Annotated in this window: 45 protein-coding genes and 1 other RNA gene; 15 read left to right on the top strand and 31 right to left on the bottom strand. The window is 66.6% G+C overall.

Going from position 1 to position 52,039, the window contains the following annotated elements; translation table 11 throughout:
* A partial coding sequence (locus tag ACFPPB_RS18110) for a transposase (RefSeq protein WP_377329679.1) occupies positions 1-141 on the top strand: 141 nt, incomplete at its 5' end.
* 107 nt (positions 142-248) lie between these two features.
* On the opposite strand, the gene ssb is transcribed toward ACFPPB_RS18110, so the two are convergent.
* The 9 genes from ssb to ACFPPB_RS18065 form a co-directional block, all read right to left on the bottom strand.
* Complete coding sequence (gene ssb / locus ACFPPB_RS18105; RefSeq protein WP_377329675.1) at positions 249-767, bottom strand: single-stranded DNA-binding protein; 519 nt, start codon at positions 765-767, stop codon at positions 249-251.
* A 206-nt stretch (positions 768-973) separates the two neighbouring features.
* A complete protein-coding gene (locus ACFPPB_RS18100; RefSeq protein WP_377329673.1) occupies positions 974-1,666 on the bottom strand; it encodes a response regulator in 693 nt (230 codons plus the stop codon).
* Positions 1,667-1,679: 13 nt separating this feature from the next.
* Positions 1,680-4,346: an ATP-binding protein gene (locus ACFPPB_RS18095; RefSeq protein ID WP_377329671.1), complete on the bottom strand. Its 2,667-nt coding sequence runs from the start codon at positions 4,344-4,346 to the stop codon at positions 1,680-1,682.
* Between the two features lie 30 nt (positions 4,347-4,376).
* Entirely contained in the window at positions 4,377-4,970 is a 594-nt protein-coding gene (kdpC, locus tag ACFPPB_RS18090; protein ID WP_377329669.1) for a potassium-transporting ATPase subunit KdpC, read from the bottom strand.
* A 13-nt stretch (positions 4,971-4,983) separates the two neighbouring features.
* Positions 4,984-5,796, bottom strand: coding sequence for a TorF family putative porin (locus ACFPPB_RS18085; protein WP_377329667.1), 813 nt, complete (start codon positions 5,794-5,796; stop codon positions 4,984-4,986).
* A gap of 38 nt (positions 5,797-5,834) precedes the next feature.
* Positions 5,835-7,919, bottom strand: coding sequence for a potassium-transporting ATPase subunit KdpB (kdpB, locus tag ACFPPB_RS18080; RefSeq protein ID WP_377329665.1), 2,085 nt, complete (start codon positions 7,917-7,919; stop codon positions 5,835-5,837).
* Positions 7,920-7,922: 3 nt separating this feature from the next.
* Entirely contained in the window at positions 7,923-9,743 is a 1,821-nt protein-coding gene (kdpA, locus tag ACFPPB_RS18075) for a potassium-transporting ATPase subunit KdpA (protein WP_377329663.1), read from the bottom strand.
* Entirely contained in the window at positions 9,740-9,832 is a 93-nt protein-coding gene (kdpF, locus tag ACFPPB_RS18070) for a K(+)-transporting ATPase subunit F (RefSeq protein ID WP_377329661.1), read from the bottom strand. The genes kdpA and kdpF overlap by 4 nt, the downstream gene beginning before the upstream one ends.
* Before the next feature lie 265 nt (positions 9,833-10,097).
* A complete protein-coding gene (locus ACFPPB_RS18065; RefSeq protein WP_377329659.1) occupies positions 10,098-11,081 on the bottom strand; it encodes a DedA family protein/thiosulfate sulfurtransferase GlpE in 984 nt (327 codons plus the stop codon).
* 170 nt (positions 11,082-11,251) lie between these two features.
* Between ACFPPB_RS18065 and ACFPPB_RS18060 the strand changes: the two genes are divergently transcribed.
* Complete coding sequence (locus ACFPPB_RS18060; RefSeq protein WP_377329657.1) at positions 11,252-12,253, top strand: polyprenyl synthetase family protein; 1,002 nt, start codon at positions 11,252-11,254, stop codon at positions 12,251-12,253.
* 166 nt (positions 12,254-12,419) lie between these two features.
* Positions 12,420-12,770 carry a cupin domain-containing protein gene (locus tag ACFPPB_RS18055; protein ID WP_377329655.1) on the top strand — a complete coding sequence of 117 codons (351 nt, stop codon included), beginning with the start codon at positions 12,420-12,422 and terminating at the stop codon, positions 12,768-12,770.
* A gap of 114 nt (positions 12,771-12,884) precedes the next feature.
* On the opposite strand, the gene ACFPPB_RS18050 is transcribed toward ACFPPB_RS18055, so the two are convergent.
* Genes ACFPPB_RS18050 through ubiH form a run of 3 tightly spaced genes read right to left on the bottom strand, consistent with a single transcriptional unit; the run spans position 12,885 to position 16,273 of the window.
* Positions 12,885-13,679, bottom strand: coding sequence for a dienelactone hydrolase family protein (locus ACFPPB_RS18050; RefSeq protein ID WP_377329653.1), 795 nt, complete (start codon positions 13,677-13,679; stop codon positions 12,885-12,887).
* Between the two features lie 57 nt (positions 13,680-13,736).
* The gene (locus tag ACFPPB_RS18045) at positions 13,737-15,047 is read right to left on the bottom strand and encodes a UbiH/UbiF/VisC/COQ6 family ubiquinone biosynthesis hydroxylase (RefSeq protein ID WP_377329651.1); all 1,311 of its coding nucleotides are present in this window, start codon (positions 15,045-15,047) and stop codon (positions 13,737-13,739) included.
* Positions 15,044-16,273 (bottom strand): 2-octaprenyl-6-methoxyphenyl hydroxylase, encoded by a 1,230-nt coding sequence (ubiH, locus tag ACFPPB_RS18040; RefSeq protein WP_377329649.1) that lies wholly within the window; start codon positions 16,271-16,273, stop codon positions 15,044-15,046. The genes ACFPPB_RS18045 and ubiH overlap by 4 nt, the downstream gene beginning before the upstream one ends.
* Positions 16,274-16,361: 88 nt before the next feature.
* Between ubiH and ACFPPB_RS18035 the strand changes: the two genes are divergently transcribed.
* From ACFPPB_RS18035 to ACFPPB_RS17995, 9 genes are all read left to right on the top strand, one after another.
* Positions 16,362-16,973, top strand: a complete 612-nt coding sequence (locus ACFPPB_RS18035; RefSeq protein ID WP_377329647.1) for a hypothetical protein — start codon at positions 16,362-16,364, stop codon at positions 16,971-16,973.
* 19 nt (positions 16,974-16,992) lie between these two features.
* Entirely contained in the window at positions 16,993-17,565 is a 573-nt protein-coding gene (locus ACFPPB_RS18030; RefSeq protein ID WP_377329646.1) for a cob(I)yrinic acid a,c-diamide adenosyltransferase, read from the top strand.
* An 8-nt stretch (positions 17,566-17,573) separates the two neighbouring features.
* On the top strand, positions 17,574-18,497 hold the full coding sequence (locus ACFPPB_RS18025; RefSeq protein WP_377329644.1) for a histone deacetylase family protein: 924 nt from the start codon (positions 17,574-17,576) through the stop codon (positions 18,495-18,497).
* 254 nt (positions 18,498-18,751) lie between these two features.
* The gene (locus ACFPPB_RS18020) at positions 18,752-21,130 is read left to right on the top strand and encodes an LPS-assembly protein LptD (protein WP_377329643.1); all 2,379 of its coding nucleotides are present in this window, start codon (positions 18,752-18,754) and stop codon (positions 21,128-21,130) included.
* A gap of 34 nt (positions 21,131-21,164) precedes the next feature.
* Positions 21,165-22,508, top strand: coding sequence for a peptidylprolyl isomerase (locus ACFPPB_RS18015; RefSeq protein ID WP_377329641.1), 1,344 nt, complete (start codon positions 21,165-21,167; stop codon positions 22,506-22,508).
* 14 nt (positions 22,509-22,522) lie between these two features.
* Positions 22,523-23,569 (top strand): 4-hydroxythreonine-4-phosphate dehydrogenase PdxA, encoded by a 1,047-nt coding sequence (gene pdxA / locus ACFPPB_RS18010; RefSeq protein WP_377329639.1) that lies wholly within the window; start codon positions 22,523-22,525, stop codon positions 23,567-23,569.
* Positions 23,566-24,354, top strand: a complete 789-nt coding sequence (rsmA, locus tag ACFPPB_RS18005) for a 16S rRNA (adenine(1518)-N(6)/adenine(1519)-N(6))-dimethyltransferase RsmA (protein ID WP_377329637.1) — start codon at positions 23,566-23,568, stop codon at positions 24,352-24,354. The genes pdxA and rsmA overlap by 4 nt, the downstream gene beginning before the upstream one ends.
* 67 nt (positions 24,355-24,421) lie before the next feature.
* On the top strand, positions 24,422-24,805 hold the full coding sequence (apaG, locus tag ACFPPB_RS18000) for a Co2+/Mg2+ efflux protein ApaG (protein ID WP_377329635.1): 384 nt from the start codon (positions 24,422-24,424) through the stop codon (positions 24,803-24,805).
* Positions 24,806-24,820: 15 nt separating this feature from the next.
* Positions 24,821-25,672 carry a symmetrical bis(5'-nucleosyl)-tetraphosphatase gene (locus ACFPPB_RS17995; protein ID WP_377329634.1) on the top strand — a complete coding sequence of 284 codons (852 nt, stop codon included), beginning with the start codon at positions 24,821-24,823 and terminating at the stop codon, positions 25,670-25,672.
* Positions 25,673-25,766: 94 nt separating this feature from the next.
* Here ACFPPB_RS17995 and secA read toward each other — a convergent pair whose 3' ends face one another.
* Together secA and ACFPPB_RS17985 are read right to left on the bottom strand one after the other, a co-directional pair.
* Positions 25,767-28,502 (bottom strand): preprotein translocase subunit SecA, encoded by a 2,736-nt coding sequence (secA, locus tag ACFPPB_RS17990; RefSeq protein WP_377329632.1) that lies wholly within the window; start codon positions 28,500-28,502, stop codon positions 25,767-25,769.
* 249 nt (positions 28,503-28,751) lie between these two features.
* Positions 28,752-29,681, bottom strand: a complete 930-nt coding sequence (locus ACFPPB_RS17985) for a M23 family metallopeptidase (RefSeq protein ID WP_377329630.1) — start codon at positions 29,679-29,681, stop codon at positions 28,752-28,754.
* 26 nt (positions 29,682-29,707) lie between these two features.
* Here ACFPPB_RS17985 and ACFPPB_RS17980 point away from each other — a divergent pair, with 26 nt between their 5' ends.
* Positions 29,708-30,190 (top strand): DciA family protein, encoded by a 483-nt coding sequence (locus tag ACFPPB_RS17980; protein WP_377329629.1) that lies wholly within the window; start codon positions 29,708-29,710, stop codon positions 30,188-30,190.
* Positions 30,191-30,416: 226 nt separating this feature from the next.
* On the opposite strand, the gene lpxC is transcribed toward ACFPPB_RS17980, so the two are convergent.
* The 17 genes from lpxC to rsmI form a co-directional block, all read right to left on the bottom strand.
* Positions 30,417-31,331, bottom strand: a complete 915-nt coding sequence (gene lpxC, locus ACFPPB_RS17975; protein ID WP_377329627.1) for a UDP-3-O-acyl-N-acetylglucosamine deacetylase — start codon at positions 31,329-31,331, stop codon at positions 30,417-30,419.
* 489 nt (positions 31,332-31,820) lie between these two features.
* Positions 31,821-33,011, bottom strand: coding sequence for a cell division protein FtsZ (ftsZ, locus tag ACFPPB_RS17970; RefSeq protein ID WP_377329625.1), 1,191 nt, complete (start codon positions 33,009-33,011; stop codon positions 31,821-31,823).
* A gap of 130 nt (positions 33,012-33,141) precedes the next feature.
* Complete coding sequence (ftsA, locus tag ACFPPB_RS17965) at positions 33,142-34,374, bottom strand: cell division protein FtsA (RefSeq protein WP_377329623.1); 1,233 nt, start codon at positions 34,372-34,374, stop codon at positions 33,142-33,144.
* Positions 34,375-34,402: 28 nt separating this feature from the next.
* On the bottom strand, positions 34,403-35,137 hold the full coding sequence (locus ACFPPB_RS17960; RefSeq protein ID WP_377329621.1) for a cell division protein FtsQ/DivIB: 735 nt from the start codon (positions 35,135-35,137) through the stop codon (positions 34,403-34,405).
* The gene (locus ACFPPB_RS17955) at positions 35,134-36,174 is read right to left on the bottom strand and encodes a D-alanine--D-alanine ligase (protein ID WP_377329619.1); all 1,041 of its coding nucleotides are present in this window, start codon (positions 36,172-36,174) and stop codon (positions 35,134-35,136) included. The genes ACFPPB_RS17960 and ACFPPB_RS17955 overlap by 4 nt, the downstream gene beginning before the upstream one ends.
* Before the next feature lie 2 nt (positions 36,175-36,176).
* The gene (murC, locus tag ACFPPB_RS17950) at positions 36,177-37,616 is read right to left on the bottom strand and encodes a UDP-N-acetylmuramate--L-alanine ligase (RefSeq protein ID WP_377329617.1); all 1,440 of its coding nucleotides are present in this window, start codon (positions 37,614-37,616) and stop codon (positions 36,177-36,179) included.
* Complete coding sequence (gene murG / locus ACFPPB_RS17945; protein WP_377329615.1) at positions 37,613-38,785, bottom strand: undecaprenyldiphospho-muramoylpentapeptide beta-N-acetylglucosaminyltransferase; 1,173 nt, start codon at positions 38,783-38,785, stop codon at positions 37,613-37,615. Before murG ends, murC begins: the two co-directional genes overlap by 4 nt.
* Complete coding sequence (gene ftsW / locus ACFPPB_RS17940; protein ID WP_377329613.1) at positions 38,782-40,017, bottom strand: putative lipid II flippase FtsW; 1,236 nt, start codon at positions 40,015-40,017, stop codon at positions 38,782-38,784. The genes murG and ftsW overlap by 4 nt, the downstream gene beginning before the upstream one ends.
* A 262-nt stretch (positions 40,018-40,279) precedes the next feature.
* Entirely contained in the window at positions 40,280-41,380 is a 1,101-nt protein-coding gene (gene mraY / locus ACFPPB_RS17935) for a phospho-N-acetylmuramoyl-pentapeptide-transferase (protein ID WP_377329611.1), read from the bottom strand.
* Positions 41,370-42,743, bottom strand: a complete 1,374-nt coding sequence (locus ACFPPB_RS17930; protein ID WP_377329609.1) for a UDP-N-acetylmuramoyl-tripeptide--D-alanyl-D-alanine ligase — start codon at positions 42,741-42,743, stop codon at positions 41,370-41,372. The genes mraY and ACFPPB_RS17930 overlap by 11 nt, the downstream gene beginning before the upstream one ends.
* Positions 42,740-44,248, bottom strand: a complete 1,509-nt coding sequence (locus ACFPPB_RS17925; RefSeq protein ID WP_377329607.1) for a UDP-N-acetylmuramoyl-L-alanyl-D-glutamate--2,6-diaminopimelate ligase — start codon at positions 44,246-44,248, stop codon at positions 42,740-42,742. Before ACFPPB_RS17925 ends, ACFPPB_RS17930 begins: the two co-directional genes overlap by 4 nt.
* Positions 44,245-46,062, bottom strand: a complete 1,818-nt coding sequence (locus ACFPPB_RS17920) for a peptidoglycan D,D-transpeptidase FtsI family protein (protein ID WP_377329606.1) — start codon at positions 46,060-46,062, stop codon at positions 44,245-44,247. The genes ACFPPB_RS17925 and ACFPPB_RS17920 overlap by 4 nt, the downstream gene beginning before the upstream one ends.
* Positions 46,062-46,322: a cell division protein FtsL gene (gene ftsL, locus ACFPPB_RS17915; RefSeq protein WP_377329677.1), complete on the bottom strand. Its 261-nt coding sequence runs from the start codon at positions 46,320-46,322 to the stop codon at positions 46,062-46,064. Before ftsL ends, ACFPPB_RS17920 begins: the two co-directional genes overlap by 1 nt.
* A gap of 5 nt (positions 46,323-46,327) precedes the next feature.
* Entirely contained in the window at positions 46,328-47,269 is a 942-nt protein-coding gene (gene rsmH, locus ACFPPB_RS17910) for a 16S rRNA (cytosine(1402)-N(4))-methyltransferase RsmH (RefSeq protein ID WP_377329604.1), read from the bottom strand.
* A gap of 42 nt (positions 47,270-47,311) precedes the next feature.
* On the bottom strand, positions 47,312-47,758 hold the full coding sequence (gene mraZ, locus ACFPPB_RS17905) for a division/cell wall cluster transcriptional repressor MraZ (RefSeq protein ID WP_377329602.1): 447 nt from the start codon (positions 47,756-47,758) through the stop codon (positions 47,312-47,314).
* Between the two features lie 323 nt (positions 47,759-48,081).
* An RNA gene (rnpB, locus tag ACFPPB_RS17900) (RNase P RNA component class A) lies at positions 48,082-48,448 on the bottom strand.
* A gap of 85 nt (positions 48,449-48,533) precedes the next feature.
* Positions 48,534-49,361 carry a 16S rRNA (cytidine(1402)-2'-O)-methyltransferase gene (gene rsmI, locus ACFPPB_RS17895; protein WP_377329600.1) on the bottom strand — a complete coding sequence of 276 codons (828 nt, stop codon included), beginning with the start codon at positions 49,359-49,361 and terminating at the stop codon, positions 48,534-48,536.
* Between the two features lie 81 nt (positions 49,362-49,442).
* Between rsmI and ACFPPB_RS17890 the strand changes: the two genes are divergently transcribed.
* The gene (locus tag ACFPPB_RS17890; protein ID WP_377329598.1) at positions 49,443-51,395 is read left to right on the top strand and encodes a penicillin-binding protein activator; all 1,953 of its coding nucleotides are present in this window, start codon (positions 49,443-49,445) and stop codon (positions 51,393-51,395) included.
* Positions 51,395-51,751, top strand: a complete 357-nt coding sequence (locus ACFPPB_RS17885; RefSeq protein WP_377329596.1) for a YraN family protein — start codon at positions 51,395-51,397, stop codon at positions 51,749-51,751. The genes ACFPPB_RS17890 and ACFPPB_RS17885 overlap by 1 nt, the downstream gene beginning before the upstream one ends.
* Positions 51,752-52,039 lie beyond the last annotated feature (288 nt).

Genomic DNA, 52,039 nt, shown 5'->3' with positions numbered 1-52,039 from the left:
CTTCCCGAGAACAAAGTCTCGCTCGGCTTCGTCGAAGGACTCAACAACAAAATCCGAGTCATCCAACGTCGCGCCTACGGACTGCGCGATGAGGAGTACCTGCGACTGAAAGTGCTCACCTGCATGCTGCCGGAGCTGTGAAATCGCGCGAATCTACCCACACGACTTCACGAAGACCCAAAAAAAGAAAGCCCCGTCGAAACGGGGCTTTCTCTGCATTTTTCTCAACACTCTGAAACAAGTGTTCGCTAGAACGGAATCTCATCGTCAGCAAAACCGCTGTCGGCCGGTGCCGGCGACGGCCGTGACGAGCCGCCACGGTCGTCGCTTCCGCGCGAGGGGTTGCCGTAGTTGCTACCACCAGCGCCCTGGCGCTGGCCACCGGCGCTGCTCTGCGGGCGCTCGCGCTGACCACCTCCACCACCGCCTTCATTGCCGCCGAGCATCTGCATCTCGCTGGCGATGATGTCGGTCGAATATTTCTCGACGCCGCTCTTGTCGGTGTACTTGTCGGTGCGCAGCGAGCCTTCGATGTAGACCTGCCGGCCCTTCTTCAGGTATTCGCCGGCGATCTCGGCCAGCCGGCCGAACATCTTGACGCGGTGCCACTCGGTGCGCTCCTGCTTCTCGCCGCTCTGCTTGTCGGTCCAGCTTTCCGACGTGGCGATGCTCAGCGAAGCGATCGCGGTGCCGCTGGTGGTGTAACGCACCTCGGGGTCGTTGCCGAGGTTGCCGACCAGAATCACTTTGTTGATGCCGCGTGCCATGGGATGTCCTCTGTTGAGCCGGCCGTACGTAAGGAGTGGTTACGGCCGGAGTGGTGAATCTGGCTGACTATCATAACCTCGCCGGCCGTCAAATCCACCTGCGCAAACCCCGTCCCGGCGTGGGCCGACTCCGACGCGGACCGTCTGCGCCGGAAGGCCGGCGCTGCAGGGGTTCCCGGCTGCCGTCAGCGGCAGCCGGGGCCGCTTCAGGCGACGATGAAGCGGTGGCCGACCCCCGGCTCGGTCTTCAGCCAGCGCGGGTTGGCCGGGTCATCGCCCAGTTTCTGGCGCAGCTTGCCGATCACGATGCGCAGATACTGGCTGTCGCCGGTATGGGTCGGCCCCCACACCTCGCGCAGCAATTGCTGCTGGGTGACCACGCGGCCGGCGTGGCGCAGCAGCATCGCCAGCACCGCGAATTCCTTGCGCGTCAGCGCCAGCGGCGCGCCGTCCAGGCTCACCTCGCGGCGAGCCAGGTCGATGCTGAGCCGGCCATCGTCGTAGCGCGGCGGCGCCTCCGGTTCGCCCGGCCGGTTGCGCAGCAGCGCGCGCAGCCGCGCCATCAGCTCCTGGATGCCGAATGGTTTGGTCATGTAGTCGTTGGCGCCGCGATCGAGCGCCCGCACCTTTTCGCTTTCGGCATCGCGCACCGACAGCATCAGCACCGGCAGCTGGCTCCACTGGCGCAGCTCGGCCAGCACCGCGTGGCCTTCCATGTCGGGCAGGCCGATATCGAGGACGATCAGATCCGGCGTACGCGTCGCCGCCAGCGCCAGACCCTCGACGGCCGTCGCCGCCAGCAGTACCTCGTAGCCCTCGGCGCGCAAGCCGATGTCGAGGAAGCGGCGGATCTGCGCCTCGTCGTCGATCACCAGGATGCGCGCAGCGGCTGAAGTCATAGGGGGTCGGGCATCACTGTTCGACATCGGGCGGCGGCGGCAACGGCAGGCTGATGCGGATGGTGGTGCCGATGCCGTCGCCGGGCAAGGCCTCCACGCTGCCGCCGTGTGCACCTATCATGCCGCGGCAGATCGCCAGCCCCAGCCCGGTGCTCTGCGATGCGCGATCGCCGCGCGACACCGAGTAGAACATGTCGAAGATACGCGCCCGCTCTTCCTCCGGAATGCCGGGGCCGCGGTCTCTCACGTCGATCAGCAGGCGCTCGCCGCTGCTGTGCACGGTAACCCGCACCGCTTCGTCCGGGGGAGAGAAGCGCGCGGCGTTCTCCAGGATATTGAACAGCGCCTGCTCGATCAGCGCGGGATGCACGTAGAGCAGCACGGTATCCGGCGGCGTCATCGTCTCCACGCGCAGCTCCGGGAACAGCTTGCGCAGGCGCGTCACCGCCGCGGCGACGATCTCGGCGCTGTCGGTCCAGTCGCGGTTGAGTTTCAGCGTGCCATGGCCGAGCCGGGTCATGTCGAGCAGGTTCTGGATGTAGCGATCCAGCCGCTGGCCCTCGCCGAGAATGGCCTGCAGCAGATCGTGACGTTCCTGCGGCGGCAGTTTCTCTTCGTAGCTGATCAGAGTGCCGGCGGCGCCGATCATCGAGGCCAGCGGCGAGCGCAGGTCGTGCGACACCGACGACAGCAGCGCGTTGCGCAGGCGTTCGGTCTCGCCCTGCACTCGCGCCCCTTCGAGCTCGTCGGAAAGTCGTGCGCGTTCCAGCGCCTGGCCGATGTCCTGCGTCATCGCCAGCGCGAGGCTGCGCCGATCGGCATCGGGTTCGCTCATCGCCGGATCGAAACGCAATGCCACGGCGCCCAGCGGGCGGCCTTCGCTGCCAAGCGGCAGCACCCAGTACGGCGCCGCATTCAAGGTGTCGGTGAAACGGCCGGCCTGCTCGCCGTGCCGGTCGCTCCAGTCCGCCGCAGCCAGATCCTGGGTCGACAGCACACGTTCCGGCGGCGCGCTGGCCACCACCCGCAGTACCTGCGCCGCGTCGCGGGCGAGGATGGCCGCCTCGCAGCGCAGCGTCTGCGCCAATGCCTTGCTGCCTGCATCGCGGATGCCATTGGCGTCAGTGCTGGCAGTCAGCTGCTGGCCCAGCGTCAGCAGTGCACGCGCCTGCACGTGCGCGCCACGCAATGATTCCACCTGGCTGGCCAGCCGCGTGGCCAGACGGCTGCAGATCAGTGCAGCCAGGAGGAACAGTGTCACCGTCAGCACGTCGTCTGGGCTGCTGATCTCCAGCGTGTAACGCGGCGGCGCAAAGAAAAAATTGTCGCCGAGAAAGCACAGCGCGGCCGTATAGACGGCCACGGCCATTCGCGTGCGCACCGCCACCACCAGCACCGCAGTGAGGAAGATCAACGACAGGTTCGCCACCGACAGATAGCGGTCGGCGATGAATGCCAGACCGAACGCGATCAAGGTAGCCACCGTGGCGTAGATGTATTCGCCGCGCGAACCTCGCGTGGACGACAGGCGCACTCGCCGGCGCGCCTTCGCGCGCTCGCTCGGCGTGGCGATGATGGTCAGCTCCATGTGCGCGCCGCGGCGCAGCAGCAACTGGGTCAGCGAGCGGCCCAGCATGCGCGCCACCACCCGTTCGCGGGTACGGCCGATGATGATCTGGCCAACGCCTTCGCGGTCCGCGTGCGCCAGCAGTTCGTCGGCGATCGCATGGCCGCGCAGGATGATCGCCTCGCCGCCGAGCCGGCGTGTCAGCCGCATCGCCGCATCCAGCCGCTCGCGCCGGACGGGATCCAGCCTGGCGCCGGTATCGACGAAAGCGACGCTCCACGGTGCGCCGCGCCGTTCGGCGATGCGCCGTGCCACGCGAACCAGGTAGTCGCTCTGCGCGTGGCCGTCGATCGCCGCCAGCACACGACGGCGCACCGGCATCGCGCCGCCACGCGCCAGCATGTGTTCGCGCAGATCGCTGTCGACGTGGCCGGCGATGGTCTCCAGCGCCAGCTCGCGCAGCGCGGCCAGGTTGGTGGGCGAGAAGAACGCGTTCAATGCCGCCGCCGCGGTCTCCGGCACGTAGACCTTGCCCTCCTTCAGCCGGCCTATCAGCTCGCGCGGCGGAAGATCGACCAGCATGATGTCGCGCGCGCGGTCGAGAAACGCATCCGGCACCGTCTCGCGCACGGTGATCCCGGTGATCCGGCGCACCTGGTCGTTGAGGCTTTCCAGATGCTGCACGTTGAGCGCGGTGTACACCTCGATGCCGGCATCGAGCAGCTCGGCGATGTCCTGCCAGCGCCGCTCATGGCGACCGCCCGGCAGATTGCGGTGCGCCAGTTCGTCGACCAGCAGCACGGCCGGCTTGCGCGCGAGCGCGGCATCGAGGTCGAATTCGGCGAAGTCGCGGTCGTGGTAACGCACTTGGCGGCGCGGCAACATTTCCATGCCATCCAGCAAGGCTGCGGTTTCGGCGCGACCGTGCGTCTCGGCCAGGCCGACCACCACGTCCACGCCTTGCCGTTTCAGCTCGCGTGCGGCGGACAGCATCGCGTAGGTCTTGCCGACACCGGGGGCGGCGCCGAGAAAGATCTTCAGCCGGCGGGTACGCTCACCCTGCCCGGTGCTCAACAAGGCATCGGCACGCGCTTCGCGGGAGGGTTCGGTCATGTGCTGGCAGGTCCGTTGAATGGCACTACGTTAGCGCGATCGGCTGCCGTGCGTCGGCGGCGCATCCAGCGCAAGGTTGAGTCGCAGCACGTTGACGCGGGGCTCTCCCAGTATGCCGAGCTGGCGTCCGCTGGTGTATTCGTTCACCAGTGCCTGCACCTGCGCGCTGCTCAGTCCGCGCGCCCTGGCCACGCGCTGCAGCTGGTACTGCGCCGCTGCCTGGCTGACCTCCGGGTCGAGTCCGCTGCCCGAGGCGGTGACCAGGTCCACCGGCACCGGCGCGGTGTTGCCCGGATCCACGGCACGCAGTGCGGCGATGCGCTGCTTCGCCGCATCGGCCAGGACCGAATGGGTCGGACCTTGGTTGGACCCGGATGATGCGGTGGCGTTGTAAGGGTTCGGCGTGGTGGCCGACGGCCGGCCCCAGAAATACTTCGGGTCGGTGAACGCCTGGCCGATGAGCGCCGAGCCTATCGGCTTGCCGTCCCTTTCGATCAGGCTGCCGTTGGCCTGGTGGGGGAACACCAGCTGGGACAGTCCGGTGGCGGCCAGCGGGTACAGCACGCCGGTGATCACGGTCAGCACCAGCAGCAGCATGAAGGATTGGCGCAACAGTTTGAACATGGGATTGCTCCGGTCAGAACGTGCCTTGCAGCATCACGAAACCGCGGGTGCCACCGACATTGCGGGTGTCGCCGGCGTTGAGGAAGCTGGACGTACGGCGGTAGAAGTCCGCGTTGGTGGCCTGGGTGACGCCGCCGCTCAGCGACCAGTGGCCATTCCACTGGTACTTCAAGGTAGCGCCGAAGTCGCTGTAGCTCGGGTTGCGCGCACCGTCGGCCAGCGGCGCCGCCGACGTGGTGGTGTAATGCGTGTGGCCCGCATGCAGGGCCAGGCTCCACGCAGCGTTCAACGGAATCGCGGCATCCAGCTGCAGGTAGTCCGTACCCTTCGAATCGCCGGTATAGCCCTGCTCGGTGTCGACGCCGAAGTAGTCGGTGAGTGCGCGGTTGTATTTCAGCGTGAACTGCTTCCAGGTCAGCGCGGCATTCATCTCCAGCGTATTCAGCGAGCGCGCGGCCAGACGGGCCCGATCCAGATTGGCGCCCGGATACACATAGCCGTAGAGACCCGCGCGCCACGACCAGCTGCTGTCGATGGACCGGCCGTAGCTCGCATACAGATCCAGCTCCATCGCGCCGCCGGGATAGCTGCGCTCACTGATGCTGGAACCCCAGAAGCCGGCCGCGAAGCCGTTCGGGTCGCTGTAGTCGGCGCCGCCTTGGATCGCCGGCCGGCCCCAGGTCTGGGTGAGGCCGCGGAACATGTAGTCGCTGGTCACCGCGACGTTGCCGGTGACCGGACTGGCCGGCGCACTGTCGGCCCGTGCCGCCGTGATGCCGGCGAGGGAGAAAAGCGCTGCCGCGGCAGCGAGGAAACGCAACTTCATCGTGAAAACTCCGGTATCGAACCCGTGACGGCGGACGTTCAGGCCAGGTGGAACACCACCAGCAGCAAGTCGATCAGCTTGATGCCGAGGAATGGCACCAGCACGCCGCCGAGCCCGTACACCAGCAGGTTGCGGCGTAGCAGCGCGCCGGCGCCGAGCGCGCGGTACTTCACGCCCTTCAGCGCCAGCGGGATCAGGAAAATGATGATCAGCGCGTTGAAGATCACCGCCGACAGGATCGCGCTCTGCGGTGTCGCCAGATGCATCACGTTGAGCGCGTTCAACGCCGGATAGGTGGTGGCGAACGCAGCCGGGATGATCGCGAAATACTTGGCGATGTCGTTCGCGATCGAGAACGTGGTCAGCGAGCCCCGGGTGATCAGCATCTGCTTGCCGATTTCCACCACCTCGATCAGCTTGGTCGGGTTGGAATCGAGGTCGACCATGTTGCCGGCTTCTTTCGCCGCCTGCGTGCCGGTGTTCATCGCCACCGCCACGTCGGCCTGTGCCAGCGCCGGTGCGTCGTTGGTGCCGTCGCCGCACATCGCCACCAGCCGGTTCTCCGACTGGATGTCGCGGATCAGCTTGAGCTTGGCTTCCGGCGTGGCTTCGGCCAGGAAATCATCGACGCCGGCCTCGGCCGCGATCGCTGCGGCGGTGAGCGGATTGTCGCCGGTGATCATGATGGTCTTGATGCCCATCTTGCGCATCTCGGCGAAACGCTCCTTGATGCCGCTCTTGACGATGTCCTTCAGCTCGATCACGCCCAGCGCGCGGTCGCCTTCGGTGACGATCAGCGGGGTGGCGCCGCGGCGCGCGACTTCCTCGGCGATGTTCCTCACCAGCGGCGGCAGCTGGCTGCCCTGCGCTTCCAGATATTTCTCCACCGCATCGAGTGCGCCCTTGCGGATGTGTCGGTCACCTGCATCGACACCACTCATCCGCGTCTGCGCGGTGAACGGCACGAAGTGCGCCGCGCTCGCCGGCACCGTCTCGCGCAGGCCAAAACGCTCGCCGGCCAACATGACGATGCTGCGCCCTTCGGGCGTCTCATCGGCCAGCGAGGCCAGTTGCGCCGCCTCGGCCAGCGTGCTTTCGGCGATGCCGGGCGCCGCGTGAAACGCCACCGCCTGGCGGTTGCCCAGGGTGATCGTGCCGGTCTTGTCCAGCAGCAGCACGTCGACGTCGCCGGCAGCCTCCACCGCACGGCCGGAAGTGGCGATCACGTTGGCACGGATCATCCGGTCCATGCCGGCGATGCCGATCGCCGACAACAGCGCGCCGATCGTGGTGGGGATCAGGCACACCAGCAGCGCGATCAGCACGGTGAGCGTGATCGGGTTGCCGGCGCCGGTCGCCTGCACGCTGTAGATCGAATACGGCAACAAGGTCGCGCAGGCCAGCAGGAAGATCAGGGTGAACTTGGCCAGCAGGATGGTCAGCGCGATCTCGTTCGGCGTCTTGCGGCGCTTGGAACCTTCCACCATCGCGATCATGCGGTCGAGAAAGCTCTCGCCCGGATTGCTGGTGATGCGCACCACCAGCCAGTCGGACAGCAGCTGGGTGCCCCCGGTGACCGCGCTGCGATCGCCGCCGGACTCGCGGATCACCGGCGCGGACTCGCCAGTGATCGCGCTCTCGTTGACGCTGGCCGCGCCCACCACCACTTCGCCGTCGCCGGGGATCTGTTCGCCGGCCTCGACCAGCACATGGTGACCGGTGCGCAGATCGCTGGACGGCACGAAGGTGATCGCAGCATCGCGCTCGGGACTGGCCAGCTTCTTGGCTACCACATCCTTGCGCGAGCTGCGCAGCGCATCGGCCTGCGCCTTGCCGCGACCCTCGGCCAGCGCCTCGGCGAAGTTGGCGAACAGCAAGGTGAACCACAGCCACAGGCTGACCCAGAAGATGAAGCCGGTCGGCGCCTCGCCGTGACCGGCGAGTGCCTGCGCCCACAGCGCCGTGGTGAGCACGCTGCAGACGAACACCACGAACATCACCGGATTGCGGAATTGCATCCGCGGGGAAAGCTTGCGGAACGAATCGGCGACGGCCTCGAGCACCAGCTCGCGGTGGAAACTCCTGCTGGAATCGGCGCTCGCCGCTTGAGTATGCGAAGTCATGGATCAGTGTCCCGGCGAAATCGAATGAACCGACATGAGTTGCTCGGCGATCGGCCCCAGCGCCAGCGCGGGCAGAAAGGTCAGCGCGCCCACCACGATCACCACGCAGGCCAGCAGCGTGACGAACAACGGCGTGTGCGTAGGCAGCGTGCCGGCGGACTCCGGCACATGGCGCTTGGCGGCCAGCGCGCCGGCCATGGCCAACATCGCCACAATCAGCGGGAAGCGCGCCAGGAACATGCAGATGCCCAGCAGCACGTTCCAGAACGGCGTGTTGGCGGACAGTCCGGCGAACGCGCTGCCGTTGTTGTTGGAAGCCGAGCTGACCGCGTACAGGATCTCGCTGAAGCCGTGCGCACCGGGGTTGGCGATGCCGGCAACCCCCGCCGGCGTCATCACCGCAATAGCCGTACCGACCACTACCAGCGCGCACGGCAGCAGCACCGCGAGGCTGGCCATCTTCATTTCATAGGCTTCGATCTTCTTGCCCAGGTATTCGGGCGTCCGGCCCACCATCAGGCCGGCGATGAACACCGCCACCACGGCGAAGGCGAGCATGCCGTACAGGCCCGAGCCGACGCCGCCGAAGATCACCTCGCCGAGCTGGATCAGCCACATCGGAATCATCCCGCCGATCGGGGTGAACGAGTCGTGCATCGCATTCACCGAGCCGTTCGAAGCGGCGGTGGTGGCGGTCGCCCACAACGTGGAGTTGACGATGCCGAAGCGGGTCTCCTTGCCTTCCATGTTGCCGCCGGCCTGCAGCACCGAGGCGTGCTGGTCGACACCGAGATGGGCAAGCAGCGGATTGCCGGCCTGCTCGGCCGCCGTGCACGCCAACAACAGCGGGATGAAGATCACCAGCATCACCGCCAGCAGCGACCAGCCTTGGCGGCGGTCGCCGACCATCTGGCCGAAGGTGTAACAAAGCCCGGCGGGAATCAGCAGGATCGCCAGCAGCTCGAGAAAATTGCTCAGCGGCGTGGGGTTCTCGAAGGGGTGCGCCGAGTTCACGTTGAAGAAGCCGCCACCGTTAGTGCCCAGCTGCTTGATCGCGATCTGCGAGGCCGCCGGCCCCATCGGCAAGGTCTGTGTGCCGACCTGCACCGGTTTCATCAACGCGTTGCCGGCGGCATCCTTTTGCTGGTTGCCCGCCGCGTCCAGTACCGGCTCGCTGACCGTGGTGGTCTGCACCACCGGCACTGTGAGGTACGGCTTGAAGTTCTGCACCACGCCTTGCGACACCAGCAGCAGCGTCAGCAACAGCGACAGCGGCAGCAGCAGATAAAGCGTGCTGCGCGTGAGGTCGACCCAGAAGTTGCCCAGCCCCTTGGCGCTGCGGCGGCTGAAGCCGCGAATCACCGCTATCAGCACCGCGATGCCGGTGGCCGCGGAAACGAAGTTCTGGACCGCCAGACCCAGCATCTGGGTCAGGTAGCTCATCGTCGATTCGCCGCCGTAGCCTTGCCAGTTGGTATTGGTGGCGAAGCTGATCGCCGTGTTCATCGACGAGTCCGCCGACACCGCGCCGAAGTGCTGCGGATTCAGCGGCAGCCACGGCTGCAGGCGCTGCAATGCGTATACCACCAGCACGCCGAGGACATTGAACAGCAGCACGGCCAGCGCGTAACGCTTCCAGCCCATGTCCTCGTCGGCGCGAATGCCGCAGACGCGATAGATGAAGCGCTCGCCGCCGGCGCCGATGCGGGTGACGCGGTTGGGCGTGTCGGAGAACACCGCGGCGATGTAGCCGCCCAGCGGCTTCACCAGCAACAGCAGCACGGCCAGGTAGAACCCCATCTGGAGATAGTCGTTGGCGGTCATTCGAACCACTCCGGCTTGAGCAAGGCCACGCACAGATAGCCGGCCAGCGCCAGCGCGATCAGCGCGGCGAACACGTAAAGGACATTCATGGGCAGAAACTCATGCAGGCATGGCGGGAAGGAAAAGGCGCGCGGCAATCACGCGCGCGGACCCAGCCGATCGCAGATCAGCGCAAAGCCCAGCGTGGCCGCGCACAGCACCAGCAGGAACAGCAGATAGACGAAATCCATCGACGTCGACTCCGGGAGAGAACGACGCGCACTGTAGGAAGTGCCGCATAAGAACGGGGTAGCGAATCGGCCGCGGCGCGTATAGAACGCGTAAAGGTTTTCGGACGCCGGGTCAGCCCGCGGATCAGGCGGTCATGTGCAGCCCGTCGTCACCGTCCGCCGCGGATTCCGACGGCAGCCGTTCGATCGCATAGCCGGCCGAATCCCACGCATCGAGCCCGCCCTGCAGCGGGCGCACGCGCTGGTAGCCGATCGCCATCAGCAGCTGCGCGGCCTTCGCCGCGGAGACCTCGTTCGGGCAGCTGCAGTAGATCACCAGTTCGCGATCCGGCGGGATGCCGACCAAGACCTGGTCGACGCTGTCCAGGTCCGCCAGCAAGGCGCCGGGGATGATGCGTGTGTCGAGCAGGCGAGCGGCCTGCGAACGCACGTCGACCACGATGGGAGTCTGTCCGGCGGCAATGGACTCGTTCAACTCGTCCACCGTGATGCGCGCCATGCGCAAGGCCAGCAGCAGGCGGCGGCGCTGCCACCACTTGGCGGCGATATAGAGAGCGAGCAAGACCAGCAGCAACTCGAACGCCAGCGTGCCGGCACTCGCCAGCGCGGCCAGCACCACGTCGATCTGCGCGGCGAAAGCGTAGCCCAGCCCCACCGCAAGGCCGGCCCACAACAGCGAGCCAAGCCCGTCCAGCAGCAGAAACGTGGGCATGCGCAAGCCCATCGCACCCACCAGCGGCGGCGCCACCGTGGACAGCCCCGGCACGAACTTGGCGACCAGCAGCACCCGTCCACGCCAGCGCTGGAAACGCAGTTCGGACTGCTTCACGCACGAATCGGGCGACAGCGAGATGCGGCAGAGCGTGCGCATCACGCCAGAACCGAAACGCCTCCCGGCCCAGTACCAGGCCAGGTCGCTGAGCAGGCACGCCAGTACCGCGGCCAGCACCACGGCAGCCACGGGCAACCTGTGGTTGGCCGCCAGCGCGCCGGCCACGATCATGGTGGGCACCGCCGGCACCGGTACGCCGGCCTGCTCCGCCAGCACGTTGAAGAACACCAGCAGCAAGCCGTATTGGGCGATCAACGCGATGATTTCATGGGCCATCGGATCGGTACTCGGTGCACGCTCGCCTACCGCGGATACGGATGATTGGGCCGGCGAATGGCTATTGCAATCGCCTCGTGCATAGCCGCCACCGCGTTTGTGACGATATACCGCGGCGCGATCTCTCGCACGGCCTTATAATCGCAACGATACGCCGCCTTGAAGCCTCCATGACCCTGATGCCCGCCGACGCCAGCCGCCCTGCCGACTTCGCCCATGTGCGTGACCTCGCCGCTGCCGACATGCAACGCGTCGACGCGCTGATCCGCCAGCGGCTGTCCTCCCACGTGGTGCTGATCAACCAGATCGCCGACCACATCATCGCCAGCGGCGGCAAGCGGTTGCGCCCGATGCTGCACGTGCTGGCCGCCGGTGCCGCCGGCTACACCGGCGAGCAGCAGATCAAGCTGGCGGCGGTGATCGAATTCATCCACACCTCGACCCTGCTGCACGACGATGTGGTCGACGAATCCGACCTGCGCCGCGGCCGCAAGACCGCCAACGCGCTGTGGGGCAACGCCGCCAGCGTGCTGGTCGGCGATTTCCTGTATTCGCGCTCGTTCCAGCTGATGGTGGAACTGGATGACATGCGCATCATGCGCATCCTCGCCGACACCACCAACACGATCGCCGAGGGCGAGGTGCTGCAGCTGCTCAACATCGGCAACGCCGACGTCAGCGAAGCAGCCTACCTGGCCGTGATCGAGCGCAAGACGGCGGTGCTGTTCGCGGCCGCCACCGAACTCGGCGGCATCCTCGGCGGCCTGCCGGAAATCCAGGTGGCCGCACTGCGCCGCTATGGCATGGAGCTCGGCTACGCGTTCCAGATCGCCGACGACTTGCTGGACTACCTCGGCGACGCCGGCACCCTGGGCAAGAACATCGGCGACGACCTGGCCGAGGGCAAGCCGACGCTGCCGCTGATCTACGCGCTGGAAAAGGCGAACCCCGAACAGGCGCAATCGCTACGCCATGCGATCGAACACGGCGGGCTCGACTCGCTCGACCGCATCATCGCCTCGATCCGCGATTCCGGCGCGCTGGAACGCACGCGCGACCGTGCGTTGATGCACGCACAGGCCGCACGCGAGGCGTTGTCGGCACTGCCCGCCTCGGCCTATCGCGACGCGCTGGCGACGCTGACCGACTATTCGGTGCAGCGCGCGTTCTGATTCACGCTTTTTTGGCAGCGCCCCAAGGCGGACGATCTCGCGACGGGCCCGGCGTCGGCAATGCGCCTGACAATTCATGCGAGCCGAAACCGTTTCGCGGCCGGGCCAGGGAGAGATGCCGGGTACCATGGCATGCATGCCCCACCTCGCCGATCGGAACACGCGCATGAAAGTGATCAATCTTGCCGAAAAGCTCTCGACATTCTCCGGACACTGGCAACCCCGAGTCGTCGGCCAGTTCAATGGCCACGACCTCATGGTCGTCAAGGTCAAGGGCGAATTCGTCTGGCACAAGCATGACGACACGGACGATTTCTTCCTCGTCCTCCACGGCCGCCTGACGATCCGCATGCGGGACGGAGACGTCACGCTCGGTCCCGGCGAGGTCTTCGTCGTTCCCAAGGGTGTGGAGCATTGCCCTGTTGCGGAAGAAGAAGCGCACCTCCTCCTCATCGAACCCTCGGGCACCCCAAACACCGGAAACGCCGAAACCGCAGCGCCTCGGCGCGTCGTCTAGCACGGCAATCGCGAAAGATACCCGCCCGCCCATCGCGCGGACCCGCACCCGGCCCCACGCAGCCGGGTCGGCAAAAAGGGCGGTGCGACCGCCGGGCCGTCCCGGCACTCCGGCTCAGTTCGTACCGGCGAACGCGTGATCCAGCCAGTCGTGCATCAGCCGGTAGCTGCGCGTGGCGGCGCGTTCGTCGTAGCGGCAACCCGGCGAATTTTCGCCCACCTCGGTGAAGCAGTGCACGGCATTGCCGATCACCACGAACTGCCAGTCGGCCGGACTGGCGCGCATCTCGTCCATGAACTTGTCCGCATCCGGCATGGTGCCCTTGTCGTCGGCACCGTTCATCGCCAGCACGCGGGCCTTGATGTGTTTCGCCAGCGCCGGGTCGTCGGTGGTCAGGCCGCCATGGAACGACACCACCGCGGCGACGTCCGCGCCGCTGCGCGCGAGATCCAGCACCGCCGAACCGCCGAAGCAGAAGCCGATCGCGCCCAGCTTGCCGGCGTCGATCGGCGCACTGGCGACCTGCGCCCTCAGCTGGGCCAGCGCCTCGTCGATCCGCTTGCGCATCAGCGCACGATCGCCGTACAGCGGTTTCACCGCCGCCTTCGCCTGGTCGGCGTTGCCCTGCTGCGGGCGCACGCCGGCACCGTACATATCGGTGAGCAGGATGACGTAGTCCCTGCCTGCGATCATCTCGGCCTTCTGCACGGCCGCCTCGTTGATGCCGTACCAGTTCGGCACCATCACCAGGCCGGGCCGTTTCGCGGTCGTCGCATCGTCATAGACCAGCACGCTGTGGAAGCGCGTGCCGTCCAGGGTCCATTCCACCGGCCGCTGCACCATCTTCGCCTGCGCGGCGAAACTGGTGCCGGCAAACAACAGCAAACCGCAAAGTCGGGCAATGCGCATGGTGAATCCTCCGATGAATCCGCGGGTTCCTCCCCTGCTTGCAGGGAAGAGTGAAATTCAGAATCCGGCAGCGTGTTCCGAAAGGCGCCGCTTCAGCGGAGCCAGGTGATCGAGCAGTCGTACGCCGAGCCCGCGTGCGGCGACCAGCGCCGGTGATTGCCACGCGTAGATGCGCGCCAGTGCATCGAAGCCCAGCGCATCCAGTGTATCGGCGCTGCGCCGGCGGCGCGCATAGCGGCGCAGCACGTGGGCGGCGCCGATGTCGCGGCCCGCGGCGCGCGCGGCGACCAGCGTGTCGCGCAGCTCAGCCACGTCGCGCAGCCCCAGATTGACGCCTTGCCCGGCCAGCGGATGCACCGCGTGGGCGGCATCGCCCAGCAATACGAAGCGATCTGCCTGATAGCGTTCGGCCAGCTGCAGTTTCAACGGAAACGCCGCGCGCTTCGTGCTGCCGAGGATCCGGCCCAGCCGAAAATCGCTGGCGATGCCGAGCTCGTCGAGGAAAGCCTGGTCGTCCAGCGCCAATACGCGTTGGGCTTCGGCCTCGGGCAACGACCACACCAGCGAGCTGCGGCCGTCGGCCAGCGGCAGCAACGCCAGCGGCCCGCTAGACAGGAAGCGTTGCCAGGCCGTGTTCTCGTGCGGACGTTCGGTGCGGACGTGCGCGACCACCGCACGCTGCGCGTAGTCGCGGCCGTGCGTACCGATACCGGCCAGCTGGCGCAGCGGCGAAGCGGCGCCATCGGCGGCCACCAGCAACCTGGCAGTGAGTGTTTCGCCATCCGCCAGTTGCAACTGGATGCGATCCTCGCGCGCCTCGAAACCCTTCACCTCGGCCGGGCACAGCCGACGCACGCCGCACATGGATGTGCCAGTACCGCGGGCGCAGGCGACGGCAGGGATGCCGGAGTCAGAGCAATACAGGGAGCGATTGCCGGATGCGCCGGAGCTGCCGCCAGCCGCTTCCAGCGCCTGCCACAGCGCCCACTGCACCAGATTGTTCTCGACGATGTAGCCGAGCAGGTCGCGCCCCGCGCCGGTCGCGTCGAAATCGATCGCGGCGCCGCTCTCGGCATCCCATACATGCATGTGCGCATACGGGCCGGCGCGTGCATCGCGAATGCACGTCCAGACGCCCAGATCACCCAGCAGCGCCAGCGACGACGGCGCCAGTCCGACCACGCGCAAGTCCACTTCGTCGCTCGCATGCCACGCCGCCGGCGCACGCGCCTCCAGCAAGGCGGTGCTGAAACCGGCGCGCGCCAGCGCCAGCGCAGCGGCGGCACCGACCATGCCGCCACCGACCACGGCGACATCCAGTGCCGGCGCGCGGCGGCGGATCGAAGCCTCTTGTGCCGTCGTGTTCATGGCAGCCGCTCCAGCACGGCGTGCGGCGGCTCGCCGCGGAAACCCATGCCGCGCCGCGCCAGCGCGCGCTGCAGCGGCGGCACACGATCGCAGGCCAGCAACGCCAGCGAGCGCAGCGGCGCCAACAGCGGTTGCGGCAGGCAGGCCAGCCGCACCAGGCCATGACTCATCGCCATGGTGCCTTCGCGATCCGGCGTGCGCCGTGCGGCATAGTGTTCCAGCAGCTCGGCGGCGCCTGGGTCGGGGGAGACGGCTACCAGTTCGGCCAGCGTCAACGCATCGCGCAGACCCAGGTTGAAGCCTTGCGCACCGATCGGATGCACGGTCTGCGCGGCATTGCCGACCAGCACGGCACGGGGCCCGATCAGCTGTGCGGCCGCGACGCGGTGGATGGCGTACGGGTGCCGTTTGCCAGGCCGGTTCAGCCGACCCAGCCGCCAGCCGAAACGCCGTTGCGCCAGTTCGATGAAGGCCGCATCGTCGAGCGCGGCGATCGCCTCCGCATCGTCGGCAGCCACGGTGAACACCAGCCCGCAGCGACGCTCGGCCAGCGGCAGCAGCGCGATCGGACCGTCGTCGGCGAAGCGTTCGTAGGCGCGGTTCGCGTGATGGCGTTCCGGGGTGATCGTGCAGACGAACAACGTCTGCTGGTAATCGTGATGTTCGGCCGCGATGCCGAGCTGCGTGCGCACGAACGAGCCGGTGCCATCGGCACCGACCAGCAGCGGCGTATCGAGGCTGCGCCGACCGTCCGGCGTGCCGATCTGCGCGCGCCAGCCGTCGGCTCGCGGTTCCAGTGCGGCCAGGGTGGCCGGTGCAAGCCGGGTGAGCCGGGTACATTCGTCGAGCCGACGCAGCAGGGCCGTGCCGAGTTCGCGGGCGGGCAGCGTCCAGCCCAATGCATCGACGCCTTGCCTGTCCGCATCGATGCGGGCGCTGCCGAATTCGCCGGCGCGGCTGACACGGATATGCCTGATCGGTGTGGCCTGCGCGGCGGCATGGCGCCATACGCCGATCGCGGCCAGCCCGTTGACGGTGGCGCGCGCCAGCGCAAGGTTGCGTTCGTCGTAGCTGGGCTGGGCGTCGGCGCGCGGCGCGGCGGTTTCGACCAGGGTGGCGGCGATGCCGGCCGCATCCAGTGCGATCGCCAGACTGGCGCCGACCAGGCCGCCGCCGACGATCAGGACGCCGGATGGGTTCGAGGCGCGGGATACGGGCACATTCATGCGTCGATGATACGCGGTGAGGCCGTCTGTGTTGCAGTGCATTGGGCTAGACTAGCGGTCTGTCCGGACACCCCCAATGGAACTCCTCATGGTCAAGACAACGGCCCAACGCCTCGGCATCCTTCTCGCGCTCGCCGTGCTGATGGCGGCTACCCGCACGCATCATTCGCTGCTGCATCATTTCGATGCGTTGCCGGATGCGTCCTGGGGGATCTTCTTCCTCGCCGGCTTCTGGCTGCGCGGTGCCGGTCGCTGGGCGTTCCCGCTGCTGATGGCCGAGGCGGTGCTGGTCGATTACCTGGTGATCAACGGCCAGGGCATCGACTTCTGGAGTCACTACTGCGTCTCGGTGGCCTACTGGTTCCTGATTCCGTCGTACTTCAGCCTGTGGCTGGGCGGCAGCTGGCTGGCGAAGCACCAGGCCGGCCTGCGCCTGCAGACGCTGGCGATGGCGGCCGTGGCGCTGGCGGTGAGCTGGGCGGCCTGCTACCTGGTCTCCAACGGCAGCTTCTACTGGCTGAGCAACAGCGTGCCGCTGCCGCGCAGCTTTGCGGCCTGGTTCGCCAACCTGGGCGACTGGTACCTGCCGTTCCTGCAGACCACCGCCTTGTATGTCGGTGTCGGTGCCGTGCTGCACGTGCTCGCGGTCCAGCTGACCCGGACCTTGAAGCACGCCGGGCAGCCCAACCTGCCGCACTGAACCGACGCGCCGAATCGCAATGGGCAACCGTCTCTCGAAGATCTACACACGCACCGGCGACGACGGCAGCACCGGCCTCGGCGACGGCTCGCGCGTGGGCAAAGACTCGTTGCGGGTCAGCGCTTACGGCACGGTGGACGAACTCAACAGCACGATCGGCATGATGCTGGCGGCCGACGGCGTCACCGACGACGTGCGCGAGGCGCTGACCCAGGTCCAGCACGACTTGTTCGACCTGGGCGGCGAGTTGTGCATCCCCGGCATGGCGATGGTCGAGGACAGCGATATCGACCGGCTGGAAAACATCCTGGACCGTCTCAACGAACCGTTACCGCCGCTGAAGGAGTTCATCCTGCCCGGTGGCGGCATGGCGGCGGCCTGCGGACACCTGGCGCGCACCGTATGCCGGCGTGCCGAGCGCGAAGTAATTGCGCTGGCACGCGCGGAAGACATCCGCAACCAGCCGCAGCGCTATCTGAACCGGCTGTCCGACCTGCTGTTCGTGATCTCGCGCGTACTGGCGCGCGCCAGCGGCCACGGCGAAGTGCTGTGGCAACATGAGCGCCGCCGCAAGCCCCAGGCTGCCGGGTAGGCTGCCGCATGCTGCGGCTATACACCCATTCCGCCTGCCTGCAGCACGATCCCGGCCCGGGACATGCCGAGCGTCCGGCGCGCCTGCGCGCCGTGCTGCAGGCGCTGGACCACGACCGCCATGCCGCGCTGGACCGGGTCGAGGCGCCGCGCGCCACTCGCGAACAACTGCTGCGGGTGCACAGCAACGCCCACGTCGAACACATCCTGGCCAGCGCCCCTCCGGAAGATGGCACGTATCGGCTGGACGAGGACACGGTGATGTCGCCCGGCTCGGTCGAGGCCGCCCTGCGCGCCGCCGGCGCCACGGTGGCCGCCGTGGATGCCGTACTGTCCGGCGCGGTCCGGCGCGCGTTCTGCGCGGTGCGCCCGCCCGGCCACCACGCCACCCGCGATCAGGCGATGGGCTTCTGCCTGTTCAACAACATCGCGGTGGCCGCCGCGCATGCACTGGCCGCGCACGGGCTGAAGCGGATCGCGATCGCCGACTTCGACGTGCATCACGGCAACGGCACACAAGCCATCTTCGAGCGCGAACCCCGCGTGCTGTTCGTTTCCAGTCACGAGTCGCCGCTGTATCCGGGCAGCGGGCACGAGGACGAGCGCGGCGTCGGCAATATCGTCAACGGTCCCTTGTCGCCCGGCGCCGGCTCGCAAGAGTTCCGCGAACTGTGGGACGGCGTATTGCTGCCCCGAATGCATGCGTTCAAGCCTCAGCTGGTACTGGTCTCGGCCGGTTTCGATGCACACCGCAACGATCCGCTGGCGAATATCCGGCTGGTCCAGGAAGACTATGCCTGGATCACCGAACGGCTGGCGGCACTGGCCGACACGCACGCCGAAGGCCGGCTGGTTTCCACGCTAGAAGGCGGCTACGACCTGGCGGCGCTGGCCGCCAGCGCGGCTGCACATGTCAATGCATTGATGGTCTAGAGACGCCCTGATCTATTCGGCACAGGCGGCATCACCCCATCATTATTTTTCAATCGGTTGGGGCCTGTGCCGAATAGATCAGGGCGTCCCTAGTTGCCAATGGCCCAGGTTCCGGGCATGTCGCCGCGCGTCATTCTGCTCAATTTCTGCTCACTCGCGCTGAACCGTTGTCCCGACCTGCAAGGTTTGCCTGCCGTATTAGGGGTCTTTCTGCTAGCTTAACGAGCCTTCAAAGTCGGCAGATTTCCATAGTGATGCCCAAGCTACCTCCACGCCGCCTGCTGGCGGTTGCCGCAGCACTTGCCCTGATCAGCGGCCAGGCCGACGCCAAGGGTGGCCACAGCCATCCCAAAACCTCGCTCGACGGCGCCGAACAGGCGTGTCCGCTGGGCTCGTTTCACTGCGCGCCGCGGCCGTACAACTACGCGATGTGCCGGCCCAATGCATTGCTGGAATTCTACGATCCCAGCCTCGGCAAGGACCCCAGCTTGCGCGAGACCAGCCCCACCCAGGTGCATGCGCAGCACGTGGACAGTTCCAACCAGTCGGTCTATCACCTGTCCGGCGACGTGAAACTGCAGCGCGCCGACCAGCAGCTGCAGGCCGATACCATCGATTACAACGACAGCACCACCGATTACGACGCCCGCGGCAACGTGCGCTACCAGGAGGCCGGGCAGTTGCTGGCCGGCACGCACATGCGCGGCAACACCGATGCCAGCCGCGGCATCGCCGACGACGTGCGCTACCAGATGCTCGATTCGCGGGGCAACGGCGTGGCCAGGCAGGGCCAGATGCTGGATGCGCTGCATACCCGTTATTCGGCGGCGACCTACTCCACCTGCGACGTCGGCCATCACCTGTGGGAGTTCCGCGCCAAGTCGATCACCATCGACAAGGACACCGGCGTCGGCGTGGCGCGCAACGCCACCATGCGGCTCGGCAACGTGCCGTTCCTGTACCTGCCGTATTTCACCTTCCCGACGGACGACCGGCGCAAGAGCGGTTTCCTGTATCCGACCATCGGCAACACCAGCCGCTCCGGGTTCGAGATCAGCACGCCGTATTACCTGAACCTGGCGCCCAACTACGACGCCACGCTGGATCCGCGCATCTACAGCGACCGCGGCGCGATGCTGGCCGGCGAATTCCGCTATCTGATACCGGGCAGCAACGGCCAGCTCAACCTGGAATATGTGCCGCACGATCACGGCGACAACGATGGCCTGGCCAATACCAAGGGCGATTCGCGCTACCTGGTCAACTTCTCCGACCGTACGGCGCTGTGGCAAGGCTGGCAGTTCGTGGGTTCGTACAACCACGCGTCGGACAGCAGCTACCTGTACGACTACGGCAATGCGCTGTCCCACGCCGCGGTCTATACGTTGGCGTCCAACGCCGCGATCATGGGTGGCGGCAAGTGGTGGAACGCCTCGTTCGGCGGCACCATCTACCAGAACACGAACCCGTTCGTGAACGCCAACGGGTTGCCGTACAAGCAGCTGCCGTACGCGAACTTCAGCATGAACCTGCCGTTGTCGCGCTGGCTGGAATTTGGCATGGACACCTCGGCAGCGGCGTTCCGCAAAGCCGGCTTCGTCGAGGGCCAGCGCGAGGATATCTATCCCTACCTGGCGGCGGATTTCGGCACTTCGGCGTGGTTCGTGCGACCGAAGGTCGCCTATCGCTACACCGCCTACCAGCTGAGCGGTGGCTATCAGGATTACGGCTACGGCGGACTGCTGGGCAGCGGCGGTGTCACCCCGTTCGACCAGAAGTCGCCAAGCCGCGCTCTGCCGGTGGTCAGCCTCGACAGCGGGCTGGTGTTCGATCGCAGCACCTCGCTGTTCGGCGACAACTACACGCAGACCCTGGAACCTCGGCTGTACTACCTGTATGTGCCGTACCGCAACCAGGACAACCTGCCGCTGTTCGACACCAACCTGATGTCGTTCGACTACTGGCAGCTGTTCTCGACCAACCAGTTCTCCGGCGCAGACCGGCAGATGGATGCCAACAACCTCACCGCGGCGCTCACCACCCGCCTGCTCGACGACAGCGGCGTGGAGCGCGTGTCCGCCAGCATCGGCCAGATCCACTATTTCAGCCCGCAGAAGGTGTTGGGCACCGACTGGACCGGGTCGGCCTACGTGGCTCAGCTCGACGTACAGCTCAGCGACCGCTGGCGCCTGAACAGCTCCTACCAGTGGAGCCCGAACACCCGCCTAACCGACATGGCTGCGCTGGAACTGCAGCGCCGCCTGGGTACGGACGGCATCCTCAACTTCTCGTACCGCTACCGTCGCGGGCTGCTGGAACAATACAGCGCATCCGCGGTCTACCCGATATCCGAACGCTGGCGCCTGGTGGGATCGTGGACTTATTCGGTCGTGGACCGCGAGACCATCGACGCCCTGGCCGGCGTGGAATACGACAGCTGCTGCGTGTCGCTGCGGCTGGTCGACCGCAACTATGTCAACCAGAGCTACTACGGTTTCGGCCCGGCTCCCACTGGCAGCAATATCAACCGTCGCGACAACGCGATCATGTTCGAAGTGGTTTTCAAGGGGCTGGGCTCCTCCGGCGGCCAAATCGATCCACTGCTGCGCCGTGATATTCTCGGCTATCAATAAACGCATTCGCCCCGGCGATTCAGGCTTTCCATCGATGAAGCAATCCATTGCATCTCTCCTGCTCGCGCTCGCGATCATGCTCCCCGCCCATGCCCAGATGCTGACACCGGCCGCGCCGGCCACCCAGCCGCTGGATCGCATCGTGGCCGTCGTCAACGACGACGTGATCCTGCAGAGCGAACTGAACAGCGCCGTGGCCTCGGTACAGCAGCAATATGCCGGCCATGCCGACCAGCTGCCGCCGATGAACGTGCTGCAGCAGCAGGTGCTCGATCGCGTGGTGCTGATGCGCCTGCAGATCCAGAAAGCGCAGGATCAGGGCATCCACGTCTCCGACGCCGATGTCGACCAGGCGATCCAGGGCGTGGCTCAGCAAAACAAGCTCACCCCCGAGGAGCTGCGCGCCCAGGTGGAGCAGAGCGGCGCCAGCTTTGCCGCGTTCCGCCAGCAGTTGAGTGACCAGATCACTGTGCAGCGGCTGCATCAAAGCGTGGTGCAGGATTCGGTCTCGGTCACCGACAGCGAGATCGACAACCTGCTCAGCAGCCCCACCTACAAGGCCGGTGAAGTACATCTGGCGCACATCCAGATCAGCATCCCCGGCGGCGCCGACGCGGCCGCGATCCAGGCCAGCCAGGGCAAGGCCGAGCAGGCGCTTGCCGCGATCAAGGGCGGCATGGACTTCAACGCCGCGGCGATCCGCTACTCCGATGCGCCCGATGCGCTGGATGGCGGCGACCTCGGCTGGCGGCGGATGGACGAGATCCCGGCCGCCTTCGCCGACACGATCGGCTCGATGAAGCCCGGCGAGGTCAGCCCGGCGCTGCGCGGTCCGACCGGCTTCCACATCCTCAAACTGATCGACCAGCGCCAGAGCAGCCGCAAGGTGGTCACCGAATTCCATGCGCGGCAGATCCTGATCAAGCCGAGCGAACTGGTGACGCCAGCGCAGGCCGAGCAGAAGGCGAAGGATCTGTACAACCGCATCGCCAACAAGCACGAGGACTTTGCCACCCTGGCGAAGGAAAATTCCAAGGACGACACCACCGCCAACGTGGGCGGCGACATGGGCTGGTTTCAGCCGCAGGCATGGGGCGCGATCATCGGCAACAAGCTGGCCGAGCTGAAGGACAACGAAGTGTCGCAGCCGTTCCAGAGCCAGGCCGGCTGGCACATCCTGCAGCGACTCGGCTCGCGCGAAAGCGACCAGACCGCGCAGATCGAGCGCGATCAGGCCCGTCAGGCGATCGGCACCCGCAAGTCCGAGCAGGTCTACGACGACTATCTGCGCGACCTGCGCTCCAACGCCTATATCAACATCCTGGTGCCGGAGTTGCGCGATACCGACACCCAGGCCGCCGCCGGCACTTCGCCGTAAGCTGATTGAACACCATGCCTCTGCCCCGGCTCGCGGTCACCGCCGGCGAGCCCGCGGGCATCGGCCCGGAACTGCTGATCCGCCTGGCTGCCACATCGCTGGCGGCCAGTCTGGTGGCGGTTGCCGACCGCCAGCTGCTGGAACGCGCAGCCGCGCGTTGCCGCGTGGCCATCGAACTGACTGACGACGACGGCAGCGCGCAGGCAGAACGCCGCCCCGGCAGTCTGCGCCTGCGGCACACACCGCTGGCGGTCGACGAAGCGCCCGGCCGACCCGATCCGCGCAATGCCAGGTATGTGCTCGATACGCTGGCCGAAGCGGCCGATGGCTGCATGGCCGGCCGCTACGACGCGGTGGTCACCGCGCCGCTGCAGAAATCCTCGATCAACGACGCCGGCATCCGTTTCAGCGGCCACACCGAATTCTTCGCCGAGCGCGCGCACGCCGATGTGGTGATGATGCTGGCGAGCCCGGAGCTGCGCGTGGCACTGGCGACCACCCATCTGCCGCTGGCGGCGGTTTCCGCCGCGATCACCCGTGTTTCGCTCATCCGCACGCTACGCATCGTGCACGCCGAACTGTGTGCGAAGTTCGGTATCGCCGCCCCGCGCATCGCGGTGCTGGGCATCAACCCGCATGCCGGCGAAGGCGGCCATCTCGGCCATGAGGAAATCGACACGCTGATTCCCGCACTGGATGCGCTGCGCAGCGAAGGCATGCTCCTGCTCGGGCCGCTGCCCGCCGACACGGCGTTCGTGCCGGCCCAGCGTCGCCGCTACGACGCCGTGCTGGCGATGTATCACGACCAGGCGTTGCCTGTGCTGAAAAGCGAGGCGTTCGACCGCACCGTCAACCTCACTCTCGGCCTTCCGTTCATCCGCACCTCGGTCGACCACGGCACCGCGCTGGATCTGGCCGGCACTGGCACCGCCGATCCGGCCAGCCTGATCGCCGCGGCGAACATGGCCTTGGAACTCGTGGCGCAACGCGCCACTCATCCATCCTCTCCCCCTCGGGGAGAGGAACGAGGTGAGGGGCCAACCTTGCGAAAGTCCCTATGAACGCCCGTCCCAAGAAAAGCTTCGGCCAGCACTTCCTGCACGATCGCCGCTACATCGAACGCATCGTCAGCGCCGTGGCGCCGCGGGCGGAAGATTTCGTGGTCGAGATCGGTCCCGGCGAAGGAGCGCTGACGCTGCCGTTGCTGGCTGTCGCCGGCAAGCTCACGGCGATCGAGCTGGATACCGATCTGATTCCCGGCCTGCGGGCGCGTGCCGCCGGCGTCGGCGAACTGCACGTACTCCACGCCGATGTATTGAAAGTGGACTTCAGCGCACTGGCGCATAGCCACGGCGTGCCGCGGCTGCGCATCGTCGGCAACCTGCCCTACTACATCTCCAGTCCCATCCTGTTCCACTGCGTCGAGCATGCCGCGGCGATCCAGGACATGCATTTCATGCTGCAGAAGGAAGTGGTCGACCGGATGGCCGCCGAGCCGGGCAGCAAGGTGTATGGACGGCTATCCGTGATGCTGCAGCTGGCCTGCCGGGTCGAGCCGCTGTTCAACGTGCCGCCGGAAGCGTTCCGGCCACCGCCGAAAGTGGAGTCCTCGGTGGTGCGGCTGCTGCCGCTGGAACCGCATGAACTGCATGACGCGCGACCCGAGCATGTCTACGCGGTGGTCAAGGCAGCGTTCGGCCAGCGGCGCAAGACGCTGGCCAACGCACTCAAGCAGTTGCTCGACAGCGACGCGATCCGCCGCGCCGACGTCGATCCCAAGGCCCGTGCCGAAACGCTGGCGCCCGCCGACTTCGTGCGCCTGGCCAAGGTCTACGGCAATCCTTGATGGCGAACATGCATCCCAATCGCCGCCGTCCCGCCCCATTCGCAGCGGCAGGCCTTACAATCCGGGCATGACTGAAAAATCTTCCTACACGATCGACGTGCAGGTCGAAACACGCTTCGTCCCCGATCAATCGAAGCCCGGTGACAATCGCTACGTTTTCGCCTACACCGTCACCCTGCACAATGCCGGCAAGATGCCGGCGCGCCTGCTCACCCGTCACTGGATGATCACCGATGCCAATGGCAAGGTGGAGGAAGTGACCGGCGACGGCGTGGTCGGCGAGCAGCCATGGATGCGTCCGGGCGACGATTACGAATACACCTCGGGCGCCGTGCTGGAAACTCCGGTGGGCACCATGGGCGGCAGCTACCAGATGCTGGCCGACGACGGCACGGAGTTCGAGGCAACCATTCCGACCTTCACCTTGTCCATTCCGCGCACGCTGCACTGATGGTCCTGCGCTGACATGGCTACGTACGCGATCGGCGACGTGCAGGGCTGCTATCCCGAATTGCAGCGCCTGCTCGACAAGCTGCGCTTCGATCCCGCACAGGATCAGCTGTGGTTCTGCGGCGACCTGGTCAACCGCGGCGGCCAGTCGCTGGAAACGCTGCGGCTGATCCACAGCCTGCGCGAGAACAGCGTGGTCACGCTGGGCAACCACGACCTCAGCCTGCTGGCGATCGCCCAGCGCCGTCAGGACGCACAGGCGCGGGTGAATCCCGAACTGCGCGAAGTGCTGTTCGCCGACGATGCCCCCGTGCTGTTCGAATGGCTGCGCTCACAGAAACTGCTGCACCACGACGAACGGCTCAACTGGACCATGGTGCATGCCGGCCTGGCGCCGATGTGGACCTTGCGGCAGGCCCAGAGATCCGCCGAGGACGTCGAGCGCGAACTGTCCAGCCCGCGTCATCCGCGCCTGCTGCGCAATCTGTTCGGCAACCGGCCTGCGGTATGGTCGACCCGCCTGCAGGGACTGGACCGTCAGCGCGCCACGATCAACACGATGACCCGGATGCGCTATTGCGACGTCAACGGCCGCATCGACTTCGAGGCCAAGGGCATTCCCGGCACGCAGAAGCCGGGGCTGTACCCGTGGTTCTCGGTACCCGGCATGCGCCGGCGCGATACGCGCATCGTCTGTGGTCACTGGTCCGCACTCGGCCGCTTTGCCGGTCTCGGCGTGCACGCGATCGATACCGGCTGCGTATGGGGCGGTCAACTCACCGCACTGCGGCTGGACAGCGAAGAACTGCAGTACTTCACGGTGAATGCCGAGCCGCACCGCAAGCGGCCGCCGGACGGCGAGGACTGAGAAGCAGAAATGAGCGAAGAGGAGTGAGTGGAGAGAGAAAGCTGCACAGCCCTCTCTCTTTTCTCACTCCTCTCCACTTATTCCTGCTTTTCGCTCAGGCCAGCTGGCCGTGGCAGTGCTTGTACTTCTTGCCCGAACCGCAGGGGCATGGCTCGTTGCGGCCCACCTTGGGGCCATCGTGCTGTGCCGGCGACTGTGCAAAGCCGATGCCGGCGCCGGCCGGCGCCTCCGCTTCGCCGCCGAACCCGCCAACCGGCGCACCGCCGCCAGTCGCCAGCATCTGCTTCTGCAGGCGGTCCGCCAGGCGCTGCTGCTCGGCTTCCATCGCGGCGACTTCCTCCTCGCTGCGAATGCGGATCCGCGCCAGCATCTGCACGACTTCGGCCTTGATCCGGTCGAGCATCTCGGAGAACAGCTTGAACGACTCGCGCTTGAACGCCTGCTTCGGATCCTGCTGCGCGTAGCCGACCAGATAGATGCCCTGGCGCAGGTAGTCCATGTTGGACAGGTGATCCTTCCAGGCGTTGTCGACCACGGTCAGCATGATGTGCTTTTCCAGCTGACGCATGGTGTCGGCGCCGATCTGCGCTTCCTTCGCCTGGAACAGCTCGTTCACCGCGCCGCGCACGTGATCGAGGACCATCCCGGCATCCAGCTCGCGCTGCTGCTCGACCCAGTGCTTCAGGTCCAGCGACAGGCCGAACGAACTTTCCAGCTCGCGGTCGAGGCCGGCCAGATCCCATTGCTCGTCGATGCTGTCGGCCGGCACATAGGCACGCGCCATGGTCTCCACCACGTCTTCGCGGATATCGGCCACGGTAGCCGAGACATCGTCGCCCTCGAGCAGTTCGTCGCGCTGGCGATAGATCACCTTGCGCTGGTCGTTGGCGACATCGTCGAATTCCAGCAGGTGCTTGCGGATGTCGAAGTTGTGCTGCTCGACCTTGCGCTGGGCCTTCTCGATCTGCCGGCTGATCATGCGGTCTTCCAGCGCGTCGTCGTCCTTCATGCCGAAGCGCTTCATCCAGCGCACCAGGCCCTCGCCGCCGAAGATGCGCAGCAGATTGTCTTCCAGCGACAGGTAGAAACGCGAGGAACCGGGATCGCCCTGGCGGCCGGAACGGCCGCGCAGCTGGTTGTCGATACGCCGCGATTCGTGCCGCTCGGTACCGATGATGTGCAGGCCGCCGGCGGCGAGCACCTGTTCGTGCAGCTTCTTCCACTCGGCCTTGATGCGCTGGCGATCCATTTCGCTGGCGTCTTCCGGCAGCGCCGCCAAAGCCACCTCCAGGCTGCCGCCGAGCACGATATCGGTGCCGCGACCGGCCATGTTGGTGGCGATGGTGACCTGCCCCGGCGCACCGGCCTGGGCCACGATGTGCGCCTCGCGCTCATGCTGCTTGGCGTTGAGCACTTCGTGCGCCACATTGGCCTTCTTCAGCATGCCCGACAGCAGCTCGGACACTTCGATCGAAGTGGTGCCGACCAGTACCGGCTGACCGCGCTTGTGGCAGTCCTTGATGTCCTCGATCACCGAGCGGTATTTCGGATCCTGGGAAAGGAAGATCATGTCCGAGTTGTCCACCCGGATCATCGGCTTGTGGGTGGGAATCACCACCACTTCCAGGCCATAGATGCTCTGGAATTCGAACGCCTCGGTATCGGCCGTGCCGGTCATGCCGGCCAGCTTCTTGTACATGCGGAACAGATTCTGGAACGTCACCGTGGCCAGGGTCTGATTCTCGCGCTGGATCGGCACGCCTTCCTTCGCCTCGACCGCCTGATGCAGGCCGTCGGACCAGCGCCGGCCGACCAGAGTGCGGCCGGTGAACTCGTCGACGATGACCACTTCGCCGTCGCGCACGATGTAATCCACGTCGCGCTGGTAGATGCCGTTGGCGCGCAGCGCGGCGTTGAGGTGATGCACCACCGCCAGATTCTTCGAATCGTACAGGCCGCTGTCCTGTTCGATCACGCCGGCCTCGCGCAGCAGCTCGTCGGCATGCTGCATGCCCTCTTCGGACAGGTGCACCTGCTTCTGCTTCTCGTCGACCCAGTAGTCGCCGCTGCCCTCTTCCTCGGTCTGCCGGATCATCCGCGGCACGATCTTGTTCACCGCCATGTACAGCTGCGGCGAGTCCTCGGCCGGCCCGGAGATGATCAGCGGCGTGCGCGCCTCGTCGATCAGGATCGAGTCGACCTCGTCGACGATCGCGTAGTGCAGGCCGCGCTGGTAGCGCTGCTCCTTGCTCAACGCCATGTTGTCGCGCAGGTAGTCGAAACCGAACTCGTTGTTGGTGCCGTAGGTGATGTCGGCGGCATACGCCGCATGCTTGTCGGCGTGATCCATGCCGGGATAGACCACGCCCACGTCCAGCCCGAGGAAGTTGTACAGCTTGCCCATCTGGGTGGAGTCGCGCCGGGCCAGGTAGTCGTTGACGGTGACTACATGCACGCCCTTGCCGGCTAGTGCATTGAGGTAGACCGGCAAGGTACCGACCAGGGTCTTGCCCTCGCCGGTGCGCATTTCGGCGATCTTGCCCTGATGCAGCACCATGCCGCCGATCATCTGCACGTCGTAATGACGCATGCCCAGGGTGCGCCTGGCCGCCTCGCGCACTACCGCAAACGCCTCCGGCAGCAGCTTGTCCAGCGACTCGCCGTTGACGACCCGCTGTTTGAACTCTTCGGTCTTGCCACGCAACGCCTCGTCGCTCAGCTTCTCGAATTCGGGCTCCAGCGCGTTGATGCGGTGAACGGTTCGGGAAAGCTGGCGCAATACGCGCTCGTTGCGGCTACCAAACAAGCTCGTCAGGGCACGATTGAACATCGGTCTTCCGGATTGGGGAACAGAATGCCCGCAACTGAGACGGGCCAATCGGGCATATTACTACATGCCCATAAAGGCAGGCCCATGAAGGCAGGCGCATGAATGCAGACCCAAGAAGGCCGACCCACGAGGGCACGCCAACCGAGGCATACCCGACAAGGCACTGCCGATCAGCGCACGCCATGCCAGCTATTCTGGATGGCGTCGGCCATGGCCGGATTCAAGGGATTGCCGGCCGGAAAGACGCCCTTACCGGCGGTTGCGTACAAAGGCGAGCGGATTGACCACGCGGCCGTCGTACCAGACCTCGAAATGCACGTGCGAGCCGGTCGAACGGCCGGTGGAACCGGCCTGGGCAAGCACGTCGCCTACCTGCACGTGCTGACCCGGATGCACATCCAGCGCGCTGTTGTGGGCGTAGCGGGTCATGTAGCCGTTGCCGTGGTCGACCTCGACCACATTACCGTAGCCACTGCGCACGCCGGCAAACGTCACCATGCCTTCCGCGACAGCATGTACCGGGGTGCCATACGGAGTGGCGATGTCGATGCCGGTATGTCGCTCCGAACGGCCGTCGAACGGATCCGCACGCGCACCGAAGTAGGATGAAATATAGCCCTGCACCGGCATCCCGGTCGGCTTCAGATTCGATTCGATCTTGGCATCCAGCAACAGACTCTGCAGTGCCGACAACTGTGCCTGCTGCAGGTCGAACTGGCTGGCCAGCTGGCCGATGCTGCTGTTCAGCGTCTGCGGCAGTGCGTAGGAACTGCTCCCGGCGTCCTCGACGCCGCCGACCGGGGGCTGCTGGTCGAAATTGAACTCGCCGTCATCGAGCTTGCCGACCTGAATCAGTCGTTCGCCCAGCGCGTTCAATCGGGTCGACTGGGCCTGCAACTGTCCCAGTTTCATGGCCAGAGCATCGAGGTCGCGCTGGGCATCCCGTCGCACGCCACCCAGCTGGCTGTTCTGCTGTCGGATCTGCTGCTGCAGGTCGTGGATTTCCGTCAGTGCCCGGTCGCGGGGACTGGCCACCACCAGCGCCAGCGCCACGCCCGCACCGATGCAGCCGAGCACGCCCAACGACAGCAATGACAACAATTTCCAGCGCAACCGTCGGTCTGCCAGATCGAGTGTTTTCGGCAGCTTCCTGGCATGTGATACGAGTATGATTTGCATGTCTTTCCAGAATCAATGTCGGCACCATGCAACGTGCGGCCCCAGCCATCTCCCGCCGCACCGGCAACGGACCGAAGTCCCTTGTCGAATGTGGCTCCTTCGCGACGCTGGCCCGAAAGGCCGGCGCGCTAGAAGCGCTGGATCGCGCACTGCGTCAGACGTTGCCATCGCCATTGCGCGAGCAGGTGCGATTCGCCAACCTGCACAACGACCGCCTCGTCTTTCTGGCGTCTTCACCGGCTTGGGCATCGCGCCTGCGCTTGATGCAGACACAGATCCTTGCCACCGCACATGCCATCGGCACACGCGCCAGTTCAGTCACCGTGAAAGTGGCCCCCCAACCACCGGTCGCAACAGCGCCGGACCGGTCGAAACCGCTTTCGCTCGCCGCAGCCACCCATCTCCGGGCCGCTGCCGCGTCATTCACAGACCCCGAATGGCGGGTACTGTTCCTCGAGCTGGCGTCCCTCGCCGAAACCGCTGATTCCCCGGACTCTGGAGCGGACTGAATCAGCCGGTCGCTCCGTATGCCCGCGCCGACGCGTCGTGCCGGCGCCGCTGATTTGTACAACGAGGGTGGGTTTATAGCATGCACAAAGTTAAGAAATAGCCCGATATGTCATCGTGGCGTGAAGCAAGCCGCGTTAACGATGCGCTCTTCGTCACAAGAAAAGCGGCCGTATCTCCCGATACGGCCGCTTTTCTGGGCACTTGCCGAGCCGTAGGTGGCGAGGCTCAGATCGCCTGCGCAGGGTGTGCGTAGGAGATCGGCGAAGTGGCCGGATCATCCTGGTAGCTGACTTCTTCCCAGGCCGAGGCGTCGGCCATCAGCGTGCGCAGCAGCTTGTTATTCAGTTCGTGGCCAGATTTGTGCGCATGGTAGGCGCCGATCAGGCTATGGCCGAGCAGGTACAGATCGCCGATCGCGTCGAGGATCTTGTGCTTGACGAACTCGTCCTCGTAGCGGAGGCCGTCTTCGTTCAGCACGCGGTAGTCATCCAGCACCACGGCGTTGTCCATCGAGCCGCCCAGCGCGAGGTTGTGTTCGCGCAGCATCTCGATGTCGCGCATGAAGCCGAAGGTGCGTGCGCGGCTCACTTCCTTGACGAAGGAAGTGGTGGAGAAGTCGATCTCGGCGCGCGAGGTGCGCTTGCTGATGATCGGATGGTTGAAGTCGATCGAGAAGCCTACCTTGAAGCCCTCGAACGGTTCGAAGCTGGCCCACTTGTCGCCTTCCTGCACTTTCACCGGCTTCTTGATGCGGATGAAGCGCTTGGCCACGTTCTGCTCTTCGATGCCGGCCGACTGCAGCAGGAACACGAAGGGACCGGCGCTGCCGTCCATGATCGGCACTTCCGGTGCGGACAGGTCGACATAAGCATTGTCGATACCGAGCCCGGCCATCGCCGAGAGCAGATGCTCGACCGTGGAGACGCGCGTGTCGCCGTCGACCAGCGTGGTCGACAATCGCGTATCACCGACGTTGTCCTGGCGAGCCCGAATGTCCACCGGCGGATCGAGGTCCGTGCGGCGGAATACGATGCCGGTATTCGGCGCCGCGGGACGCAAGGTCATGTACACCTTGTCACCCGTATGCAAACCGACACCGGTCGCCCGGATGATGTTCTTAAGCGTACGCTGCTTGATCATTGTTGTTGGTACCTGTGTAGGCAGCAGCCAATCAGGGGCGGATGCTAACACAGTTTTAACCTGTGATAAAAGCAAACCGTACCGTACAGTCTGATTAAACCTTCATGTTCCTTTCATCCTTGAAAGAAGTGGGCATCTGTAGCCTTTCTCCCGACAATCCGGCGAATCGACACAATGCCCCGTACCTGGGACGGGAGTCCGGTACAGGGCATCGGGCTGGTCGATACGGGCGGAACCCGCAACGGCCGGCCATGCGCCATCCTGACGCACAGTCTTGCTGCTACACCTGCGAACGATCGGCCGGATCAGGTCAACCCCCGACCACACAGCTCAATCCACCCGCTCCCTCTGCGCTAGCCATGACGCGGCAACGCGGCACCCGCCCCGACGGTGGACAACCGGAACCGGTGGGGCGCGCTGGATAGAGTGACCCGCCTAACGGGCATTCGTTCAATATTTTCGCATCTCCTTAACTTGCACCCTCTGTCATCAGTCGGCCTGGCGGCGCAGGAACGCCGGAATATCCAGGTAGTCGAAGCCTGGCTCCGCATTCTTCGCCGGTGCGGAAGATTCCGCCCGGCTATGGCTGCTGATCGTCATCTCCGGCTGTGCATAGTCGACCACCTCGTTGCCGGTACCGGTACGCAGCACCACCGGACGCGGGCGCATCTGCACCTGCTGCGTCTCGACCATGCGGATCGGCGGCTGCTGGCGCGATGCGTTGGCACGGTTGAGGCCGGTGGCCACCACGGTGACGCGGACATCGTCCTTCATTTCCGGATCGAGCGAGGTACCGATCACCACGGTGGCATCTTCGCTGGCGAAGTCGTGGATGATACGGCCGATTTCGTCGAATTCGCGCATGGTCAGGTTCGGACCGGCGGTGACGTTGACCAGGATGCCGCAGGCGCCGTTGAGGTTGACGTCCTCCAGCAGCGGGTTCTTGATCGCCGCCTCGGCCGCCGCCTGCGCGCGGTCGTCGCCGCGGGCGGTGCCCGAGCCCATCATCGCCAGGCCCATTTCGGACATCACGGTACGTACGTCGGCGAAGTCGACGTTGATCAGGCCCGGGGCGGTGATCAGGTCGGCGATGCCCTGCACGGCGCCTTGCAGCACATCGTTGGCCGCCTTGAATGCGTTCAGCAATGTCACGTCGCGGCCCAGCACGCTGAGCAGCTTCTCGTTTGGCACGGTGATCAGCGAGTCGACATGCTGCGACAGGTCCTCGATGCCCTTCAACGCGACCTGCATGCGCCGGCGCCCCTCGAACGGGAACGGCTTGGTCACCACCGCCACGGTGAGGATGCCCTTCTCCTTGGCCAGCTGCGCCACCACCGGCGCCGCGCCGGTACCGGTACCGCCGCCCATGCCGGCGGTGATGAACACCATGTCGGCGCCCTCTAGCATCGCCTCGATCCGTTCGCGGTCCTCCAGCGCGGCCTGCCGGCCGACCTCGGGGTTCGCGCCGGCGCCCAGACCCTTGGTCACGTTGCCACCGAGCTGCAGGTGGGTACGCGAACCGCAGCTGGTCATCGCCTGCGCATCGGTATTGGCGACGATGAACTCGACGCCTTCGATATTGGAATTGAGCATGTGAGCCACGGCATTGCCGCCGCCGCCGCCCACGCCGATCACCTTGATGACTGCATTGGGTGCGAGTTTATCGATCAGTTCAAACATTTCCCGTCCTCCGTAGAGTTGTTGTCGTTGTAACCAGGGATCGCGACTCCTGTCGGTCCGTGGTGGTGGGCGGATGTCCCTCCGCCCGAAGCAACGCGTCCTGCGTCGCCCAAAAATCAGAAACCGGCCATCAAAAATTCTTGGTGATCCAGCCACGCAACTTGCCGACCAGACCGCCGACGCTGCCGCCCGCCGGCCCGCCGGCCCTTACGCTGCCGGCGCGCGCGCCATGCAGCAGCAAGCCCACGCCGGTGGCGTGCAGCGGGCTGGACACGACCTCGCCCAGGCCCTCGATCTGCTGCGGCACGCCGATGCGGACCATCTTGTGGAAGATCTCCTCGGCCAGCTCGAGCGCGCCCTCCATCTTGGAAGCGCCGCCGGTCAGCACCACGCCGGCCGCGACCAGGCTCTCGTAGCCGGAGCGGCGCAGCTGGTCCTGCACCATTTCGAAAATTTCCTCGTAGCGCGCCTGCACGCTCTGCGCCAGCGACTGCCGCGCGAGCCGGCGCGGCGGACGATCGCCCACGCTGGGTACCTGGATGGTTTCCTCGGCATGCGCCAGCCCGGTCTGCGCGCAGGCGTACTTGATCTTGATTTCCTCGGCGTGCGCGGTCGGCGTGTGCACGCCGTAGGCAATGTCGCTGGTGACCTGGTCGCCGCCGACCGGCAGCGAGGCGGTATAGCGGATCGAACCCTGCGTATAGATCGCGATGTCGGTGGTGCCGGCGCCGATGTCTACCAGGCACACGCCCAGCTCGCGCTCGTCGTCGGTCAGCACCGCCTTGGCGCTGGCCAGCGCCGAGGGCACCAGTTCGTCCACGGTCAGGCCGCAGCGCTGGATGCACTTGCTGATGTTCTGCACCGCCGCCGCCGCGCCGGTGACCAGGTGCACGTTCGCCTCCAGCCGCACGCCGCTCATGCCGACCGGGGAGCGGATGCCGTCCTGGCCGTCGATGCGATATTCCTGCGATTCCTTGTAGAGCACCTTGCGATCGGCCGGGATCGCCACCGCGCTGGCCGCCTCCAGCACCTGCTCCAGGTCGCCGGCGGTGACCTCGCGGTCGCGGATCGCCGCGTTGCCGTGCGAGTTGCGGGTTTCCAGATGGCTGCCGGAGATCGACGCATACACCGAACGGATGTCGCAGCCCGCCATCAGCTCGGCCTCCTCCACTGCCCGCTGGATCGAGTGCACGGTCGATTCGATGTCGACCACCGAGCCCCGCTTCATGCCGCGCGAGACGTGGGTGCCGATGCCGATCACCGTGATCGGTTCGCCCGGTTCGTACTCGCCCACGATCGCCACCACCTTCGAGGTGCCGATATCGAGGCCGACCACCAGCTGCTTGTCGTTGCGCGATTTCATAGGGCGGCCTTCAATAGGCAGATCGTCTTCATGAGCGGGGCGAACCTCCAGCGTTGGCGTCGGCCGCTTGCGGCCAGCGCACGGCAAATCCGTTGGTGTAGCGGAGATCGGCGTAGGTGAAACCGTCGGCATGACCCGCGATCAGCTGCGGATAGACATCGAGGAAACGGTGCAGCCGGCGGCCGGCCTGTTCGCGATCGCCGATCACGATCCGCGCGCCGTTGGCGGTGCTGACGCTCCAGCTGCCGCGCTCGGTCAGCGCCACGCCGCTGATCTGCAGGTGGGTGCCGGCGAACGCCTTCTGGGTTTCGGCGTAAAAGCTCACCACCTCGGCCAGCCGGGTATCCGGGCCGCGCAGATCGGGCAATGCGCTGGTATCGGTCGCACCCGGCGCATCGAATACCAGGCCTTGCCGGCTGATCAGCTGCTTGCCGTTCCAGCGTGCGAACGGCTGCCGTTCGTAGATGCGCAGCTGCAACGTGTCCGGCCAGCGCTTGCGCGCCTCGACCGATTCCACCCACGGCAACGCGGCGACGGCCTTCTGCACGGCATCGAGGTCCAGCGCGAAGAAGCCCTTGCCCAGCCGCGGCCGCACGGCGGCGCGGATCTCGTCCGCGCCGACGTGCTTGAACTCGGCCTGCACGGTCAACCGGGTCACCGGCCAGCGGCTGGCCGCGAACCATCCGCGCAGCACGCCGACGACCGGCAGCGCGACCAGCGCGACGGCCAGACACCAGGCGACGAGGCGGACGGTTCCTTTCACTCGGCGCCTCCTTCGGAGTCGCGGGAATCGTCAGGGTCGGTCTTCGCAGTTGCCGATTCCCCATTCCCCATTCCCCATTCCCGAGCGAAGCTCGTCTCGAGCACGCGCCAGCACAGCTCCTGGTAGTCGATACCGGCGGCCGCGGCGGCCTTGGGCACCAGCGAGTGCGAGGTCATGCCCGGCGCGGTGTTCACTTCCAGCAGCCAGTTGCGGCCGGTGCGATCACGCATCACGTCGACGCGGCCCCAGCCGGCGCAGGCGAGCGCATCGAACGCGGCCAGCGAGAGCGCCGACAACTCTTCGCCAGCCACACCCTCGAGACCGGGGCAGATGTACTGGGTATCCTCGGCCACGTATTTCGCGTTGTAGTCGTAGAACGCCGCCTTCGGCACGATGTGGATGCTCGGCAATACCTGCCGGCCGAGGATCGCGACGGTGAGCTCGTCGCCCTCGATCAGCGTTTCCATCAGCAGGTCGCCCGGATACTTCGCGGCCAGCTTGACCGCTTCATCCAGGTCCTTCTCCGCGAACACGCGGGTCACGCCGACGCTGGAACCTTCGCTGGCCGGTTTCACGATCAGCGGAAAACCGATCTGGCGCGCTGCCGCATGCACATTCGCGCCGCGCGGCAATGCCGCGAACGTCGGCGTCGACAAACCCATCGATTGCCACACGCGCTTGGAACGCGTCTTGTCCATCGACAAGGCGGAGCCGAGCACACCCGAACCGGTGTACGGAACATTCAGCGATTCCAGTGCGCCCTGCAGCACGCCGTCCTCGCCGCCGCCATGCTGGCCGTGCAGGATGTTGAACACGCGGGCGAAGTGGCCGGCGCGCAGCGCGTCGAGCAGCGCGGGGATGCCGTCGATCGCATGCGCGTCGATGCCGCGCGCCTGCAGCGCGGCCAGCACATTGCGGCCGGAATCGAGCGACACTTCGCGCTCGGCCGAGCTGCCGCCCATCACTACGGCGACGCGACCGAACTGGGCGGGATCCTTGATCTTGCTGACGCTGATCGGGTTCACGGCGGTTTTCATGCTCACTTGCTTGTCCTCAGATGGCCGGCCTGGGCCAGCTCCACCGCCGCCGCGCCAATGTCGCCGGCGCCCAGCAGCAACAACAGGTCGCCGTCGCGCAGCAGCGCCGGCAAGGTGTCCTTGAATTCGCGCGGATGCTCGATCAGCACCGGGTCGACCTTGCCGCGGGCACGCACGGCGCGCGCCAGGGCGCGGCCGTCGGCACCGGCGATCGGCGTCTCGCCGGCGGCATAGACGTCGGTCAGCACCAGCACGTCGGCATCGGCCAGCACATTCGCGAAATCGTCCAGCAGATCGCGGGTGCGGCTGTAGCGATGCGGCTGGAAGCCGACCACCAGACGGCGCTCGGGCCAGCCGCCGCGCGCGGCGGCGAACACTGCCGCCAGCTCGCGCGGGTGATGGCCGTAATCGTCGACCAGCAGCACGCTGCCATGGTCCAGCGCGATCTCGCCGCGTCGATGGAAGCGGCGGCCGACACCCTGGAAATGCTCCAGCGCATGGGCCATCGCCTCGGCCTCCACCCCCAGCTGCCAGCCGATCGTGGCGGCCGCCAGCGCATTGAGCACGTTGTGCCGGCCCGGCAGGTTGAGCTTCACCGGCAGCGCATCGGCCCGGCCCGGCAGCACCAGATCGAAATGCATTTCGAAGCCGCGCTGGGTCACGTTCAGTGCGCGCACGTCGGCGTCCGCCGTGTCGATGCCGTAAGTCATCACGCGGCGCGTGGTGGATTTCGCCAGCACGGCGACCTCGGCGTCGTCCACGCAGAGCACGGCCAGGCCGTAGAACGGCAGCCGATGCAGGAATTCCCCGAATGCCTTCTTCACCTGGGCGAAATCGCCGCCATAGTTCTCCAGGTGGTCGGCGTCGATATTGGTGACCGCCGCGATCACCGGCGACAGCAGCAGGAACGAGCCATCGGATTCGTCGGCTTCCGCGACCAGATACTGGCCGGTGCCGAGCCGCGCGTTCGCCCCGGCCGCGTTGAGTTGACCGCCGATGACGAAGGTCGGGTCATAGCCGGCCTCGGCCAGCACGCTGGCGGTGAGGCTGGTGGTGGTGGTCTTGCCGTGCGTGCCGGCGATCGCCACGCCGCGGCGGAAGCGCATCAGCTCGCCCAGCATCTCCGCGCGCGGGATCACCGGGATGCGCGCGGCGCGCGCGGCGACCAGCTCCGGGTTGTCCTGCCTGATCGCGCTGGAGGTCACCACCACGTCGGCGTCGCCGATGTGTTCGGCGGCATGTCCCACATACACGGTGATGCCCATCTGCTGCAGGCGCTGCGATGTCGGCGAGCTGGCCCGGTCGGAACCGGACACCGCGTAACCGAGGTTGTGCAGCACTTCGGCGATGCCGCTCATGCCGACGCCGCCGATGCCGATGAAGTGCACCCGGCGGAACGTGCTCATCAAGTCCTCGTGCGCATGCAGGCGACGCGGCGTCATGCGGCCTCCTTCATGCGTGCCGATTCAATACAAGCGGCGGCAATGACCTGCGCCGCGTCGGGTTTCGCCAGCGTGCGCGCCGCTTCGGCCATCGCCAGCAGGCGGCGGCGATCACCCAGCAGCGACTCCAGTCGCTGCGCCAGAATCTGTATGTCCAGTTCACTCTCCTGCATCACGACGGCGGCACCGATCGCCACCAGTGCTTCGGCGTTGCGCGTCTGGTGGTCGTCCACCGCGTGCGGGAACGGCACCAGCACGGCACCGAGTCCGGCCGCGGTCAGTTCGGCCAGGGTCAGCGCGCCGGCGCGGCAGACGGCCAGGTCGGCCCATTCGTAGCTGCCCGCCATGTCGTCGATGAATGCCACTACCTGGGCCTCGACACCGGCTTTCGCGTACGCCGCACGCGCCTCGTCGAGGCCGCGCGTGCCGCACTGGTGCACCACCTCGGGACGCTGCGCCGGAGTCAGCTGCGCCAGCGCCTGCGGCACGGCCAGATTCAAGGCGCGTGCACCGAGGCTGCCGCCGAGTACCAGCAGGCGCGGCCTGCCGCTGCGGCCCGCCATGCGCTGGGCGGGCAACGGCAACGCGGCGATCGCGTTGCGCACCGGGTTGCCGACCCATTCGGCCCGGGGCAACGCATCGGCGAAACCGGCCAGCACGCGCGTGGCCAGTCCGGCCAGCTTGCGGTTGGTGAAACCGGCGATGCGGTTCTGTTCGTGCACCAGCAGCGGCCGCCGCAGCAGCCACGCAGCAAGGCCACCGGGGCCGGCCACGTAACCGCCCATCGACAACACGCTGCGCGGTTTCACCCGGCTCATCACGGCCAGCGACGCGAACAGCGCGCGCAGCAGCATCAGCGGCGCCAGCAGCCGGGTCTTGATGCCCTTGCCGCGCAAGCCGCCGACTGCCACCGTGTGCAACTCGATCCGCTGCGCCGGCACGACCGTCGTTTCCATCCCGCCAACCGCGCCCAGCCAGACCACCGGCACGCCCTGCGCGCGCAGACATTCGGCCACGGCCAGGCCGGGGAAAATGTGGCCGCCGGTACCGCCGGCCATGATCAGCACCGGGCGGGAATCGGGATGGGAGACCCGGGCGCCGGCAAAGGCAGGGCGCGACCCGCTCCGGCCATGCCCGATTCCCGACTCGCTATTCTCGATAGTCTTCATGCAGCCACCGCTTCGCGCGGCTTCACCGCGACATTGGCGTCGGCCACCGCGGCAGCCGGCATGCGCCGGGTCACTTCGCGGGCATCCAGCGCACGGTTGATCTCGAACGTGGCGCGCAGCAGCACGCCGGCCATCGCACAGGTCAGCGCCATCGACGAGCCGCCATAGCTGATCAGCGGCAGGGTCAGCCCCTTGGTGGGCAGTGCGCCGAGGTTCACGCCGATCGACACGATCGCCTGCATCGCCAGCATCAGCGAGACGCCGAATGCCACGTAACCGGCAAAGCGCTGCCCTATCTCGACGCCTTTCAGACCCAGGTACAAACCGCGCCCCACCACCAGCGCGAACAGGCCGACCACCAGCACCACGCCGGCCAGACCCAGCTCCTCGCCGATCACCGCGAAGATGAAGTCGGTGTGCGCTTCGGGCAGATAAGACAATTTCAGTACGCTGGAACCCAGCCCGACACCGGTCCACTCGCCGCGCCCGATCGCCATCAGCGACTGGGTCAGCTGGAAGCCGTCGTTGAACGGGTCCTTCCACGGATCCATGAACGTGGTCAGCCGCTTCATGCGGTAGCTCTCGCCGGTGGCCGCGATATACAGCAGCGGCATCAGCGGCAACCCCATCAGGAACAGGAAGATCGGCCGCGCCCCGCCTAGCCAGACCATCGCGATGGTCACCGCGATCACCAGCGTGGCCGAGCCGAAGTCCGGCTGCGCCAGCAGCAGCAGCACGATCACGCCGGCCACCAGCACCGGCTTGAACAGGCCGAGGAAGCGCGTCTCCACGCTCTCGCGATGACGCACCAGATAACTGGCGATGTACACCACCAGAATGAGTTTTACCGCCTCGACCGGCTGGAACGTCGTCACCAGCAGGTTCAGCCAGCGCCGCGCGCCGTTGATGCGCATGCCCACATGCGGCACGAACACCAGCAGCAGCAGCACGAACGCCAGCAGCATCAGGTGGAAGGCGTACTTCTCGAACAGCTTCAGTTCGGTGCGCATCGCCATGGTGGCCGCCAGCGCGCCGAGACTGAGAAAGATCAGGTGCTTCTTCAGGAAATAGAACGCGCCCAGGTGCTGGCTGTCGGCCACCGCGATCGAGCTGGAGGCCACCATCACCACGCCGACGCTGACCAGCCCGATCAAGCCCACCAGCAGCCACAGATCGAAGCTGCCGCGCGGTCCCTGCCGGCGTTTGGCCTGAGTGCTGTCGAAGTCGAACATGGTGCCTGTCCTCATGACCCAAGTGCGCCGCGTTGTTTTGCGGTGGCTGTCAGGTGGTGGAATGCGACACAGATCATGGTGGCGCCATGCTCAAGGAGCAGGCCGCCTGACAGCCACCGCAAAGCAACCCTTCGGGCCGGGTCGGTCTGCCCGCAGGCCTGCGTCATCGTTCGATCATGTATCGACATACATTCACTCACTCTTCCTTGTCCTGCAGGCAGACCGCACCCGGCGCGACGTGCTTGGGTCATGAGGGCAGGCACTAGCGCACCTTCAACGTGGCGAGACCGACCAGCACCAGCACCACGCTGATGATCCAGAAACGCACGATCACGCGCGGCTCCGGCCAGCCCTTCAATTCGAAGTGGTGATGGATCGGCGCCATTCGGAAAACGCGCTTGCCGGTCAGCTTGAAACTGGCGACCTGGATCATCACCGAAGCGGTTTCCATCACGAACACGCCGCCCATCACCAGCAGCACGATTTCCTGGCGCACGATCACCGCCACGCAGCCGAGCGCGGCACCCATCGCCAGCGCGCCGACGTCGCCCATGAACACCTGCGCCGGATAGGTGTTGAACCACAGGAAGCCGAGCCCTGCACCGGCCAGCGCGCCGCAGAAGATCGCCAGCTCGCCCGCCCCGGGGATCGACGGAATGCCCAGGTATTCGGAGAACACCTTGTTGCCGGCCAGGTAGGCGAACACACCCAGCGCGCCGGAGACCAGCACGGTCGGCATGATCGCCAGACCGTCCAGGCCGTCGGTGAGGTTCACCGCGTTGGAGAAACCCACGATCATGAAATAGGTGATCACCACGAAGAACAGCCCCAGCGGCACCGCCACGTGCTTGAACAGCGGCACGTACAGCGCGGTCTCCGCCACCGGCAGGCCGGCAGCTGCCGACGGCGCGGTGTAGTACAGGAACAGCGCCGCACCGACGCCGAACAGCGACTGCCAGAAATACTTCCAGCGGCTGGCCAGGCCACGGCTGTCCTTCAACACCAGCTTGCGGTAGTCGTCGTAGAAGCCGATCGTGCCGTACGCCAGCATCACCGCCAGCACCACCCACACGTAGCGGTTGTGCAGGTCGGCCCACAGCAGCGTGGCGATGCTGACCGAGAGCAGGATCATCACGCCGCCCATGGTCGGCGTGCCGGCCTTGACCAGATGCGTCTGCGGGCCGTCGCTGCGCACCACCTGGCCGGCCTTCAGCGCGGCCAGCTTGCGGATCAGCGCCGGCCCCAGCAGCAGCGACACCGCCAGCGCGGTGAGCGCGGCCATGATCGTACGGAACGTGATGTACTGGAAAAGATGCAGCGCGGTGAAATGCCGTGCCATCCAGTCGGCCAGTTCAAGCAGCATCGGATGCGTCCCCCTTGTTCTCGCCAACATGGCCGCCGAGCGCCGCCACGACCTGTTCCATGCCGGCCGAACGCGAGCCCTTCACCAGGCAGGTGACGCCCGCATGCAATTGCGCATGCAGCGCCACGATCAGCGCCGCCTTGTCGGCGAAATGCCGGCCTTGCGCCCCGAACGCCTCTACGGTGGCCGCGCCGAGCGGACCCACCGCGAACAGCCGCTCGACGCCGCACTCGCGGGCGCGCGCGCCGACGCCCGCGTGCAGCGCGGGCGCCTCCGTACCCAGCTCGGCCATGTCGCCCAGCACCAGCCAGCGCTCGCCGTCGGCCAGCAGCAAGGTGTCGATCGCCGCCGCCATCGAGCTGGGGTTCGCGTTGTAGCTGTCGTCGATCAGCGTCCAGCCACCGGCCATCGCCTCGCGGCGCAACCGCCCGGCCACGCCCGCCGCCTGTTCCAGCCCGGCGACGATGGTGTCCAGCGGCACTTCCAGCGCCAGCGCGATCGTCGTCGCCGCCAGCGCATTGGCGATGTTGTGGCGGCCGGACAGCGGCAAGCTCACCTCAGCATCGCCCTGCGGCGTGCTGAGCACGAAATGCGAACCGTCCACACGCTGTTCGAGGATGTCAGCGCCGATATCCGCCGGATGGTCGAGGCCATAGCGCAGCACTTTGCGGGCACCGGCCAGCCCGCCGAAAAAGCGGGCGAACGCGTCGTCGGCGTTGATGATCGCGATGCCGTCGGCCGGCAACGCCTGGTACAGCGCGCCCTTGGTCTCGGCCACGCCTTCGATGCTGCCCATGCGCGCAAGATGCGCCGGCGCGATGAGCGTGACGAGGCCGATATCGGGCCGTGCGATGGCAGCCAGGTACGCGATGTCGCCCGGCTTGCCGGCGCCCATTTCCAGCACCGCGTATTCGGTGTCCCGCGGCATCGCCAGCAAGGTCAGCGGCAGGCCGATCTCGTTGTTGAAGTTGCCGGCGCTGACGTGGGTGCGGCCATGCCGCGACAGGATCGAGGCGGCCAGCGTCTTCACCGTGGTCTTGCCGTTGGAACCGGTGATGCCGACCACGCGCACGTTGCGCTGGGCGCGCACCGCGCTGGCCAGGTCGCCCAACGCCAGCTCGGCGTCATTGACCAGGAGCTGCGGCAGATCGCCGTCGAGCTTGCGCGTCACCATGGCGGCGACGGCACCGCGCGCGGCAGCCTCGGCCAGATAGTCGTGACCGTCCACGCGCTCGCCCTTGATCGCCACGAACAGGTCGCCGGGCTGCAGCTTGCGCGTGTCGATGGCGACACCGGTGACCTCGGCGTCGGCGCCGAGCAGGCGCCCGTGGGTCCACAGCGCGATGGTGCTCAGCGACATCATGCGCGCGGCTCCCGGCTCATCCGTTCCAGTGCGGCATGCGCCACCGCCAGATCATCGAATGGACGCTTGCCGGCCGCGCCATCCTGATAGGTTTCATGCCCCTTGCCGGCGATCAGCACCGCGTCGCCCGACTGCGCCAGCTGCAGCGCCTGGCCGATCGCCGACGCGCGATCGCGCTCGACCGTCATCGCGCGTGCCGATGCCATGCCGGCGACGATCTGCGCCACGATCGCATCGCCGTCTTCGCCGCGCGGATTGTCGTCGGTGACGATGGCGACGTCCGCCAGCCGCGCCGCGATCGCGCCCATCAGGGGACGCTTGCCGGCGTCGCGCTCGCCGCCGCAACCGAACACGCAGATCAGCTTGCCGGCGCAGTGCGCCCGCACGGCGTCCAGCGCCTGCTCCAGCGCATCCGGGGTGTGCGCGTAATCGACCACCACCAGCGGCAGGCCGCGCAAGCCGCCCAGCCGGCTCATCCGGCCGTTGACCGGCTGCAATTGCTCGAGCGCGGCCACGATGTGCGAAAACGGTTCGCCCAGCGCGCCCAGGCAGCCCGCCACCGCCAGCAGGTTCGCCACATTGAAGCGGCCCAGCAGATGGCTGTTGATCGCCCGCACGCCCCACGGCGTACGCAGCCGGAACGCCAGCCCCTCGGCCGACGTGACGATGGCGCTGGCGGCAATCTCCGCGTCGCTGTCGTCGGTCATGCTGAAGCGCAGCGGCTGCACGCCGGCGGGCAACTGCGCCGCCAGTTCGCGGCCGAACGCATCGTCGATATTGATCACCGCGCTCTGCAGTCCCGGCCAGGCGAACAGTTTCGCCTTGGCCGCACCGTAAGCCTGCATGCTGCCGTGATAGTCCAGATGGTCGCGGGTGAGGTTGGTGAACACCGCCACTTCGAAATCCACCGCGCCCACGCGGCCCTGCTCCAGCGCATGCGATGACACTTCCATCGCCACGTGGCTGACCTCGGCATCGCGGAAATCCGCAAGCAACGCCTGCACACTGATCGCATCGGGCGTGGTGCGCTCGCCTTCGAGCAACTGACCATGCACGCCGGCACCGAGCGTACCGATCGAGGCCGCGCGATGACCGAGCAAGGTCAGCGCCTGTGCCAGCAGCTGCACGCACGAGGTCTTGCCGTTGGTACCGGTGACGCCGACCATCCGCATCGACTCGCTGGGACGCTCGAAGAAGCGCGCAGCGATTTCACCGACCTGCGCATGCAAGTCGTCGATCCACAGCAACGGCACGTCCAGCGGAGCCAGATCGTCGACCGCCGGCGCCTCGGCCAGCACTACCTGCGCGCCGCGCTGCACCGCGCCGGCGGCAAACTCGATGCCATGACCCCGGGTGCCGCGCAGCGCAAAAAACGCATCGCCGCGGCGCGCCCGGCGCGAGTCCAGCGTCAGTCCCGACACCACGATGCGCCCGGCACCCGGCACGGCAGCGACCTGCGCGTCGGCAATTCCCAGCAGCAGCTGATCGAGATGGCCGGTGCTCATGGCGTGCCCTCCTCGGCCGGCGCTTCTTCGATGTTCGGGGCGGCCGGCGGAGCGTTGCCGGTCAGTCCGTTCTGAACCTGCAAGGGGCCACCGACATACCAGCGGCCGATGTTGTCCGGCGGAATATCCAGCAGTCGCAATGCGCCGGCCATGACTTCGGCGAACACCGGGCCGGAGACCAGGCCGCCGTAGTAGCTGCCCTTGCGGGGATTGTCGACCACCACCGCCGCCACCAGCCGCGGGTTGGTCGCCGGCACCATGCCAGCGAACGCGGCGCCGTAGTTGTTCTTCGAATATCCCCCCGCCACCGCCTTGTGCGCCGTGCCGGTCTTGCCCGCCACGGTGTAATTGGCGATCCATGCATAAGGCGCGGCAGTACCGCCCGGCTGGGTGGTGGTCTCGAGCATGTCCACCAGCTCGTGGGCTATCTGCGGCTCGATGATGACCTTCCCGTCGCTGTCGTTGCCCTTGATGAAGGTGGGCGAATGCATAACGCCGCCGTCGGCGATGGTGGCGTAGGCGTTGGCCAGCTGCAGCACGGTCACATTGAGGCCATAGCCGTAGCCCAGGATGGCCTTTTCCAGCGGCCTCCAGTCGCGGCCGATCTTCAGGTAGCCGGACGTCTCGCCCGGGAATCCGCTGTTGGTGCTGTTGCCGAAGCCGAACGCCCGATAGGTGTCGTACATCAACCCCGTATCGAGCTGCATCGCGATGTGCGCGGCACCGACGTTGCTCGACTTGGTGATCACTCCGGTCGGCGTGAGCAGCCCGTAGTTGTGGGTGTCGTGAATATCGTGACCCTGGAAAAACCAGTGGCCACCAGTAGTGTCGATCAGCGGGCTGGTCGGCGTGTACTTGCCGCTGGACAACGCCGCTGCCATCAGTACCGGCTTGATCGTCGAACCCGGCTCGAGCACGTCGGTCATCGCGCGGTTGCGCCGGTCGGCCGGCTTGCTGCTGTTGACCGAGTTGGGGTTGTAGGTCGGCAGGTTGACCATCGCCAGCACTTCGCCGGTCTTCACGTCGAGTATCACCATCGAGCCGGAATCGGCCTGCGACTTCTCCAGCGTGCTTTTCAGTTCGTTGTAGGCCAGAAACTGGATGCGACGATCGATGCTGAGCGTGAGGTTCTGTCCCGGCTTCGGCGCGCGGATCTGCTCGACGTCCTCCACCACGTGGCCCATGCGGTCGCGGATGACGCGCTTGGAGCCCGGCTTGCCGGACAGCCAGTCGTCGTACGCCAGCTCCAGGCCTTCCTGGCCGTGGTCGTCGATATTGGTGAAGCCGAGCACATGCGAGGTGACTTCGCCGGACGGGTAGTAGCGCTTGAACTCGCGCTGACCGTTGATGCCGGGAATGCCCAGGTCCAGCACGACCTGTGCGGCTTCCGGCGCCATCTGCCGCCTCAGGTAGACGAATTCCTTGTCCGAGCGCTGTACCAGCTGCTCCTTCAGGTTCGCCGCGTCGACCCCCAACGCCTGCGCCAGCTGCGGGATGCGATCGTCGTGTTCAAGCACTTCGGCCGGATTCGCCCAGATCGACATCACCGGCGTCGACACCGCCAGCGGCTCGCCGTTGCGGTCGAAGATGGTGCCGCGCGACACCGGGATCGGCATCACCCGCAGGAAGCGCGCATCGCCCTGGCTCTGATAGAACTGCTTGCGCACCACCTGCAGGTCGAAAGCACGCGCCACCAGTCCGATCGAGGCCAGCCCGAGCAGGCCGACCACCACCATCATCCGCTTGCGCGAACTGGGGCCGGCACTGCGGCGGCGGCCGTGCTGCGGAGGTGGGATGTGCTTGCGCAAGCCCATCAGTGCAGCAACCGGATGTCTTGCGGGCGCGGATCGAGCATGCCCAGTTTCTGCCGGGCCTCGTCGTCGATGCGCCGCGGCTCGGCATAGGTGGCCTGCTCCAGTTCCAGCCTGCCGTATTCGATGTTCAACTCGTCGCGCTGGTTCTGCAGCGAGGTGAGGTTGACGAACAACACGCGGCTCTCGTGGCGCGTCCACACCACGCCGATCGCGCTGGCCAGCACCGCCGCGAGCAGGACCAGCATGAACAGGGCGCCGATCGCCTTCACGCGCGGCCTCCTTCGGGCAATTTCTCTGCCACCCGCAGCACCGCGGAACGCGAACGCGGGTTCGCGGCCTGTTCGGCCGCGGACGGAAATTGCGCCTTGCCGATGGCCACCAGGCGCGCCGGCGCCGCCTGCACCGGCGGTCCGCGGCGCGTGTTCTGCACGCGGCCGGAGTGGTCGCGGATGAACAGTTTCACCGCGCGATCCTCCAGCGAATGGAAGCTGATCACCGACAGCCGACCACCCGGCTTGAGCCGTTCCAGCGCGGCATCCAAACCCTGCTGCAGCGCGTCCAGTTCGCCGTTCACGCGGATGCGCAACGCCTGGAAGCTGCGCGTGGCCGGGTGCTTGCCCGGCTCGCGCCGGCCGACCACGCGCTCGATCAGCGCGGCCAGCTGGCCGGTGCGGGTGAACGGCGTGGCCGTGCGATCCGCGACGATGGCGCGGGCGATGCGCCGGCCGTGACGCTCCTCGCCGAAATTCCACAGCACTTCGGTGATCTCGCGCTCGCTGGCATGCGCCAGGAAATCGGCGGCGCTTTCGCCCTGGCTGGTGTCCATGCGCATGTCCAGCGGCGCATCGGCCATGAAACTGAAACCGCGCGCAGCCTCGTCCAATTGCGGCGAGGACACGCCCAAGTCGAGCAGCACGCCGTCAAGGCCGGCGGCGGTTTCGTCCCACTCGGCCAGGCTGGAGAAATTGGCGTGCCGGATCGCCACGCGCGGATCGCCGGCAAATTCGGCCCGCGCCGCGGCGATCGCGGTGGGATCCCGGTCCATCAGCAGCAGCCGGCCATCGGGACCGAGGCGCGACAGTACGGCGCGAGCGTGACCGCCGCGACCGAAGGTTCCATCGAGATAGCGCCCGCCAGCATGCACGGCGAGTCCCTCCACTGCTTCACCCAGCATTACCGGGATGTGCCGCAACTGCTGCTCGGCCATGCCGCACTCCCGCTCCCGTCCCACGTCTGTCGCTGCGCCCGTTTACAGGCGCAGTACGGCCATTTCTGCAGTGATCTCGTCTTCGCCGATGCTCTGGCGGATCTTGGCCAGGTGAGCCTGTTCGCTCCACAGCTCGAACTTGTTGCCCATGCCCAGCAGCACTGCCTTCTTCTCGATGCCCGCGGCGGCACGCTGACTGGCCGGCAGCAACACTCGCGCCGCGCCATCGGGCTCGACCACGGCGGCGGCGCCGACCAGCTTCATCTGCATGTCGCGATGGGCGGCCTTGACCTTGGGCAGCGCATTCACCTGATCGCGCACCTGCTCCCACTCGGCATGCGGGAACAGCCATAGGCAGCCCGGCTCGAACGGGTTGTAGGTGATCACCAGACGATTCGCGCACTCGCCCGCCACCAACTCGCGATACGCGGTTGGAATGGCCAGGCGGCCCTTGTCGTCTACGGTGATGGCGGTTTCGCCCTGGAACACGGTCGTTGAACTCCACTAAAACCCACGATTTCACACCGGAACCCACGATAGTCTCGGCTCATGAGACTGTCAAGGGAATTTCGCTTGTGAATCAAGGAGAAAGGCGAAGTTGTGGCGGTAATTCCAGCGTTTTCTCATAAACCCCTGCAAGGTGTTTGAAAGCAAGGGGATTTTTGATTTCGAATCAGTGCCAACATGGCGTCTGGCGGGGATAAATCCGGGATTCCCGTCCAGCTCGCGATGAACCGGCGTTCATCCGCCCGCGGTCCTGCCCGCCACCACCGGCGTGGACGTCTGCCACACCGGTGGTGGATTCATGCAAGAGGTGGAGTCGGCCTGTAAGCCGGGTTCTGTACGTCTTGCGACGCGACAGTCATTCCTCTCGGCCAGACGTCGCCGTCTGGCTCCAGCAACCTACCCGGGAACAACGCGGGCCGCGTTATCGTTCCCCTATTTGGTCTTGCTCCGAGTGGGGTTTACCGTGCCGTACGGCGTTGGCCCCGTACGCGGTGCGCTCTTACCGCACCCTTTCACCCTTACCACGCACATCCAAGGATGCCGTTCGGCGGTCTGCTCTCTGTTGCACTGGCCGTCAGCTCACGCTGCCCAGGAGTTACCTGGCACTCTGCCCTGCGGAGCCCGGACTTTCCTCGATGCACTTGCGTGCGACGCGACTGCCCGGCCGACTCCATCTCCTAGTCTAGTAGGAGCGCACCCTGTGCGCGATGCTCTTTGTCCATAATTCATGCGAAACGATCGCGCACAGGGTGCGCTCCTACCCCTCGTACAGGAGCTTGCGCGGCGCGCCGGTGATCGCCGCCGCCATCTTCGCCGCCTTCGCCGGCGGCAGTTCCTCGCGCAGGATCGCGAAGATGCGCCGGCCCTCGATCAGCTTCGCATCGGCTTCCTCGCCGCGTCCGGCCACCAGGATCACGCATTCGCCGCGCTGCTGATCGGGATCGGCCGCGACCCGTTCCGCCAGTTCCGCCAGCGGCTCGCCCAGCACTGTTTCGAACATCTTGGTCAGCTCGCGCGCCAGCACCGCCTCCCGGCTGGCGCCGAAGATATCGCGCATGTCGGCCAGACTCTCGGCGACGCGATGCGACGACTCATAGAAGATGAGCGTGCGCGCATCGCCGTCGAGCTCCCGCAGGCGGCTGCGTCGTGCCGCCGCCTTCGGCGGCAGGAAACCCTCGAACACGAACCGGTCGCTAGGCAGTCCCGCCACCGACAGCGCGGCGATCGCGGCGCAGGCACCTGGCACCGGAATGCAGCGGATGCCGGCCGCGCGCGCGGCGCGCACCAGCCGAAAACCCGGATCGCTGATCAGCGGCGTGCCGGCGTCCGAGATCAACGCCACCGAATCGCCTGCCGCCATTCTGCGCACGATCGCGTCCACCGCATCGCGCTCATTGTGATCGTGCAGGGCGATCAGCGGCGTGTCGATGTTGTGATGAACCAGCAGCGGCCGGCTGTGCCGGGTGTCTTCGGCGGCGATCACCGCCACCTCGCGCAACGTCGCGATGGCACGGGCAGACAAGTCGTCGCGATGACCGATCGGGGTGGCCACCACCCACAAGCAACCTGGCTGAACTGCTGACATCGTCATACTCCTGCGCCGTGAGCCGGCGATCCGATCGGCTATGATCGCGCATTGACGACCATGACGAACAAGGGATATCCCATGCGCCTCATGCGCCTCCCGCGCGCCGCCGCGATTGGACTGTTTCTCTCGGTAGTTCTGGCCGCCTGTGTGCCGATGAACGCGCCGCGCTCGCCGGCCGAAGTCGCCGCCGCACAGAGCGCCGCTGCGCTGGCGCAACAAGGTCAGTTCGCTCAGGCCGCACAGGCCTACCAGGCGCTGGCGGATCAATCGCCCAGCCGTGCCGACAGCTACCGCCTGCAAGCCGCCGAAGCGTGGCGACAGGAAGGCCAGATCGAACGTACCGCCCCGATTCTTGCCGGCATCAAGCGGCAACGCCTGAGCGACGACGAGCCGCTGCGCTTCGACCTGCTGCGGGCCGAACTGGCGCTGGACCAGCACGACGCGGCCACCGCACTGCAACTCACCACCCAGCCGAATGTCACGGTGCCGCCAGCGCTGCAGCTGCGCCTGCTGGAACTGCGCGCGCGCGCGATGGCGGCGAGCGACGACAGCTGGGGCGCCGCGCGCACCCGGGTGCAGATGGACGACCAATTGAGCGGTTTCGATCACACGCAGAACCGTCGGCAAATCCTCGGCCTGCTCGGCAAGCTCGGCGTCGGCCCGCTCAAGCAACGCGCCGCCGCGATGAAACCGGGCGATCGCATGCTGCCCTGGGTCGACGAGGCGCTGACGCAGCTCGGTGTCGTGGTGGCGCAGCCGCAGGCGGAATTGCAGCAACCGGTCGGCACCTTGCTGCCAGGTGCCAATGCCAACGTGCGCGAAGGCTACCAGGCGCCCGCCCAGGTGGCGTTGCTGCTGCCCAGCGACGGCAACTACGCGGCTGCGAGCACGTCGATTCGCGAGGGTTTCTTTGCCGCCTATCTCGATGCCGGGCGCAACCATGCACCGCGCCCGTTGGTTCGCGTGTACGACAGCAAGGGCACCAGCGACGGTGCGATCAAGGCCTACCAGCAGGCGGTCAGCGACGGCGCCCGACTGGTCGTCGGCCCGCTGACTCGCGGCGAAGTCGCCGCCGTGTTCGGCCAGACACAACTGCCGGTACCGGTGCTGGCGCTGAACCATCCCGACGACAAGCAACTGCCCGCCAGCAATGCCAGCGAATTCGGCCTGCTGCCGGAGACCGAAGGCGCCCAGGCCGCAGACCACATGGTCGAGCGCGGCCTGCGCCAGGCCTACCTGGTGATTTCCAGCGACGACTTCGCCCAGCGCGCCGCCGGTGCCTTCAAGGCCGAACTTGCCGCCCGCGGCGGTCAGCTGCTTGGCGCGGCCACCCTGCCGGCCGGAGCGACCAGTTACGCCGACACCATCGCAGGGCTGCATATTCCTGCATCCGCCTCCGCGCCCGCCGCAGCCGCACCGGCCGCTGCTGCCACGACTACCACCGACAATGCCGCCCCGCCGGCCAGCGCCCCCGGCGACACCGGCGACACCGGCATCTTCATCAGCATGCGCCCGGCGCAGGCACGACTGCTGCTGCCCCAGTTGCGCATCGCACGGGTCGGCCTGCCGGTGATCGCCACCTCGCATGTCTACGAAGGCAGCGACGACGCCGCGGGCAATCGCGACCTGGATGGCGTGGAATTCTGCGATTCACCGTGGCTGTTCAATGCCCAGCCGGGCCTGCCCAACCATGACGACATCGCCGCCCAGCTGCCATCGGCCCGCGGCGGCGGTGCGCGGCTGTTCGCGTTCGGCATGGATGCGTGGAACCTGGTGCCCTACCTCGACTGGCTGCGCGCCCATCCGGGCAGCTACGTCCCCGGCGCCAGCGGCCAGCTCACCGCCGACCAGTTCGGCCGCGTGCGCCGCGTGCTGATCTGGGCGCAGTTCCAGGATGGCCTGGCGCACCCGCTGAGCGGCAGCCTGCAGACCGACGACGTGCCCGCCGGCACCCCGCCGGCAGGCAACATCCCGGCACCCGCCGCCAGCGGCAATAAACCGGCCGACACAAGCCTGCCCGTCAGCCACTGATGCGCGCCGCCGGCGACGTCTTCGAGCAACGCGCCTGCGCCGAACTCGAACGCGCCGGCCTGAAACTTCTCGCGCGCAACTACAGCACGCGCTACGGCGAACTCGACCTGGTGATGCTGGACGGCGACACCGTGGCGTTCCTCGAAGTGCGTTATCGCGTACGCGCCAGCCACGGCGATGCACTCGCCTCGGTCACCCGCGGCAAGCAGGACAAGCTGGTCCGCACCGCGCAGCTGTGGCTGGCCGCCCATCCGCAATACGCGCATCGCCCCTGCCGCTTCGACGTGGTGAGCTACGACGGCACCGCCGTCGATTTGCACATGCAGTGGTTGCGCGGAGCGTTTGAAGCCGACTGAAGCACACCAAGCTCCCTTCCTGATCCTGAATAAGTTGAACCGACTCCGTTTTCTTGCAGGCGGCAAAGGGGGCCGCTCAACTCTGTGTGCATTCCGGCGGGCGAAGGTCCGAATCCTTGGCGTGGCGACAGAACTGGGTCTGCCACCAAGCCTAGACGGAAGGCGGATTCAATTTAGAAGTGCATCACTCCAGCCCCGGGAAGTAGCGCAGGTGCGGTAGCCTGCGCAGCTTCACCGCCAAGTGGAACTGCACATTGAGCTACACGCACCTGAGCCAGGACGAACGCT

This window comes from Rhodanobacter terrae (assembly GCF_042657005.1).
GTDB lineage: Bacteria > Pseudomonadota > Gammaproteobacteria > Xanthomonadales > Rhodanobacteraceae > Rhodanobacter > Rhodanobacter terrae.
Note: the sequence above shows the minus strand (reverse complement) of the source record. Positions and strands in the feature narration are given on the sequence as shown.

Bases quoted from the DNA above. Each gene is read 5' to 3' on its own strand.
- ssb (WP_377329675.1), bottom strand. From the start codon at position 767: ATGGCACGCGGCATCAACAAAGTGATTCTGGTCGGCAACCTCGGCAAC.
- ACFPPB_RS18100 (WP_377329673.1), bottom strand. From the start codon at position 1,666: ATGACTTCAGCCGCTGCGCGCATCCTGGTGATCGACGACGAGGCGCAG.
- ACFPPB_RS18095 (WP_377329671.1), bottom strand. From the start codon at position 4,346: ATGACCGAACCCTCCCGCGAAGCGCGTGCCGATGCCTTGTTGAGCACC.
- kdpC (WP_377329669.1), bottom strand. From the start codon at position 4,970: ATGTTCAAACTGTTGCGCCAATCCTTCATGCTGCTGCTGGTGCTGACC.
- ACFPPB_RS18085 (WP_377329667.1), bottom strand. From the start codon at position 5,796: ATGAAGTTGCGTTTCCTCGCTGCCGCGGCAGCGCTTTTCTCCCTCGCC.
- kdpB (WP_377329665.1), bottom strand. From the start codon at position 7,919: ATGACTTCGCATACTCAAGCGGCGAGCGCCGATTCCAGCAGGAGTTTC.
- kdpA (WP_377329663.1), bottom strand. From the start codon at position 9,743: ATGACCGCCAACGACTATCTCCAGATGGGGTTCTACCTGGCCGTGCTG.
- kdpF (WP_377329661.1), bottom strand. From the start codon at position 9,832: ATGAATGTCCTTTACGTGTTCGCCGCGCTGATCGCGCTGGCGCTGGCC.
- ACFPPB_RS18065 (WP_377329659.1), bottom strand. From the start codon at position 11,081: ATGGCCCATGAAATCATCGCGTTGATCGCCCAATACGGCTTGCTGCTG.
- ACFPPB_RS18060 (WP_377329657.1), top strand. From the start codon at position 11,252: ATGACCCTGATGCCCGCCGACGCCAGCCGCCCTGCCGACTTCGCCCAT.
- ACFPPB_RS18055 (WP_377329655.1), top strand. From the start codon at position 12,420: ATGAAAGTGATCAATCTTGCCGAAAAGCTCTCGACATTCTCCGGACAC.
- ACFPPB_RS18050 (WP_377329653.1), bottom strand. From the start codon at position 13,679: ATGCGCATTGCCCGACTTTGCGGTTTGCTGTTGTTTGCCGGCACCAGT.
- ACFPPB_RS18045 (WP_377329651.1), bottom strand. From the start codon at position 15,047: ATGAACACGACGGCACAAGAGGCTTCGATCCGCCGCCGCGCGCCGGCA.
- ubiH (WP_377329649.1), bottom strand. From the start codon at position 16,273: ATGAATGTGCCCGTATCCCGCGCCTCGAACCCATCCGGCGTCCTGATC.
- ACFPPB_RS18035 (WP_377329647.1), top strand. From the start codon at position 16,362: ATGGTCAAGACAACGGCCCAACGCCTCGGCATCCTTCTCGCGCTCGCC.
- ACFPPB_RS18030 (WP_377329646.1), top strand. From the start codon at position 16,993: ATGGGCAACCGTCTCTCGAAGATCTACACACGCACCGGCGACGACGGC.
- ACFPPB_RS18025 (WP_377329644.1), top strand. From the start codon at position 17,574: ATGCTGCGGCTATACACCCATTCCGCCTGCCTGCAGCACGATCCCGGC.
- ACFPPB_RS18020 (WP_377329643.1), top strand. From the start codon at position 18,752: ATGCCCAAGCTACCTCCACGCCGCCTGCTGGCGGTTGCCGCAGCACTT.
- ACFPPB_RS18015 (WP_377329641.1), top strand. From the start codon at position 21,165: ATGAAGCAATCCATTGCATCTCTCCTGCTCGCGCTCGCGATCATGCTC.
- pdxA (WP_377329639.1), top strand. From the start codon at position 22,523: ATGCCTCTGCCCCGGCTCGCGGTCACCGCCGGCGAGCCCGCGGGCATC.
- rsmA (WP_377329637.1), top strand. From the start codon at position 23,566: ATGAACGCCCGTCCCAAGAAAAGCTTCGGCCAGCACTTCCTGCACGAT.
- apaG (WP_377329635.1), top strand. From the start codon at position 24,422: ATGACTGAAAAATCTTCCTACACGATCGACGTGCAGGTCGAAACACGC.
- ACFPPB_RS17995 (WP_377329634.1), top strand. From the start codon at position 24,821: ATGGCTACGTACGCGATCGGCGACGTGCAGGGCTGCTATCCCGAATTG.
- secA (WP_377329632.1), bottom strand. From the start codon at position 28,502: ATGTTCAATCGTGCCCTGACGAGCTTGTTTGGTAGCCGCAACGAGCGC.
- ACFPPB_RS17985 (WP_377329630.1), bottom strand. From the start codon at position 29,681: ATGCAAATCATACTCGTATCACATGCCAGGAAGCTGCCGAAAACACTC.
- ACFPPB_RS17980 (WP_377329629.1), top strand. From the start codon at position 29,708: ATGCAACGTGCGGCCCCAGCCATCTCCCGCCGCACCGGCAACGGACCG.
- lpxC (WP_377329627.1), bottom strand. From the start codon at position 31,331: ATGATCAAGCAGCGTACGCTTAAGAACATCATCCGGGCGACCGGTGTC.
- ftsZ (WP_377329625.1), bottom strand. From the start codon at position 33,011: ATGTTTGAACTGATCGATAAACTCGCACCCAATGCAGTCATCAAGGTG.
- ftsA (WP_377329623.1), bottom strand. From the start codon at position 34,374: ATGAAATCGCGCAACGACAAGCAGCTGGTGGTCGGCCTCGATATCGGC.
- ACFPPB_RS17955 (WP_377329619.1), bottom strand. From the start codon at position 36,174: ATGAAAACCGCCGTGAACCCGATCAGCGTCAGCAAGATCAAGGATCCC.
- murC (WP_377329617.1), bottom strand. From the start codon at position 37,616: ATGACGCCGCGTCGCCTGCATGCGCACGAGGACTTGATGAGCACGTTC.
- murG (WP_377329615.1), bottom strand. From the start codon at position 38,785: ATGAAGACTATCGAGAATAGCGAGTCGGGAATCGGGCATGGCCGGAGC.
- ftsW (WP_377329613.1), bottom strand. From the start codon at position 40,017: ATGTTCGACTTCGACAGCACTCAGGCCAAACGCCGGCAGGGACCGCGC.
- mraY (WP_377329611.1), bottom strand. From the start codon at position 41,380: ATGCTGCTTGAACTGGCCGACTGGATGGCACGGCATTTCACCGCGCTG.
- ACFPPB_RS17930 (WP_377329609.1), bottom strand. From the start codon at position 42,743: ATGATGTCGCTGAGCACCATCGCGCTGTGGACCCACGGGCGCCTGCTC.
- ACFPPB_RS17925 (WP_377329607.1), bottom strand. From the start codon at position 44,248: ATGAGCACCGGCCATCTCGATCAGCTGCTGCTGGGAATTGCCGACGCG.
- ACFPPB_RS17920 (WP_377329606.1), bottom strand. From the start codon at position 46,062: ATGGGCTTGCGCAAGCACATCCCACCTCCGCAGCACGGCCGCCGCCGC.
- rsmH (WP_377329604.1), bottom strand. From the start codon at position 47,269: ATGGCCGAGCAGCAGTTGCGGCACATCCCGGTAATGCTGGGTGAAGCA.
- rsmI (WP_377329600.1), bottom strand. From the start codon at position 49,361: ATGTCAGCAGTTCAGCCAGGTTGCTTGTGGGTGGTGGCCACCCCGATC.
- ACFPPB_RS17890 (WP_377329598.1), top strand. From the start codon at position 49,443: ATGCGCCTCATGCGCCTCCCGCGCGCCGCCGCGATTGGACTGTTTCTC.
- ACFPPB_RS17885 (WP_377329596.1), top strand. From the start codon at position 51,395: ATGCGCGCCGCCGGCGACGTCTTCGAGCAACGCGCCTGCGCCGAACTC.